Here is a 46,367-nt window from a genome sequence, read left to right on the forward strand (position 1 = left end):
AATCGCCAAGTCCGTGTTCGTGTGCCATAACTAGGAGTTTGTCGAAGTACGAGCGGTTAGTTTCGATCTCGTCAGGCGAGTAAACGTCTAGTGGGAAGACGTACCCTACTTCGTTGTATTTTTTGATTTGCTCTTTGGTGAGTTTTTTTGGATCTTTTGTTTCTATGGGAAAGAATTTTAGTTCTCTCTCCATATCTGGAATAGCATCTGTTTGTGCCACTACCCGTACCTCCTGTTGAACTACTAAAAGTCATTGCTCAGTGGTTCTTTCTAAATACCTACTTTGACCGTCTCGTCTAGTCGGTTTAATACGGTTAAATCGTGGTAAGTCTCCGTGCTTATAACGGTACTTCTCTATTTCGGAAGCTTCTTCAGCTTTGGGTATGCGACTGTAAGTATAACGCCAGAATCGGATGTGTTCCTTCATGCATTTGCTGCTTTCTAGGTGCTGTCTGATCCTGTTTGGTGCATCGCGCGTCGATTGACCGATGTATATTAGGCGCTTTCCTTCGTCAGCTAGTTCGTATACTCCTGGCAAGGCTTCACGTCCACGACGGGCGGGTAGCGTGCGGAGAGGGCGCCATCGAGCTAAGAGAGGCAATTTCCCCCCATAATTTTCGCAAAAAGAAGGCATGTTGATTTTTGGTTATGGTAATAATTATGATTCATAACCTAATTCCCTAAGTTTTCGAGGATCTTCGCGCCAATCAGCACTTATGACTACCTCTAAGTCCAAGAAAAGTTTAGTGTCAAGAAAGATCTCAAGTTGCTTTCGAGCGGTAGTACCAATTTCGCGAATCATCCGACCACCTTTCCCAATGACTATCGGTCGGTGGTTAGGGCGTTCAACCCAAATTTCTGCACTAAGATAAAGGGGATCTCCCTCGGCTTCGGGTTCTTCCCAATTAGTTACCCTGGTTGCCACCGAGTAAGGTAGTTCTTGCCGAAGATGAATCATGGTGCTCTCGCGGATTAGTTCAGCCGCCCAAGCTTCACGGGTTTGATCACTACTGATGTCTGGTGGGAAGAAGAAAGGGTTCTCTGGGAGTAATTCTAGAAGTTTTGTTCGCAGGTCGTATACTTCCTGGGGACTTTCCAGAACGCTCAATGGATAAACATAGGAAGGTTCAAATAAATCCTGGTAAAGTCGCAGCGCTTCATCAGGAAATTTAGCTGCATCAATCTTATTACCAATGAGGAACACTGGTGTTTTGGTTTCGACGTTAGAAAGGATTTTTACAACATCCTTATCCTCGTCACTGGGTGGGCGTCGCAGATCAACTACCCACAGCACAGCGTCAACATCAGCGAGTGCAGTTCGGATTTCACGCGTCATGAATCGATCAAGCTCAGTGGGTCCTTGATGCACTCCTGGGGTGTCCACAAAAATTATTTGCGAAGATGTTTCTATGTCGGTGAAGACTCCACGAACACCTCTCCGAGTGGTTTGAGGTTTTGGAGTGATCGGTGCTACCTTCACCCCAAGCAATGTGTTGAGTAGAGTTGACTTACCTACATTGGGTTTCCCAATTATAGCTACAAAACCTGCACGTGAATTTGGGGTGGTGGTCACCATACGAATTCAATGTAGCATTTAGATTTGGATTACGTTTTCGGAGGCCTCAATAAAAATGCCTATACTCTGTCCTAGCAGGGCATAAGCATTGTTTGGTTGCGGGGGCCGGATTTGAACCGGCGACCTCCGGGTTATGAGCCCGACGAGCTACCAGACTGCTCTACCCCGCGCCGACGAGAATTTGCACTGTACCGCCTGTCAGCGAGACGTGTCAAGCTGTCAGGTGACTTCTTCACCACAGAAAGCTTTATAGTCGATGAGTTCTGTCACGCTAGGGTCGCTACCGCAAACCGGACAATCTGAATTGCGATCGAAAGATAACCTGTGGAACGTAGTCCCAAGCGCATCAAAGTAAACTAGCGTCCCAATTAAAAGTTCCCCCAACCCGACAATTAGCTTAATGGTTTCAGTAGCCATGATACTCCCCACCACTCCAGGAAGGACGTTAACTACACCGGCGTCAGCACAATTCGGGACGGTGCCAGGAGCTGGTGGTTCAGGGAATAAGCAGCGGTAGCACGGCCCAACTCCAGAGGTGGTAGGTCCATGAAGGAGGCTAACTTGCCCTTCGAAACGTGAAATTGCACCGTACACCAAGGGACGACCTTCGAGAACACAGGCATCGTTTACTAAGTACCTGGTAGGGAAATTATCACTACCATCAATCACAATGTCGTATTCACGTATTAACTCTCGCGCGTTATTTTGAGTGAGGTATACTGCATGGGATCTAATCTTGATTTCAGGGTTCAAAGCCTGTAAGCGTTCAGCAGCTGCATCCGCCTTTAGCTTCCCGATTTGGTCAGTAGAAAAGATGACCTGCCTTTGTAAGTTAGAAATTTCGACTTGATCGTGATCAACCACCCCGAGAGTGCCAATGCCCGCTGCAGCCAAATACTGAAGGGCAGGAGAGCCAAGACCACCTGCGCCAATTACCAGCACCCGGGCATCCCTAAGTTTTAGTTGGCCTTCTATACCAACTCCCGGCAAAATTATGTGACGAGCATACCGGTCTATCTGCTCCTTATTGAACATGACTTCAGTTTAGTGTAGGTGAAGCCTGAGAGTGGGGAATTAAAAACTTTTCTGCATTATCGTGAACAGGGTCAACAAATTAATTTGATATTGGATAGCATACAATTCTAGACAAGAAATAATATCTTGCAGAATTACGGACGCAACTTAGTTTATTTACAACTCGTGATATGAAAAGCCTCATGGCCATTAGTGACGACGTGCTAGACAACCTTAGGACAGAAGGTTATGCCGTAGTGGAAGGGTTCTTAAACCCTAAGGAGCTTGCTGCCGCCCGAGAGGGCCTTTTTCTTGAATACCCTACGCCAGAAGCCTATTTCGCTAACCCTGAAAAATACACGCAGTTAGTCGAGACCCAGTTTAGTGGATTGAAGCTTGCGCCTTACTCCTCCTGGGATTTAAACAAAATCGCTTTCCATCCTGATCTGGTAGATTTTGCCGAGAGGTTCTGTGGTACGACCAATCTAGAACTCTATAAAATTGAGTTGTGGGCAAAGTACTCGGGTGCTATTGATTACGACCAAGCTCATCACCGTGATTTTGGCAATCACAATATGGTTGTGCCACGCCGGGACATGCTTTGGCCTCAACTGACGTCATTCATATTGTTATCCGACGTTACTGAGGACGATGGTCCTACCCGGATTGTTCCTCGAGCTCATGGTGAAAAAGCACCAATGATTCCTCACCTGCTCACAATGGGTGAAATGCAAGAACATGAAGTTACAATAACTGCTCCTGCTGGGAGTCTATTTCTCTACTCAACTGATATTTTCCATAGGGGATCCGCAATGACCGGTAAAAACCGTTCACGATTTATACTCCTTGCTGATTACTCGGCCCGCGGGAACCCGTGGATGGGCAAAATGTCTTGGCCTAGGTATGCTAATCTCCCGGCCTGGCGGAAAATGATGGAGCGAGCCTCAGTTAGGGAACGTGACTTGTTCGGATTCCCATCTCCCGGCAATGAATACTGGAACGAACAGACGCTAGCTGACGTACAAGCCCGATACCCCGGAATGGACATGACACCCTACGCCCAAAAATAAATTTACTCCATTCAGTTTTCGTTATAGAAAAGTACTTATTGGGGTAGTCTCGACTCGGAAGAATTTGTCTAGATCTCTGTTTAGCTAATGTATGCTCTACTGAGCAGTTTAGAGAGGGCTTATAGAGCCAGGAGTAGCGTTGTTCGCGTTAATGAGGGGGCCCCCATACTGTGGGTATGACTACTACAATCCAGGGGTTTGATGCTGAGCCTGGAAAGACAAGGAATCTTTTGCTCTTGGCTGTAGCTACTTTGTTTTCGCTATCCCTGTGGTTTTCTGGATCTGCTGTCATTCCCCAAGTAACAGAGGCATGGGAGTTAGTTAGCTGGCAACAGTCTTGGCTTACTATGGGTGTGCAAGTTGGATTCGTCGTGGGTGCCCTTGTGAGTTCATTATTGAACTTGGCAGATCGAATTCCAACTAGGTGGTTTTTGGCAGGTAGTGCTCTAATGGGGGCCATCTTTAATGGGCTTATCGCCATCGCAGTGGACAGTTTTGAACCAGCGTTAATCCTTCGCGTTCTAACAGGAGTTTGCATGGCTGGTGTTTACCCACCCGGGATGAAACTTGTTGCGACATGGTGCCTACGGGACCGTGGGTTTGGCATCGGAGTTCTAGTAGGGGCTTTGACTATAGGATCAGGTTTGCCACACTTACTAAACGTTATTCCGGAATTATTTACAGAATCTACTGCTGTGGAGTGGAAGCCTGTTCTCCTAATCGCCTCTGGCTTGGCTCTACTGGGTTCAGCAATAGCGGCCCTGTTTGTACGTCAAGGGCCCCACCTTACAGCAGCAACAAAATTCAACTGGCGGTTCGCGATGCGAGGGCTTTCTGATCCCCCTTGCCGACTTGCTAATTTTGGTTATTTCGGCCACATGTGGGAACTATACGCCATGTGGGCTTGGGTACCTCTCATGTTGATTGCCAGCTACAGCCAAGCAGGAATTGAGCTGATTCTAGCTCGCATTGCGGGCTTCGGAGTTGTGGCTATAGGTAGCGTCGGCTGCCTCATCGCGGGTTGGATGGCAGACAGATTAGGAAGGACGCAAGTCATAAGCGGAAGCCTTATTATCTCAGGTATTTGTGCAGCCGTGATTGGATTTTCTTTTTCGAACCCAGTATTACTAACTGCTATCGCTTTGATATGGGGGTTAACTGTGATTGCGGATAGCGCTCAATTTAGTGCTGCCGTAACGGAATTGAGTGACCCACGTTATGTTGGTACGGCTTTAACGGTACAAACTAGCTTGGGTTTTCTGCTCACCCTCGTGTCAATTCATGCTGTCCCAAAGGTACAGGCCGTTCTCGGATGGGAGGGGGCGTTTCTAATCTTAGTTCTAGGGCCAGCATTTGGCTTGTGGAGTATGGTTGCCTTACGTCGGTTACCCGATGTACGTCGAATAGGTTCAGGTCGGCATTAGATGGATTAAGTTTCTTAGAACCTCAGGACTTTGTGATTTGCTTTGGTTTAATTATGGGTTTTATTCTTTTAAGATCTAATCACTTTAAGGACTGTTTCTCTGGGTTCACCAGAGTCTTTTATTTTAATAGCGCTTTGGGTATGTTCGGCCGCTGCTTCAAGTCCACGCCCGCCACGATGGTAAAGAGTGACTACAGGCTCTCCCATAATCACAGGATCCCCGACCTTGGCGTGTAATTGCGCTCCGACCCCGAAATCTATTTCGTCCGTTTTGGCACTACGCCCACCTCCAAGCGTTTCGATAGCTCGACCTAAGGAAAAGGCATCTAATTCTGTAATGATACCGGTGATCGGCGCCCTAATTAGAAGCTGATCAGGCGCAAGTTCCAGATTAGTCGCTGTATCAGGATTGCCTCCCTGAGCCAATATCCATCGTTCAAATTGTTCATAGGCCACTCCACTGTCAAGAGTTTTGGCAATTAGGTTTTCGTTTATGCTGAGTCCACTTGTCGCGAGTAACTCGGTGGCCAACGATAGGCATAGATTACGTAGCTGCGAGGACCCCTTACCTTGAAGACACTCGATAGCCTCCCGTACCTCTATTGCATTGCCGATTGTAAGGCCAAGCGGTTCAACCATATCTGTGAGTACAGCTCGCATGCGGCGACCAGCGTGTTCACCTATGTCCATCATAGTCCTCGCGAGGGTAGTGGCCTCTGAGATGGTTTTCACAAAAGTGCCGCTACCAACCTTTACGTCTAAAATTATGCTTTTAGCGCCACCTGCAAGTTTCTTGCTCATAATGCTACTAGCTATTAGAGGGTGAGATTGAACGGTTGCGGTTACGTCGCGAAGGGCGTACATAAGGCCATCAGCTGGCGCCAAATTCTTTGACTGCCCAGAAATTACGATGCCAACTGAACGAGCTTGATGCAAAAAAGCTTCTTCTGAGAGGCTGCTATTGAAACCAGGAATGCTCTCTAACTTATCGATGGTGCCACCGGTATGTCCTAAACCTCTACCACTCATCTTTGCTACGGTAGCCCCACAAGAGGCAAGTAGTGGTGCTAGCACTAGAGTTGTCTTATCGCCAACCCCACCAGTTGAGTGCTTATCTACTGAGTGAGCAAATTCGTCGAGATTAAGAGATTCACCAGACTCTGCCATTGCCTCAGTCAGGGCCGTTGTTTCAGACGTAGTCATACCTCGCCAGCAGACTGCCATTAACCAAGCTGATACTTGATAATCAGGTACAGATCCGCCTACGTAATCAAATATGAAGTTAAAAATCTCTTCTCGAGAATGCGCTTGCCCTTCTCGCTTAGCCATGATCAAGTCGGAGGTTCGCATAGGTGTATTTTACTTATGGGGCCTAAAAGGGTGCGCCCTTGTGGCAGTCATAGGTGTTGGCGAGCCTCGTATTCCTCATCCCAATCCAACGTTTCTGTAGACCGCTCGAGGGTTCGTTCATGTCCTTTGCCGCTGAGGATAACGGTGTCTCCGGGTTGGGCTTCGGTTATAGCTGCTGCGATAGCTTTTCGTCGATCAGGTTCGAGTTGGAAATCTGTTCCAGCAATAGCACCAATTGACCTAGCGCCATGAGCTAAATCAGCTAGGATTACTTCGATTGCTTCGCTGCGGCTGTCTTCCTCCGTGAAAAAGACTAAGTCAGCTTTGCTAGCGGCGACTTGGCCTAGCGGAAAGCGTTTGGTAGGGTCGCGTTGTCCCGCTGCTCCAACAACCAAGATGAGCCGTCCTTTAGTTAACGGTCGGAACGTGTCAAGGAGCTTTTCCACGGAAGGCGGGGTATGAGCAAAATCAACTATCACCTGAAAGGGTTTCGTTTGGAGAAGTTGCATACGCCCTGGGACGCCACCGAATGTTTCCAGGCGCTGAAGAGCCACCTGGAAAGGTATGCCTGTTTCAACTGCAGTAGCAATGGCTGCAGCAGCGTTTGCAACATTGTGAACCCCCAATATTGGTAAATGGGTTGAGCCCTTTCCAGATGGTCCTGCTAATTCAAATGAAACACCAGTTGTCTTCGGGATGACATTCTGAATCCGCCAATTGCTCTCTGGATGCAAGCCGTAACTCTGGGAGTTTTTTGAGTTTTTAGCGAACACTTCATAGCTATCATCGTCACGATTTAAAATCATTAGCTTTGCCTTACGCGCCAACTCGAGTTTAGCTTCACGATAGGCACTGAACGTTCCGTGGAAATCGAGGTGTTCTGGACTGAGGTTGGTCCATACTCCGATATCGAAATTGATCTCTGATAGGCGTTTTTGTGCGAACCCGTGAGAGCTTGATTCGACTACAGCATATTTACATCCGTCGTCACGAAACTTAGCGAGAATGCGCTGCACCTCAGGGGATTCGGGTGTAGTGAAATGACCTTCCTCTTTAAGTGCATCATTACGACTGCATATAAGGGCTGTACTGATCAGGCCAACTGTTTCAGTAGATGAAAGTAAGTGATGGATTAGATAGGCTGTTGTTGTTTTGCCATCGGTACCGGTAACACCTAGAATGTTTAGGCTTCTTGACGGGTGACCGTATAGCGCCGCTGCGAGTTGCGCTGTTGCTGCCTGAGCATCATTTACTTGCAAATACGGTAGGCCTTCAAGATGAGATAGGCCTGGTCTTTCCCCCATTATGGCTATTGCCCCAGCTGCAGCAGCTGTGTTGGCAAAGAGATGGCCATCCGTTTCTATTCCAGTGCGAGCAACAAAAACGAAAGCTTTCTTTACCAGCCTGCTGTCCTGCGCAACTCCCAAAACATCAATGTCTGGAAGGTCGGCTTCATAGCCGAATGCGTTTTTGACTAGAGTTCCTAGTTTCAAGATGATTCCCATCCTACGTAGCCCTGATGCTTAACCGTGTTTTCGGGGTGAGGAATCACGTTAACTCCGATCGGGTATTCCATAACTAGCAGTAAGCAATCTTTCTTGGGCACTAAGTATACCTTTGGACTTGGTTTTAGGTACGTATGATCCCACTGTGCAGAAGGCACAAAAAGGGTCTTCGCTAAGGTGAGTTTTCGAAAGAGTTGCTAGGGCTGTGCTACAATTCCGTGAATACATGGAAGATGTTCCCAGTCGATCTAGACTCTATTGGAAAGTTTTATTCTTCCTGGTAGTTATACCTCCCTTACTTTTTGTTATGGCTCAGATGCCCGAAGGAACGCGGGGCGTGAGTCTTGGACAAATAGTATTGCTTATCGGATTACTTCTGTTGTCCGGGTTAATGTCTGGTTCTGAAACAGCGCTTACAGCTATTGGGGAGTGGAAGGTTCGTCAGCTCCGAGAGGATGGTGAGGATCCCTCTGGCGCGTTCGCCCTACTTGAGAAGGATCCAACACGTTTTATCACCACCCTGTTGATAGGGAATAATCTAGTAAACGTCGCAGCTACGGCACTCGTTACTCAGATTGTGTTGTCGCTTTCTAGAACTTATGGTTTCAGTGAACCCGTGGCGGTTGGTTATGCCACGGTTGCGATGACTTTGCTTATCCTGGTTTTTGGGGAGATTACTCCCAAATCGATAGCGGTTCATAATGCCGTGAGGTTTTCTAGGCTTGTGATAAGACCGGTCTACGTTTTATCAATTGCCCTTTATCCGGTTGGCCTATTCTTCACTTGGATAGCTACTCGAGTGCTGAGATTATTCCGCCTTGAGCCATCAACAGGTCCTTTGATTTCTCAGAGTGAACTACGATTGATGCTCCGAAGTGCTCAGGAATCAGGTGTCATTGAAGCTCAGGAACAAGAGATGATCGGGTCTATAATCGATCTTGAAGAGACGGTTGTCCGTGAGGTGATGACTCCGCGGGTTGACGTGGTGGCTATAGATGAGGATGCTAGGCTTGACGAGTTACTCAGTTTGACGACTGAAAATGGTTACAGCCGTGTGCCAGCTTATAACGAGACAATAGATGATATTCGGGGCATAGCCTATGCTCGTGATTTACTACCGTTTTTAGGTAATCCGGAAGATCTAGTTAAGACTCGCGTCAATGATGTAATGAGTCAACCCCAATATGTTCCGGAGACTTTAAGCGTGATGAATCTTCTTAGAGATATGAGATTGAGAAAGAATCACTTAGCAATAGTGGTCGATGAATTCGGTGGTACCTCCGGCCTGGTTACACTTGAGGACATTATTGAGGAAATTACAGGGGAGATTTACGACGAGACTGATACTGAGGAAGAAGACGATATTACGCTGTTTGGGGAAGGAAAATATAAGATCCAGGGAGCTGCCAACCTCGAGCAAGTAGCTGAGGAGCTCGGTTTGGAGTTTGCTGATGACGGCGAGTACGATACGCTCGCCGGCTTCCTAATAAGTGAGTTCGGATATATTCCCGATACGGGTGAATCCTTGCATTACGAAGGGTTCAGGTTCGTGGTCCAAGAGGCTGATGAGCGGCGCATCATAAGGATTGCGGCATCGAAAGATCAAGTGCAACCTGTTCCTGTGAGACGTGACAACGCTGCTTCTGAGTGAGTTAGTCAAAGCCCAGAGATTGTTAGTTTTTTGAAATATATCTCTAGTTCTAAATTCAATTCTAGGTAGTTAACTAGCCAGAGTTTAAGATGGTCGGGACACCTTAGGCTGGCCTCTCACAGTAACGGTTTATTTTGTGACGACATATATGTCCGCTTAACTCGGGCTGATATTGACGTCAATAGTTCGTATGAGATGGTACCAATTGACGCGGCTAACTGCACCAGGTCAGGACCTTCAGGACCAAATAACTCTACTCGGTCTCCTACGGCAATTCCGGAATCGCCCGCATCAACCATCATCTGGTCCATGCACACTCTCCCTGCAACCTTCAAGCATCTGTTACTGAACTGCACGTGTCCCAAGTTAGATAACCCCCTAGGGTACCCATCAGCGTACCCACAACGTACTGTCGCGATAACGGTATCCGTGGTTGCCGTCCATAAACCCCCATAAGAAATTGGGGTGCCGGCCTGTACTGCTTTGACGAAAGTTATCGGTGCACTTAGGCTCATGATTGGTTTTAATTTAGGTTCGTACTTGGCGATGGTTGGGCTAGAGTGATATCCGTATAGAGCGATGCCAGGACGCACCATATTGAAGTGGCTATTACGGTAAGAGATGATAGCTGCCGAGTTGGCCGCATGTACAAGCGGTGGCCTTAACCCCTCTTTTTCAAGAGCGTCGAGCACATTGTTAAAGAGATCAAGCTGTTGATGCGTATGCTCAACAGCCCCCTCATCGGCGCGAGCCAAATGCGTCCAGACTCCTTCTAGCTCGATAGAGGGAGTCCTAGCTATTTCAAGAGCGAGTTGTATGGAGTTTTGCCAATCAAGTCCGAGACGTCCCATTCCGGTATCAACTTTAAGATGAACTTGGGCAGTTCTAGTTGCTCCTGATGCCGCAATAGCAGTTACGCTTTCAGAGTTAGCCACAGTTAGGGTAATGTTGCAGTCAATTAATTCTGACAGTTGTTCGAAAACGGGGCTGAAGATTAGGATGTTGGCAGTGATCCCTGAGTGTCGGAGTGCCAGAGCCTCCGCTGCTGTGGCAACCCCGAAAGCTTCCACCCCACAACTTTCAAGATGAGTCGCGATTTCGCAAGCGCCATGCCCATAGGCGTTACCCTTCACGGCGGCCATTATTTTCGTATCAGCAGCAAGATAATCGCGAAGTACTCTTAGATTATTTCCAAGACTAAGAAGATCGATAGCAGCGTGTGGCATACGGGTAGCATACCTGTGTCAGGACCAAAAGTAGGTGTTAGTGGGTCTGGGTGGGGCGGCTTTTAATAGATATTTATAGCCGAAACTTTTAGTTTTGGGGACCTTCTTTGTTACCCCTATTATTGATTGCTAGTAACAATGAAACTACTAATGCAATGCCAATCATTACTTGGATTACTCGGAACACGTCGTGAAGGCCAGCTACCTGGATTGAGGCTGAGGCTTCGGTAACATTAAAGTGTATTTCACTATTAGCTCGAGCATTGCCTCGAGCCACCCAAACGGTACCTAGGACGGCAATGCCAGTGCTCGACCCGAGTGTCCTGGTCATTGCCAATAAACCTCCTGCCAAACCAGATTGATGCCGGGGTACTGATCCCATTATGGCACTGCTGTTAGGGGTTTGGTAAAAGCCCATGCCAAGGCCGATAGGGAGAAAGCGGAGTAAATAACCTACTGCAGTAGTATTTTCAGAAAGGGTGTTGACAGAAAAATAACCGAATAATAAGATTGTCAGCCCAATTAGAGAAATAGGGAGTTCACCAAACTTATCAGATGCAAGGCCAGCTATAGGTGTCACGATGACTAGGAAGATCGGAATTACAGACATGAGGAGTCCCACATTCCTCGGGTTGTGGCCAAGAACGTTTTCTAAATAGAAAGGCATCATCAGGACAGCAGCAGAGATAGCAATAAAGGTGAGGAAAGCTACGCCAAGATTAATGCCTAAAACGGGTTTCCGAAATAGCCTGAGGTCCACTATGGGTTCCTTTGTGAACAATTCAATGATCAAGAAAGCCGCCATCGCTAAGCTACCCGTAACGAATAGAGATACAATGAAGGTTGACGTAAAGCCGAAATCTTGTCCTAAAGTAAGGCCTAAGCTCCATAACAGTAGTGCCCCAAATAGTGAAACGGCACCTAAGAAATCAAAGCTCTGCTTTCCCGCAGGGCGGTCTGGAGCTATAAAACGCTGAGCAAAAATTAATCCCAATAACCCTAGGGGTACCACGATAAAGAAGACCCATCTCCAGGTAAAAACATCGACTAATAATCCACCAAGCGATGGCCCAATAACTATCCCAGACGACATGATTGCGGCGTTAAAACCAAGCGCACGCCCACGTTCGTGACGAGGAAATGCTTCCGTAATAATCCCGAGCCCAAGAGCTGTTACAGAAGCTGAACCAAGCCCCTGTATGATCCGGAAGACGACCAAAAGACCAACGTTTGAGGCGAGACCGCATAAAAGGCTTCCCGCAATAAAAACTCCGTATCCCAAGAGAAACAATTTCTTTTTACCGACCATATCTGCCCAACGCCCCATAATCGGAAGGACAGTTACAGATGCAAGCAAGAAGGACAGCATCACCCACTGAACGAGATTAAAATCCACCTCAAATGTTTTTGCCAGTGAGGGCAGCGCAACGTTAACAGCCCCATACATTAATGCGCTTAATAACGCACCAAGGCTAGAGGCTATTAGTGCCAGCCACTTGTATTCCCTAATAGAATCCTTAATCACGTTTCTTGATGCACTACATCAACTCCAAGCATCTATGTTACTAAGCAACGCCTGTCCCTGTCTTTACAGGCCCTCGCCTATAAGGCGTTTTCTTCCAGGATAAATATCTTAGGGCCTGCCGCAGGTAAACTGAAGCGTGCCGAACTTCTTAAACTCAAGCGCCAGTTTACGTAATTTGTCTAGAATGTAGTTGAGAAGAGCTAGTAATGAAACAAATATGAGAGAGATAGGTTCCTAGTATTGGGTCGTAGCAGCGGTTGAATAAGGAGATTTTCGCATGAGGGGAGTATATCCAAATTATCCAATCCAATAGGATTTTTCATGATCATCAAATGTTGACTCGGAAATTGAGCAGGTATGAGTTAGAACCCTGCGAGCCTTTTAGTAAGCGGGACTGTTCTTGGGTTTATGACTGAGTCTGTAGTTCGGGAGAAGCGTAAATCATCGATTCTTGATTTGGCTATTAAGACCCGGGAGGTTGATCTCGGAGTTCATTCTCACCGCAAGCTAGGCGAAATTGGAATTAAGGAGTTTCGGGATCTTTTGCACTACTATCCGAGGCGCTACGAAGATAGGCGTGTATTACCCCATTTTGGCAAACTAAACCACAACGATATTGCCACTGTAGTTGGCAATGTTACAGGCCGCAAGGTAGTTCGAAGTCGCCGTGGCATGAAAATCATACGAGCCTTTATGAAAGACGAGAGGGGAGGTCGCCTTACTGCCCTTTGGTTTAACCAACCGTGGTTAGAAAAACAGCTATTTCCGGGTCAACGACTAATTCTTACCGGTAAGGTAAGACGCCAGGGCCGGCAGTTAGAAATAAATGTCGCTCATTTTGAAATTGATGAGGAAGCCGAATCACTTTCTGCTGGGAGAATAGTTGGGATTTATTCTAGTACCCAAGGATTGAGCCAAGCATATATCAGGCGGTCGGTACATCGCCTCCTTAGTGCACTCGGTACGATCCCAGATTACTTGCCTCGGAGTGTCCTGAAGCGCTTCGAGATGATCGCTCTTGACAAGGCACTAAGAGTTATACACCTTCCTGATTCAGAAGGTGATTTGCAGAAGGCTCTTGAGCGACTTAAATTTGACGAGTTTTTATTTCTGGAACTGCGGGTGTTACTTAATAGCGATACCTCAATTGAGGGTCGATCTTTTGAGATTAATCAGGCCGATCTAGAGTCCTTCAAGCAAAACCTTCCCTTTACCTTTACTAAGGCCCAAGATCGGGTGCTTGGAGAAGTATTAGATGACATGGCTGGATCACGGCAAATGGCGAGACTGCTTCAGGGAGATGTTGGTTCTGGGAAAACCGCTGTGGCTGCGGCAGCTATCTATGTAGCTGTGCAGAATGGTGTTCAAGCTGCCCTTATGGCTCCTACAGAGATCCTTGCACGACAACACTTTCTAAATCTAAAAGATTATTTGTTTCCCTTAGGAGTTTCGAGTGAGTTGTTAATAGGTTCAATGAGCGTGAAGGAACGTGATGAGGCGCGAGATCGTGTTCACTCGGGACAGGTTGATGTTGCGATTGGGACTCACGCTTTAATTCAGGAAGGCGTTGAGTTCCATGATTTGGGGTTGTCGGTAATCGACGAGGAACACCGCTTCGGGGTTGAGCAAAGGCGTAAGCTTTTGAGAGACTTGCCTGACGTTATGGTCATGAGTGCAACTCCAATCCCTCGATCCCTAGCACTTACCTATTATGGCGACCTTGAGCTATCAATCATTGATGAGTTGCCACCCGGTCGGAAGCCAGTAACTACTCGGCTCCTAAATGAATCTAAGAGGCGTGATGTTTACCGTTTTGCCTGGGGTGAGGTTAAAAAGGGAAGACAAGTTTATCTAGTTACCCCTCTGATTGAAGAGAGCGAGGCCCTTGAAGAGGTAGTGTCAACCACAAAAATGTTTGATGATCTTCGAGTACTGATGCCCAAAGAAATGAAGATTGAAATGCTGCACGGAAAAATGCCTGGCGTGGAAAAGGACGCGGTAATGGAGAGGTTTCGTCGGCACGAATTTGACTTACTGGTTTCAACAACGGTTGTTGAGGTTGGAGTAGATATTCCTAATGCAAGCCTTATGATTATTGAGAACGCTGAGAGGTTCGGTTTATCACAGTTGCACCAACTTCGTGGACGTGTCGGACGCGGAGAGTACGAAAGCCACTGCATTTTAATAGCTGGTGATACCAGTAAGAAGACTCGAAATAGACTCGAGGTGGTTGAGAAGAGTAATGATGGTTTCGTAATTGCGGAGAAGGACCTGGGCTTACGGGGACCAGGAGAGCTGAAAGGAACCCGGCAGTCAGGTTTACCCGACCTAATTCTGGGCGATCTATCGCAGGATGGGGAAATTATTGAGAAGTCTAGGGATTTTGCCAAGACGATACTTGATTCTGACCCTAGATTAGAGGCGATTTGGGCTGAACGGTTACGTTTGGAGTTAAAGCGACGTACCGAATCTGTCGGTTTTCGAGAGATAATATAAACTTCTAGTCGTAACAGGTATTCCTAGCAAGATTAAATATTTAAAGAGAAGCTATTATTGAGCAGTCCAATATTGAGGAAATAGAGCTTATCGTAACTCTTAGTATCGTTATTACGTATCTTCCGTTACTGGACAGGGGATAAGTTTAGAGTCGGTTCCGTTTCATCTGGGAATCATAGCGGTTTAATTGACACCTTCAAACAGCAGTTGGTGAGATGTTGAACCACTAACGCTCTTATCAAATGGCCTCCATAATTTTCCGGTTGGTTGAAATTTAACTTCTGGTGTTGAGCGCAATTATCACCAGAGAAGGCAGAGCCCTGTAGAGCGCTATCTGGTGAACTTTTCGCACGAGGTTGATCTACTTGAAAGAGCTTGTTACTTTGGTGGTCTTACCCCATGCTATAGTCACTCGAGCATGTTAAGAATTCTTGTCTCAGACACGATTCACATAGGCAAATTAAACGCTTCGGATATCGAGGTTGTTTACTCTCCTGATATCGAATACGATCAACTTAAGCGTGTACTACCAGAGTTTGACGCTCTGGTTACCCGTAGTCGCACACAGGTAGATGAACCGCTAATTGGAAGTGCATCACGGCTCAAGGTAATTGGTCGCGCTGGAGTAGGTATTGATAACATTGATATTGAAGCAGCAAGTCGCCACGGGATAATTGTTGTTAATGCACCGGAAGCGAACAATATTTCTGCTGCGGAGCTTGCGATCGCGCTAATGCTCAACGCTGTAAGAGGCGTTAGTCAATCTGATCGTATGATTCGCAAAGGTATTTGGGACCGACATTTTCTAGGACGCGAGGTTAACGGTTCTTGCCTTGGCATAGTAGGGTTAGGTCGGATAGGTTCCTTAGTCAGTCAGCGCGCTCAAGCTCTTGGAATGACGGTAATCGCTTATGACCCATATGTCTCCCATCGTCGGGCTGAACAGATTGACGTTGTGCTATACGATGACCTGCACGAAATGTTATCCCGAATAGATATACTCACGGTTCATACACCCCTCACTAAGGAAACTACGGGAATAATCGGTCCAGCAGAATTTAACCTTATGCGAGAAGGCGTGGTAGTCGTTAATGCGGCTCGGGGCGGAATTGTGCAGGAGAAGGCCCTAGCATCCGCCCTCGAAGAGGGAAAGGTATTTGCTGCTGGACTAGATGTTTTTGTGACAGAACCGCCGAATACTAATAACCCTTTGATTGGGAGGACCGACGTAGTGTTTACTGCCCACCTTGGAGCTAACACCACACAAGCTCAGGAAAGGATAGGGGCTGAAATTCTCGAGCGAACGGCAAGGGCGCTCCATGGAGAACTATCTCAGGGATTAGTTAATGCCCCTGCCCTAGATCCAAACGTTATATCAGCTCTTGGAGGCCATTTACGATTGGGTGAGATTTTGGGGAAAACCATAGCCCAACTTGTTGACGGTAGGGTCAACAGGATTGAGGTTGAGTTTTCTGGGAACTTTCCTCTTGATCCTGACCCAGTAGTTGTAGCTGTTACAAAGGGTTTTCTGGAAGTATTTCTTGATGAGGCGCCAAACTATATCAATGCTATGTCGATAGCCCGTGAGCGTCACATTAGTTTTTCAGTAATTTCAGATCCTGAGAGTCGTGGTTACACTAATCATATTCTAGTGTCAGTTCTTACCGGAGTCGGACGTACTAGTGTTAGCGGGACGGTGTTGGAAGGAGATCCGAGAATTGTCAGCGTTGACGATTATCCCCTTGAAATCAGGCCAGAAGGAACCTTATTAATTTGTAGGAATTACGACCGACCTGGTGCGGTGGGCCGTATCGGGACTGTCCTCGGAGATGCTGGTGTCAACATAAATAACATGCAGCTATCTCGCGTTGATCAGGATGGGTCAGCAATGTTTGCCTTAAGCCTCGACCAGTTGCCAGGAGAACCGGTATTGAACGTACTAAATAACCTTAGTGATGTTATTCAGAGTCTTCGAGTGGTGCAATTATGACAGGCATTGGGAACTACAAGCCAAGGCTTCTAGCACCTGGACCCGTGGAAGTTCCTCCTGCAGTTTTGGCAGCAATGGCGAAGCCGACAATTCATCACCGAAGCCCTGAATTTGCGGCACTACTTGAACGGATTCGTTCGAAAATAGCGGAGGTAGCTTTAGTTCCGGGTGACGATGTGATGATTTTGACCGCTAGCGGTACTGCAGCATTCGAATCTGGGTTGACAGCCTGTGTTCCAGCGGGAGCAAAGGTACTGGCTTTGCATGCAGGAAAATTTGGCGCGCGTTGGGCAACCCTAGCTCGTCACCACGGCTATCGCGTTGAGGAGTATTCACTGCCTTGGGGAGAAGCAATCGATGCTAACGAGGTTGCTGACGAACTTCGCAAACACCCGGACGTTTCTGCAGTATTGGTAGTCCATTCTGAGACGTCTACTGGGACATTGCATGATATCCAGGCGATATCAAAAGCTGTGCACGATACGGTACCCGAAGCCCTGCTTCTTGTTGATTGCATAACAAGCCTAACTGTTGCTGAACTTCGGCCTCACGAATGGCAGCTTGACGGGATTTTCTCTGGCTCTCAAAAAGGATTTATGAGTCCTCCAGGACTTTCAATTGCTTGGTTGTCGGAGCGAGCTTGGGAACATGGGGCAAAAGCTAAAACGGGTTTTTATTTGGATTTACGTAAGGAAAGGGATAGCCAACGAGAAGGTCAATGTGCTTACACGCCGGCTGTTAACCTTTTTTATGCTCTCGATGAAGCGGTAGAAAATTTGCTAGCCGAAGGAATTGAAACTATTTGGCAGCGTCGTGCTCATAATAATTTTGCAATATTAGCGGGTGCGGAAGCTATTGGGTGTAAAGGTTTTGCGGCCAGAGTTAGTCCCGCAGTTGCAGCTCTTCGTGCGCCAGAAAAAATCATGGCTCCCCTAATTGTCAAAGGATTTGCTGATCGGGGAGTTCGGATTTCAGCGGGTCAGGATCACACCCGCGATGTGTTATTCCGACCGTCTGTCCTTGGTTATGCTGATTCTAATGATGCCGTACTTTTGGTTGCGGTTTTAGAGGACGTGTTACGGGAGTTAGGAAGTAACGTGCAACATGGTGTAGGTGTAGCAGCCGCTATGCGAGCATTGGAATCCCAAGTGTGACCAGATGACTAATTAGGCATATCAAGCAAGACAAGTATCGCCTTATAGTTCTTGTGAGGAAAACCCTGATTGATTGATGGCAGAATGTTGATGATTCAGGTTTTACCTGAGAAGTGCGTCGAAGTCGTCATCGAGCAATGACGACCATTTGCTTACTTTCGTGAGTAAGCGGTTCCCGATTAAAACTCCCATAAAAGAGAGTCCGTGTCATCCCGGCCTGTTTTAGGGCACGGGTAAGTTCAAAACGAGTGTAATAGCGTTGCTTGAGAATAGCTGTTTTTCGGTAAAGACTCCCGTCATTATTAGTGGTATCAAGATAATATCGAGATTCAAGTAATTGATTTTCAGGATTGTGGTGCTGAACCAAAAACAACTCTCTTCCAACTCCCAGAGAACGATTTAACATGGGCTCTCGTTTAATTCCTTTATTAGATTCTGACTTCGGTATGAAAAGGTCGAGTGCAAAAGCTCCGTCCGATGCTAGGTGCTTGCGTATGGAATTAAGTGCAGCGTCTTGGTCAGCCATCGTATAGAGGTGGGCAAACACGTTGAAGGGCGCCACAATCAAAGAGAATGTGCGGTTTAGTTCGAAGGTACGAATATCATCTAGAAGAAGCGACACCTGCTTCCCGTTTGCTTGAGATGCAACATAGGCTCTAGCTCGTTCAAGCATCGCTTCGGAATTATCTAATCCGACTACTTCGTACCCGCGTCTGGCTAGGGTGGCAGTTACTCTTCCCGTTCCAGCTCCTAGTTCAAGAATCGGACCTCCTTGGTCGTCAGCCAACCGAGAATAGAAGGACAGGTCATCCCGATAGTCTAGGTATTGCTCATCATAGAGGTCAGGAAGTTGATATAGATTAGTTGGGTCCATAATCAGAGCTTCTTTGCTGCTATTTGGCGATGAGTTTCTAAGGAACCATTACCCGATAGGCGTATGATTAGGTCACAGCATTCCAATAAGGTACGTTTATGTGTTACCACGAGTACTAGGCGATATTGTGATTCTCGGATGAGGGTATCGATTAGAACTGCTTCTGTCTCGCGATCAAGGTTGGCGCTGGGCTCATCTAGTAAAAGTACTTTTGGATTACCTAGCAAGGCTCTGGCCACAGCCAGGCGTTGTCGTTGGCCACCCGATAAGCCTGCTCCATCCTCTTGCAATTGGTAGTTAAGTCCACCAGATAATGACCGTACGGCATGATCCATCTGGACGTCTTTAAGGGTTGTCCAGGTATCCGTCTCATTCGCGGGGCGTCCTAAACGTAAGTTGTCTATTATGCTTCCCCGAAGCAAATCTGTTTCCTGGGGAACGTATCCTATTAAGTCAGCGATTTGGTGTTGGTCTATTAACTGCCCCTCCCACAGGACAGCTCCTTTTTGAGGTAATAGAAATCCGAGTATTAGGTTTAGGAGAGTACTTTTTCCTACTCCACTTTCACCTTGCAAAGCTATTAGTCCTTTATCACCAAAGGCGATATTGACGTTATTAAGAATTGGGGTGGTTGGTTGATAACCGAAAGTAACGTCTCGAAGTTCTAGACCTGGGGAGTCACTTTTTAGATGTTCGATGCTTTGCATATTGTCCGTAATTCTCATGAGTAGAATTAGTCGGGTCCGAGCTGCTCTGGCCTGTTGCAAAAAGGCATAGCTACGGGGCAGAATCTGTGCTGGTGTAGCTAAGAATGCCACTAAGGCTAGAAACGTTGCCGCTTCGCCTGCAGTGAGGGTTCCTCCGGCTACTCGGCCGGCAAGTAGACTGACAAGACCCGCTACGGCCAAGAAAACCAGGATTTGTGTTATTGGAACCTGCAGGCTAGCTAGATAGGTTCTTCTGATTGATGCTAAGCGAGTAAGCTTATTGTCTACAGAGAATCGCGTCATTAGGAAATGAATAGCGTTGAATGCCTTAGCCACTCTATGATGCTTTAAGCCTTCTTGTAAGTGGGCACTTACCGCCTCAGTACTCTCTTGTGTTGACGTTGCTGCCCGTCGAAGCCAGTAGCCAACTAACCAGAGTATTCCGATAGGAGGAATAGTTAGTAAGGTGAGAGCAAGGGTTGCGTTGAAGCTAAGTGCTGCTAGAATTCCTAGGGTGCCGAGTATAGTAACGGTTTCAGCCACCAAGCTACCAACGCCAAACTGAATGAACATCTCAACATCTTTTAAATCAGTAAGGATTCGTCCTGTGATTCCGCCGCTCGTACCGGGAAGAGTTCCGGGACGCCGGTTTAGGAGATCTTGGTAAATCTGTTTTCGCCAACGCTCTGCAGTTGTCGCTGCTTCTCGGCCGAAAAGACTGTCTTGGCTAAATAGAAGCACCGAGGTTCCAATTACTGCTAGTCCTACTAGTACTAATATGCGCGGTAAAGCGCTTAAGTCTCCTGCTGTTAGTACCTGATCAAACAAAGGCGTGACGAAAAGAGGAATAATCGCGACTCGCAGGCCGGCGGTTCCTATAGCTGCAAAGAAACCAAGGATAGCGAGAAGGGACCTGGGAAAAAGTGGGGGGAAACGACTATTTAGCATTTATGTCCGCTAGTATTTCGGTAACTAATTTTTTGGCGGCACCAGGTCTTGGCATGCTAGCAAGGAGTTGTCGTCTCCGGCGCAAAAGATCTGTTGGGTCATCAATCAATCCGGTTATTTTCTCTACTACTTGAGGGACAGAAATTATTCCTCGTACCTCTAACATTATATCCGTCCCAGCAATCCTATTAGGTAGGGAAATGGGGATAGATAGACGATTTACAAAAATCCTTACAGCGCATCTCTTAAGTAAAGGCCCAACTAAAGGGATTAAACCCAGCCAGTGACCAATTCCTTCGAGCGGAATGGCTTCAGGCTTGTTCATTGGTAGAAGAACAATACTCGGCACACCTGCTATGCCTAGTTCAAGAGTGTTAGTTCCTGGGATTGTTACTGCGATGTCAGAATTCCGCATGTGTTTATAGCGGTCGGCCTCAGGCACCATTTCAATAAGGGTGCCTGAGGGTGTTGTCACAAAATTTCCTTGGCGCGATCCTGCAAGGCTGCATGGAAATACTGGTTGTTTAGCAGCGATACCATCTTCAATAGTGCGTTCAGAAAGCAATCGGCTCACTGGCCACACAAAACTGGCATTAGGATAAATTTGACCTAGCTCGTCTGCTAACGCAAGGAAAAAAGGTATAAGCGTTACGGCGAAGGCATCGCGGCTACCAGGAAAAAGAAGGATGTGGGGAAAGTTGGTAGATTCAGGTGGCGTGCTGATATCCACTGCATCAGCAACCAGGTTTCCTACCCTCTTGATTCGGTTATTAGGCGCCCCTTTAAGGTGGGCCTGCCGTTCTGTAGGTTTGTCTTGTACAAAAATTGCTTTAAGATCTCGATGCCAGGATGGGATGAAATGGTAACGGTAAGTGGGATAACCAAGTTTCCTGCCAAGGCGAAGAGCCAAAGCCTGGCTACCTCCGAGGCTTAAGACGAAACCATTGTCACCGCTCCAAGCTGGCGGTATACGGCCCGTGGTAAGGAAACTAATAAATTCTTTTGGAGAGCTTACGCTATCAGCACCAAACGTCCGTGCGATATCTGTCTCGTCCCCAGCCGCAAACTGGCAAGGGATTAAACAGATCGTGGTTTTTACTTTCAAATTTCGTGATTGAAGCTCCTTTAAAACTGGTTGGACCCAGGTGTAAAGTTCACCAGGTCCATTGCTAACCAGAATCGCCTCAGTCACTCTAAGGCCTCCTAGTTGCAAAGGAAGCTACACCACGCTCTGATTCATCGCGGAATTGTTTCATGACTTTTACATCAGTGCTATGGCAAGCTAATTCTTCGAACTTTTCTTTATCGTTTCTACGGAGAGCACGTATTGCTCGTTCTAGAGCTGCATAACGTTCGTCAGTAACGCCACGTCGTCTTAGGCCAACTCGATTCAATCCATAGTGAGTTGCTGGAGTACTTGCTGCCATACAGTGAGGCAAAATATCCTTAGAGGTAGCGCTTCCGCCAGCCATAATTGCTTGAGTGCCTACTCGGCAGAACTGATGGATAAGGGCATTAGCTCCGAGGAAAGCATAATCTCCTATCTGAACGTGGCCCCCTAGTTGAACGGAAGTAGCAAGGGTAGTGTGCTTACCTACTTTTACGTTGTGCGACACGTGAGTGTAGGTCATGATTAAGGAACCTGTACCGACCCGCGTTTCTGACCCTTCCCCAGTAGCGCGGTGAACTGTCACGAACTCGCGTAGCTCTACTTCATCCTCAAGGATCGCCAGGCTAGGTTCTCCTTGATAGGCGTTATCCATAGGTAGGCCACCAATTATCGCGTAGGGTCCGATTTTACATCGGGACCCAATTCGACTGCCTTTTAAAAGGACAGTGCCGGTTAGAAGCTCTGTATCTTCTCCAATCTCAACATCGTCTTCTATGACTACGAGCGGTCCGATAGTTATTCTAGGCCCAATAACTGCCTTGCTGGAAACAATTGCGGTGGGATGAATTGAAGACACCTTATATCACTTAGCTAGCACGAAAGTGAGTTTTGCTTTAGCGGCAAGTTCGTTACCTACTAACGCTGCGGCATTGACCTTCAATAGCGACTTCCTGAACAAAAGTATTGTTCCTGTAAGTCTGAGTTGATCCCCCGGAACGACCTTGCGCTTAAATTTTGTCTCGTCTACTGCTGCAAGATAACCGAGCCGACCTTCTTGGAATTCTTCACGTACTGCGAGGCCTATTGCAGCAGCTTGGGCAAGAGCTTCGATGATCAGGACGCCAGGCATAACTGGTTCCTCAGGAAAGTGACCCATAAAGAACGGTTCATTGTGACTAACGTTCTTTATGCATTCGAAATCGTCTCCTTCTTGATAGACGAAAGAATCAACGAAGAGGAATGGGTAGCGATGCGGCAGGATCGCTTTAATATCGATCATGTCGGTAGTTTATCCCATCAGGCCTGGGGTTCTGACGAGACGAGCGCATTGTTTGCCAATCATGGTTGTTGTTGGAGTTTTACAATCAAAGAGGTAGCTAGCTCAAGTGATCGTAAATCATCTTCAAGGGTGCCAATAGGATCTGCGCTTTGCTCAATTCTCGCTAAGAAGTGTTCTAGTTCCCTTCTGAGAGGATTATCTTCCACGACTACCCGACGATCAACCTGCACGTGGTTCTCTTCACCATTCGCTAACGGCCTAAATGTCGCTACTTCCGTGTGTGGCTCCTTGGCGAAGTCAAGATGAAGAGTCTGATGCTCCTCTGCCACTACAAGGGTCCTCTCAGCGTCAGGCGCAATTCTACTGGCTAAGAAACGAGCAATACACCCGTTTTCGAAACGTATTTGAGCCGCAGCTAGATCTTCGTATTTAACGCTGTTGAGAAAATGTCCAGCAACGGTAATCTCTTTTATGGGGCTTTCAACAATTCCCAATACAATGTCAATGTCGTGAATCATTAGGTCAAGTATGACTCCTACGTCCTGGATTCGAGCGTAAGGGGTTAGCCGACGTGCTTCTACCAAGTAAGGACTTTTAATCTGTGCGTTAAGAATATCTACCGCCTTATAAAAGCGCGTGATGTGTCCTACTTGTAAGACCAACTCTTCGCGGCGGCTAAGTTCCACTAGCTCCTTGGCCTGAACAACGCTTGTTGCAGCTGGCTTTTCTACCAATACATGTATTCCTGCAGATAACAAGGTTCGGGTTAGTTCGTGGTGAGTAATTGTGGGCGAGGCGACACTAACAGCGTCGGGTGGATCGCATTCTAGTAACTCCGTTAAGGTTTCATACACAGTACAGCCGTAGACCTTTTGAGCTTCATGGCGTCGGGATGGGTCTGGATCAACTATTGCTATAAGAGTAGTTTGGGAAAGCGTGGCATAAACATTTGCATGGAATCTACCCATTACTCCAGCACCAATTACAGCTACCCTTAGGGGTTTCACAGGTCCATCTCCGGAGGCTTCTCGGAAAACAACTCTTTTAGGAAGTCTACATGGAGTTTATGAGATCCACGGGTCACGGTAATTTTCCCCTCGAGAGGATAGCCAAGTAAGAACATATCTCCAAGGGCATCCAGTGCTTTGTGGCGAGCCAGCTCGTCTGGGAAGCGTAACGGACGAAGTGGGCCCATATCGTCAAAGACAATAGCATTTTCTAGACTTGCTCCTAATGCTAAACCTGCTTCCTTAAGCTTCTCTGCTTCAGATAGAAAGCCGAATGTTCGTGCGCCTAACAAGGAAGAAAAGGAATCTGGACCACCACACCAAGCCTGATGGCCGATTGCTGGGTGTGGGAATTCAATTTTTGTACAAAGGCTATGCTCCCCAGGTTCTATCATCATTGAACTTGAGCCCTGCCGATGATTCAAGCCTTTCTTCGGTTGTAAGGCTATAGGTTTTTGGCCTTTACCAAAAGGTGCTAGGGTCTCGATCCAAGGTTGGGCAGATCCGTCAAGTATAGGCAGCTCGTCGTTATCAACTTCAATAACTAATCCTGTCCATAAATCCAGGGTGTATAGACTAGCGAGCAAATGCTCTACTACAGCTACTCGGGCTGGGCCTACTCCAAGGACGGTGCAACGATCAGTGCCAGTAACGGCACTTAGCTTTGCCGGTATTTCTTGGCCTGCACGTCGGAAACGTACTGCACCGCTGTCTTGGAAGATCCTAACTTTACTTCGAGTACCCCCGTGTAAAGTAATGCCTTCAATCACTACTGAGACTCTTAACGTTTTGCCACATCTTTTCGAGTCTTCCGAGGAGATAAAGTCGTCTTGTAAATTTCCGGTGAGCCATAGCTGGGAAACCGCTGAAGGTTTCTCCAGCCGGAACATTTTTTGTAACCGCCGCGCAGAATGAAATGCGAGCGTCATCACCTATCGAAATATGATCGGCAAGAGTTGTCCCACCTCCTACAAGTACTCGCGAGCCTATTTTAGTACTACCACCAATGCCCGCTTTTCCAGCAATGACTGTGTCATTTCCTATTTGAACATTGTGACTTACAAAGCAGTGATTGTCGATCTTGCAGCGGTCTCCAATTCGAGTGGGATCTAAGGTACCTCGGTCGATAGTAGTGTTAGCTCCAACTTCTACGTTGTTGCCAATAATTACTCCGGCTAGGTGGTGGATCTTAAGCATGCCCTTTGGGCTTACTGCGTATCCGAACCCATCAGCTCCGATTATAGTTCCGCTGTGAAGATGGACCCCGTTCCCAATCGAAACTCCGTCGTATAAAACTACTTTTGCGTAAAGCCGGCAACTATCGCCCAGTTGGGTGCCATGTCCTATTACGCATCCAGGACCTATACTAGTGTTCACTCCGATCTTGACGTGTGGACCTATAACAGTTCCTGGGCCTACATTAACCCCTTCTGCGACATGGGCAGTGGAGTCGATTGTTGCTGTTGGGTGTATGCCAGGGTTATCTTCAGGTCGATTGTTAAACCTTGAACTGAGAAGAGCAAGCGCGACTCGTGTATCTTCGACTTTGATTATTGGTTGACTTTCACGGTACTCAGCATCGCTGGATACGACCAAAACACTAAATTGCGAGCCTTGTGCAGTTTTGAGAAGTTTGGTTGTGCCTGCAACCGCTATGCCACCTTCAACTGGTGTTGTAGGTGGCACTAGTTGCGTGACGAGGCGACACTCTCCAAACAATTTTCCGTCTAGCCAATTAGCTAATTCTGAGCTTGTTATGGGTTTAGGTAGTTTCCTGGTCACCGTGCTATTGCTCCTCTTCTGCTTCATCTTGGTTTAGGTTCTGGATTTCTATTTCAAGCGTTTCTTGTCCTTCTATAATAAATGGGAAGATTTGACGTTGTAGAAGCCGGGCTTTCCCGTCAGTTATAACTTCAATCACGAGTTCGCTAGCCTGCTGTTCATCGCGTAAAGCAACTAGCAGGTCTCCGAAAGAGAGTATGTCTCCGTCCCATGGTTCGTAGTCTTCCTTATCTTGCTCTTGATCTTGATCTCGATATTGTCCGGAACGAAAGACTAAAGCGACTTTGCCTTCTAGATCTTGCGGTAGGTCAATTAGGAGTTCTTCAACTAACGCCTGGCCTCTGTATGGTTGGAGCCGGATGTAAGCCACTAATACTTCACCAGGTGCCACATCGAGGGTAGCTGCGTCAACGTTTACCAGTTCCGCTGTTCTTAGGTATTTTTCGTAACTGATGTTTAGATTCACTTGTTTCAGGTCTGGCGTTTCAAAGGGGTTAATGCTTAGGATTTTCAATGGTTCTGCTGCAATTTTTGAAGTTGCCAGAGCAAGATCGTCGCGGTGGCTTGTTTGTTGAAGCATTGTAAGGCGGTCCCCTGTTTGGAAAAGTATTTCCCAGGCAAGCTCACTGGTTCCGCCGCTTACTTCGTTGCGGATTTCGTCGAGCAATTGCTGGACGCTGACTTGGAGGAGGGTGGGGTAGAGACCTTCCTCTCTTACTATTTCTACTTTTCTGATTAGCGTGTTTCGCGTATCACTCAGGCTGATGTTTACCGGTAGTAAATCTGGTTTCTTGTCGATATTTCCTGCGAGGCCAGCAAAGCGATCCTGAATGATAGATCCTAAAATATGGGTTCCGCTGTTTGCTAATTTAAAAGGCACAAGGTCGCTAGGGACAATATGGATGATGTCAGCGGTGGTAAGAGGAAATGAAACATTGCCGAGTCCAAGAAGGGAATGCCCTAGAGCCAAAACTTCTCCGTTAGCTACTTCTGTAACAGTCCCTATGGCTGCAACGGTTATGTCGCCACGAACGAGCTGGATGCTTATAGCGCTGCCTGCCTCCAGACTTGTTGATTCGTCGGACTGGACTGTACCACCTGTCTGTATTGGTAAGAAGTTTAACGGACTTTCTCTAAGGAGAGGACCTAGCCGATCAATAGTCCTACTACTTACTCCAGATAGTAATAGAGGAGTTGCTACTGGTACTGCTGCAGTTAAACCGCCGGTAGGCCACGTCCCGAATGGAATAGTTTCCGGTTCATCAAATAAGCCTCGCATAGCGCTTATGGGAGTAACGAGAGCCAGATGGTGATCGCTTTCTGGAAACACATATGCGATGGCTCCTAGTAGAGATTTCTCTTGTTGGTCATCCTTGTGCAGATATACTGGACTCCCGCTCATACCTGCAGATATACCCTCAGCTTGGTCTATTAGCTCGCCTTCTGCTCTTATTATGATCAGCGGGAATCCAAGGCTGGGATCTTCTTGAACGCCAAGGATTTTAATGGGAAACCGTTCGAGTTTACCTCCAACCCCTTCAGTAACACCAAATCCGTTTTGGCCTTCTACCAGTTCACTTAAAGGGAAATCTTCTGCTGTGGCAATAGCTACTACCAACACAAATGTTAGAACAATCTTAGCCCGGCAGGCTTGCATGATTAGCGTCGGAGGAAGTTATCCGAAGTCAGCGCGTCTTGTAAGACATGAACCATGTCCAGAGCCCGTCCTGTTCCAAGGGCAACACAGTCCATAGCATCTTCTGCTACGACTACTGGGATACCTGTTGTTTGTCGTAATAATTCGTCGAAGTTCTTAAGCATTGACCCGCCCCCAGTCATAATTATGCCGCGGTCAATCACATCAGCAACAAGCTCTGGTGGTGCTAGCTCTAGGACTCGTCGGACACCGTCCGCAATTTTTTGTATAGGTTCTCGTAGCGCCTCAACAGTGTCTTCAGTGGTCAGTGAAATAGTCTTAGGGAGGCCATTTATTAGATCACGCCCTCGGACATCTATTTCGTGCACTTCATCAGGACCCCTAACTACAGCTGCCCCGATTTTAGTTTTTACTTCCTCAGCCGTTCGATCTCCGATTAGAAGATTTTCTTTGTTACGAATGTAACGGATGATTGCTTCATCGAATTCATTACCAGCTATGCGCATGCTTTCCGATACAACGATACCTCCGAGGCTGATTATTGCAACGTCGGTGGTACCACCACCGATATCGACAATCATTGAGCCAGTGGGTTCCGCTATGTTTACGCCGGCCCCTATTGCAGCAGCTAGAGGTTCTTCAATTAGAAAGGCTTTTCGTGCTCCTACTTCTCGTGTGGCCTGAAGAACAGCGCGCCTCTCTACCTCAGTTACTCCTGAAGGAACACAGACCATTATGTGAGGCTTAAAAAAACGTCCAGCTCCCGTGATTACTTTTTGAACGAATGCTTTAAGCATCTTTTCTGTTAAATCGTAGTCAGCGATTACTCCATCTCGCATTGGTCGGACCGCGACGATATTGCCGGGAGTACGACCGAGCATGCGGTAAGCTTCATCCCCTACTGCTTTAACGTCACCAGAGTCACGCACCATAGCTATGACCGAAGGTTCGCGAAGCATAATTGATTTGCCTTTGACATAGATTAAGACTGTAGCTGTTCCTAGATCTACACCAATCTCCTGCCAGAGCTTGAACATCCTCACCTCAGACGTGCTCGAACCCTTCTCATAAACTTACGGTTCTATGCAACACCTCAGTATACCGCCTAGGGATGTTACGTGGGAGAGGTTCTATCGTTTATCACAGGTACAAAGGTTCTACAGGGGATCCGTCGCTAACCCGGGACGCAATGTAGCTTGTATCGGGGGGTACGGAATCAATAATTGGATGACTAGTTCCTACCTTAGTGAACTCCGTAAGACTAATCTTAGAAGGTTGTTGTAGAGTTATTATCACTCCTTCTGATTTCTCATAAAGTCCGGTGTACACGTTACCGCGATGGGCATTTAAAATCGCAAAAGCCTTACCATCTTCTCGTAGTCCAGAAGCCGCCAGAGCCGCAAGGGTATCGCAGCCAGCTAAAGGTACATCAAGGCCACGGGCTATTCCTTGTGCGGCAGCTATGCCCACTCGGAGTCCAGTGTAGGAACCAGGTCCAACTCCTACTCCTATCCCAGTTAAAGCCTTGGCTTCTATATTGGCGTCATTGAACAGACCAGTTAATTCTGTGATGAACCTCTTGGTGTGGCAACGGCCTACGTTCGGCGAACGGTAAGCCAACCTCCCCTTTTCTGGGGACCAAAGAGAAAGGCTTAGGAAGGTTGTTGCTGTATCTATTCCTAGATAAATTTTCATTCAGCGACCTTCCTTTGATGTGTTCTTGGTATGAAAATCTGGGCAACTCTAATACCGTCGTGCGAGACGAGGTCAATATGCATAGCTTCGGGATAGGGTTTCCTAAGATCCTCCCCCCATTCGACGACGACAAGGCGGGATCTTTCTAGGTAATCATCTAGTCCAAAGCGTATTAGAGATTCTGATCCTGGTAGTTGGAACGCATCAATATGAGTTAAAACTCCCGAGGAGGTTGGGTATTCGTGAATTAGTGTGTATGTCGGGCTTGTCACCCGCGCCTTACTGTGTAGTTGGGCTGCGATGTACTGCACGAGGGTTGTTTTACCTATTCCCATCGGCCCGGTTAATAAGAGTAAACTCCCAAAGGAACATTTCCTGAGAATTGTGCTAGCTAACAAATTTGTAGCTTCCAGCGATTCTAATTTTATTGAGCAAATCATGACAGTGTTTCGGGTTTTTTCTGTTGACGAAAACAATATCGGTGATGACAGGTAAAGGCTCTGAAATTCAGGTAGATCTCTAACAAAAATTTTATTCTAGAACATAGTTGGTAGAACATGTATCCCTCACTCTATCTAATTCAAAGTACCTTGATTTGACCTGACTTTCTGTTAAATCACACCGTACATGTGTATAAATCACACCGTACTTGTGTACCGAATAACGATCAATTCAGGTATACAGCACTAAGTTTACTTATTTTCCATAAGGTTCGTCCGAACTTAATCTAAAGAGTTTTACCAGCGACGTTCGTTCCTGGGACCCAATTAGTTCCTTCTGTGGTTGTTTCATGTTTCCAAACTGGCAAGCGCTCTTTAATCCTATCTATGCCTGCAGCACAAGCTGCAAGGGTTTCTTTCCTATGTCGACCAGAAACAAGTACTGCGATACTGGTGTCTCCAGGTTGTAATCGCCCAAGACGGTGCGCGATTACAACCTGACCAATGTTGAAATCTTCTCGAAGTTCTGTCGCTATCGATTGCATCTGAGCTTCCATCATGGATTCGTAACCTTCGTAATCTATGTACAAAACTACTTTGCCATTGTTGGGGGAGCGCACTAAACCGAGAAATGTTGCGATTGCTCCGAATTCGGTTGCAGAAATAAGAGGAACTAGAACGCTCAAGTCAATTGGGTCTCGGGTAACAATGTTGTAATCAGTCATAGACCTTAACCCCCTGCGACTGGAGGAAGGAATGCAAGCCTGTCACCATCGTTTAACAGGCCGTCGGGTTCCGAATATGCTTCGTTGATAGCGCATAGGGTCCCGGCTAGTACAAGGCCATCGATCTCACGCTCAAGTAGTAACGCAACATCACGGACTGTTGAGCCAGCGGGCACGTCACGATCTATGGATCCTTTTCCCGCTAGTTCACGGAGGTGTGCAAAAAACAAAATGGTGATTTTCATAGTTTCTAGTGATTAATTCTGCCCAACGGATAGGTTGTCTGTTGCAGCTTGTGAAACGCCCAAGGCAATCATAAGCGCTTCGGGGTAACGCATTCGGGCAGGCCCCAGTAACGTTAGAATGCCTCGGCTAGATCCAATATGTATTTGGGCTGAAATGGCAGCTAATGTGTCGTCTAGCTGCAGTGTCAATTGACCTTCATCCGTGCGATTAGAACCATGGGGAGTCTCAAACTTTTCAACCGCTATTCGTATAAAATCTGGATCTCTTGATTCAGGTTCTGCTAGCAGATTGGTGAGACCTTGACTATATAGCCGGTCGGGTGTTGCTTCTGGCCATGCCCTTGCTACGGCATGTAGAGTTCGAGTTAGTTCACTGTTGGTGTCTTTAGCTATCTCTACTAGAGCCTGGGGGATAAATCCCACAGGGACGGCTAACTGTCGGAGGTAGCGCTCAGCATCACTTATGATTTTTTCATTCGGAACCGGATCAAGATCTACAGAAATCTGACGAACCAAGCCGTTTTCAAGGACAATGACAGCTAGTAGGTGGCGTGAACTAAGTAATGAAAGGTGAATTTCGATTGTGCGGAGGTTGTCGTCAGCAGGGAGGGTTAAAACTACTGCATAGCTAGAAAGGTCCGCAGCTACTGTTGCTATTTCCCCCAGGAGTCTTTCGCCATGTACACTTGAAAGCCTCCGAGTTACGAATTGTCGATCCCGATAAGGTAAGCGGCGAGGGGGAATAAAATGCCGTGCGTAAGTTTGGAATCCTTTTGCTGTCGGCACTCTACCGGAAGAAGTATGCGGTTGGTATAAAAATCCTTTCTCTTCAAGAACTATAAACTCGTTTCTTACAGTTGCACTACTGACTTGCAAATGGTTAGCAATCTCCGATGAAGGTATGGGCCTAGCGGAACTGATGTAAGCTTCAGCAACCAGGTTGAGGATTTGATAACTTCGCTCCCCAGACATTCTGCAGTCTACCATTGTTGGTACTGATATCGTCCTTTGTCGACTCATTATTATTGGGGTGTTATCACAAATATAGTAGTGTGAACCTCGAGTATCAAGAGTCAGTACTGCCTGGATGGGTTGTGGTTATCGTAAGCCTTATATTAAGATCACTTCCGCTTAAAAGTAACGTGCAAATTTATTTCATTTTCGTAATTGTCGGGCTATTTGCTCTTAGGACTTAAGAATCGTCTAATACTCTTTACCGATTGCGTTAAAAACTAATTTATTTTTCCGTGCATTGCAGTTAACATCTCCATGCATAAAATATTGCTCGCAGACTTGGTCATACACCAAGCTCAGCAATTAATCTTCTGTAAAGTAAGGGAAGAGATAAATATAATTCTCGAATCAATGCTCACAAAAAGAGCTACAAATTTGGCTTTGACGATAAGGCATCCCGTTCAAAAGTCGTTAATCCTTATTCCCACTCAATAGTCCCTGGTGGTTTACTCGTAATGTCGTAAACAACGCGATTAACTTCAGGAACAGTATTAATGATTCGGTTAGAGATCGTCGCTAAGAATTCGTGTGGAAGGCGTGACCAGTCTGCAGTCATGCCGTCTTTGCTGGAAACTGCACGCAAGGCTATCGTGTGCTCGTAAGTTCGGCCATCACCCATTACGCCTACCGAACGCAGTGGCGTTAGAATAGCTAGAGCTTGCCAGGTTTGATCATACATCTCGAACTCTTTTAATCCGTCTATGAAGATGTGATCTACTTGGCGGAGTACAGCTAGTCTTTCTTGGGTAATCTCCCCGATGCAACGGATGGCAAGGCCTGGTCCTGGAAACGGGTGCCGGTCACGTAATGATTTCGGGAGTCCTAATGTACTGGCTATTGCACGAATTTCATCTTTAAATAATGTCCGGAACGGTTCAAGGAGGTCGAATGTCAGGTCCTCAGGTAAGCCTCCCACGTTGTGATGAGACTTAATGTTGGCCGCTCCATCGCCACCAGCTGACTCAATAACGTCAGGGTAAAGAGTTCCTTGAGCAAGAAACCGGATATGCCCAAATTTCTTTTGGAGGTCTTTAGCGGCAATGTTGAAAACTTCAATGAATTCAGCCCCGATTATTTTCCGTTTGTCTTCAGGATCAGTTACGCCAGAAAGGGCCGTGAGGAATTGCTCAGCAGCTTGTATCACTGTTAAGTTGATACCGAGGTCCCGTAAAGATGCCTCCACTTCCTCCGCTTCACCTTCGCGGAGGAGACCATGATCGACAAAAACTGCGTGAAGGCGTTCTCCAATGGCTCTATGCAGTAGTAGGCCCAGGGTGCTCGAGTCTACTCCTCCTGAAATCCCAAGCAACACTTGGTCTTCCCCTACTTCTTTTTTCGCGTTTAAAGTTAGGGAATCTACAATGCTTTCTGGCGTCCAAGAGCGGTCGGCTTCGATAGCGTCTAGAAAATTTCTCAAAATCTGGTCGCCTTGAGGAGTGTGTTGAACTTCTGGGTGGAATTGGAGTCCGTAATAGCCTTTGTTGGCATTCTCCATAGCGGCTATGGGGCAGTTGTCAGTCGATCCGGTGACTTTAAAACCGTCAGGGATTTCAATCACTGAATCTCCGTGACTCATCCAGGCTATGAAGTCTCCTTCGACTCCTTTGAACAAAAGTCCATCGAACTCATTAAGAATGGCCTTGCCGTATTCTCGAAGCGAACTTGGTTCGACGACTCCTCCGAGAGCTCGGGCTAAAAGATGCATTCCGTAGCAGATGGCCAGAATTGGTATTTCTGATTCAACAAGGCCTTCAGGAAGCCCCGGAGCTCCTTCGGCATAAACACTTTCGGGCCCTCCCGAGAGGATGATGCCGGAAGGTTCGTGGGATCGCACCTCCTGCAGGTTTACATCAGCATTTACAATAATTGAAAAGACATTGAGCTCACGCAATCTCCGGGTTATTAACCTGGTGTATTGTGACCCATAGTCGATTACCACCACGTTGCCCATGCGAGAGCTTACCCTGAACGTGTTGAACAATGTCGCGAATCAACTCTTAACAGTCGACTTGTAGCTTAACGGACAGCCTGATAGGCTGCGGCGTATGGCAGGAATTGATAAGGCAATAGTAATGGAAGCCTTAAAGCAGATTAATGAGCCAGCAATTGGCAGGGACCTTGTGAGCTTAGGATTGATCGATAGTATTGATATTTCTGAAAGTAAGGTTTCAATTCGCATTGAACTCGGTATGTTTGCAAGTCCGCATAGGGATTCGATTGAGGTAGGGGTTCGCGATGCGCTCCTTGGTGTTGGCGCTAGTGAAGTAGAGACCAAGTTCAGCGTAGTTGTACGAGGGCCACAAAAGGAACCATTGCAAGGAGTCAAAAACATCATCGCAATAGGATCTGGAAAGGGTGGTGTGGGTAAGTCTACCGTCACCGCTAATCTTGCTGCTAATCTTGCTGCTGATGGAGCTTCCGTGGGTCTGTTAGACGCTGACATATATGGTCCTAGTCAGGGGAAAATGTTTGCGGTTGAGGGTCGGCGGTTAATGGCCGATGACGAAAAAAATATGCTTCCCCTCAAAAGTTATGGAGTGCGTATCATCTCTATCGCTAACCTTGTAGAAGACGGTCAAGCCCTTACGTGGCGAGGCCCGATTTTGCACGGTACTATCAATCAAATGCTGAATCAAACTAGCTGGGGAGAACTTGACTATTTATTGATTGATCTGCCACCAGGAACTGGCGATGTTCAGTTATCATTAAGTCAGCTTGTGAATGTTACCGGAGCCGTACTAGTTACTACACCACAAGATATGGCTCTTCTGGATGTCCGAAGGGCGTGTAGTATGTTCCGTAAGACTCATATTCCTGTATTTGGCGTGCTTGAAAATATGGCCTACTATCAACTGCCTGATGGTACACGCGATTACATTTTTGGTGAGGGTGGCGCTGAGGAATTGGCCAAATCTGAAAGCCTACAGCTTTTAGGGCAGATTCCCATTGCTCGTTCTATAAGAGAGTCTGGGGATAAAGGCAAACCGTTTGTTTTGACGGATCCGGATGACCCCCAGGCCCAGGCTTTTCGGGACGCAGCACGTGGACTAGCAGGAATAATTAGCACTCAAGTGGCCATGGAGCTGCCGCTACTCTAATTAGTAAGTCCGGAATCTGATTGCTAAGAACTCAAGAGGCAGAGAAAAAAGGTTTATGAATCTCTTAGTTCAAAGTATTTATGTTTCTACTAATCGCAGAAGTACCTGCTACCTGGGTTTGCTAAAAGATACTGCATTCGATAGATTTGTGTGGCGGACCTAACAACGATTGCCTAAATACTTTAGTGACGTATGCAGATTTGGACATGTGAAGGGTCAAGTATTCTACTGGACCCTCTAGGGGTTAATTAGCAAGTTAGGCTTAAAAAAGGGTTTAATTGTTAACACAGGCAGTTGGAACTGAGAAATGCAGTTAACTTCTTGAATAGAAATGTCTGTAATGATGATTATTTTTACTAGGTCGGAGGGTATAACCTCTGCTTCCAGTATGAACGGTGGTTATTAATGAAGGTTTCGGCGTTTCCTGAAATGGCTAGTCGCTACGATCCATTTGATGTTGAAGAGCGTTGGGCTAAACTTTGGAAAGAAGAGCCTTTTGAGGCTTTGCCAAATAGTGAAAGAGAACCTTTTTGCGTTGTGATTCCACCTCCTAATGTGACTGGAAACCTTCACTTAGGACATGCTTTCGACAACACGATTATCGATGCGTTAGTTCGGTTCAAAAGGATGCAAGGGTACGAAACCCTTTATCAACCCGGTACTGACCATGCAGGCATTAGTACCCAAGTGGTAGTTGAACGAGCAGTACTTGCAGAGGAAGGCGTTAGCCGTCACGATCTTGGTCGCGACGAGTTCCTAAAACGGGTGTGGACTTGGAAGGAAAAATACGGGGGAGTAATTTTAGAACAATTACAGCGCCTGGGTATTTCTGCTGATTGGAATAGACTCCGATTCACAATGGACGAAGGCTTGAGCCGAGCAGTTAGAAAACAATTTGTGGATCTCTATCATCAAGGGCTGGTATATAGGGGCGAGCGCATAGTTAATTGGGATCCTCGTAGTCAGACCACCCTGTCTGAGTTAGAGGTAGATCGTGACGAACGTCCCGGAAAGCTATATACCTTGGCATATGAACATGCAGACGGTAGTCACTTAGGCATAGCTACCGTTCGACCTGAAACCATATTTGGCGATGCTGCTGTTGCCGTTAACCCCAACGATGATCGCTTTCGTCATCTTGTGGGGAAGAAAGTTAAGATTCCGCTCACCAACCGTTGGGTTCCCATCATTGCTGATTCTAATGTAGACATGGAGTTCGGTTCAGGAGTGTTAAAGGTTACTCCTGCTCATGACCAAACTGATTTCGAGATTGGTGAACGACACGACCTTCCTTGCCTCAGCGTAATTGATCGAAATGCATGTCTCACAAGCGAACTTGTTCCGACCGAATTTCAGGGTTTAGATCGTTTCGAAGCTCGGGAGCGAGTAGTTGAGGCCCTAAAAATTAATGGTGCTGTTCTTAGTGTCAAGAAGCATACGATTCCAATCGGGATTTCAGGTAGAACTGGGGAGCCAGTTGAACCCATTCTTTCTGAGCAGTGGTTTTACAACACGGACAGCGCAGCCCAACGGGTCTTGAAAGCTCTCGATGACGGGGAAATTAGGTTGCATCCAGAGCGATACGCAAAGGTGAACCGAGACTGGCTAGCTAATATTCGGCACTGGAACATCTCACGACAACTGTGGTGGGGTCACCAAATTCCAGCTTGGTATGACCATGAAGGGAACATTTACGTTCCTGATCCAGACGACCCATTTACTGATGCTCCTGACGATCCTCGCTACGAGAACTTGCAATTGGTTCAGGACTCCGACGTATTTGACACCTGGTTTTCGTCGAATCTTTGGCCATTTTCTACACTTGGCTGGCCTGATGTGAACGATCCGTTTTACCGTAAGTTTTACCCGACTTCAGTACTAGTCACTGGTTACGACATTCTCTTTTTTTGGGTAGCAAGAATGCAAATGTCTGGTTATCACTTTACGGATTCTAAACCGTTTCGGGATGTACTTTTACACGGCCTGATTTTAGACGAAGAAGGTCGTAAAATGTCGAAATCGAAAAACAATGGGATCGATCCACTCGTAGTCATTAGTGAATATGGTGCTGATGCGTTACGCTTTGCCATGTCTTACGCTTCGACAGGCGGCCAAGATATTCGTTGGGATCAGCGCCGAGTCGAAATGGGCAGGAACTTCAATAACAAACTATGGAATGCAGCGCGGTTTGCCTTTATCAATATTGGAAAAGATCCAAAAGCCGGTTCACCCACAAGTCTAGCGGATCGCTGGATGATGAGTCGCCTTCAAAGAGCTATCTTCGAAATCACTGGAGAAATGGAATCCTTCGAGTTAGGTCAAGCCAGCCGCTCGATGTACGAATTTGTATGGAGCGAGTTTTGTGATTGGTATCTCGAGGCCTCTAAAGCATCTCTACGAAATGACGATTCGGGTACTAGGAGAGTGCTCAGCTTCACTTTAAAGACAATTCTCAAGCTTCTTCACCCCCTAATACCGTTTATCACATCAGAGATATATACGCATTTTGATGCCGATGAGCAGCTCGGGTTAGCTTCGTGGCCAGAGGTCGACGAGAACTTATTGGATCCGGAAGCTGAACAAGAATTTGATCATCTTCGTGAGGCCGTGGGAGCAGTACGCAACTTGCGATCTGAGGCGAACCTCTCTCCGTCTCAGAATATTACAATTTTTGCGGATGGCCCAGCAGCATCTATCCTCTACAACAACCGGGACGTATTTCAGGATTTAACCCGGAGCAAACTTCTTGAGGGGAAACCTGAAGGAATGTCTCTTTCGCAGGTGGTGCCAGATATTGAGGTGGTACTACCTTTTGCGGGGTTAATTGATGGTAGGGAATGGCGCGATAGGCAAGAAAAGCGAGTTGCGCAACTAAAAAAAGACCAAGAACGCAGTAATAAGAAACTTTCGAATGACAAGTTTATTAGGAATGCTCCGGCAGAAGTTGTTCAAGAAGAAAGACGTCGTTTAACCGAAACTGGCGAGCTGCTTGCACAAATACAGGCGAGTTTACTGCGTGTTGGCTAAAGAACGGGATTTGGACGGCAGTGCTGAGCCAGGCTGACAAATCCTTGACATGGCTTTAGTAGGCTTTAGTCGGAGGTAGAAATGATTCTTATCCGAAGATGTGTAGCCCTTCTTGCGCTCTTGAGTGCTGTAGTTATAGCACAGGAAATCCGTATTGATGGATCCTCTACTGTTTATCCGATTACATTAGCAGTAGCTGAAGAATTTTCAATCGAATACCCCGATGCTAATGTAAGCGTTGCCTTTTCTGGCACTGGCGGTGGGTTCAAGAAATTCTGTGTTGGTGAAGCCCAGGTAACAAATGCGAGCCGCATCGTTAAAACCAGCGAGTGGGAGTTATGTGAAACTAACGGGGTGGAGTTTGTTGAGATACCAGTGGCTTTTGATGCGCTAACCGTCGCCGTTAACAAGGAAAACGACTGGGCTACTTGCATGAGCGTCGAAGAGCTTAACATGATTTGGCGACCCGGCTCGACTGTTAACACCTGGAGTGAAATACGACCCGAATGGCCAAACCAGGAGATTGTGTTATACGCCCCAGGAGTCGATTCAGGTACTTTCGACTACTTTACTGACGAGATTAACGGTGAAAGTGGTGCTGTACGCACGGATTTCTTCCCCAGCGAGGACGACAACGTTCTAGTGCAAGGCATTGAGCAAGATGTTAACGCGCTCGGTTTCTTCGGTTACGCCTATTACCTCGAAGAGGCCGATAAACTCAACGCAGTACACATTGATGGTGGTGAAGGCTGTGTCGAACCAAGTACGACCACAATCGAGGGAGGTGTCTACACTCCGTTAGCTCGCCCGCTATTTATTTATGTGAGTAAAAACGCTACGGAATCTCATCCATACCTGCAGACTTTCGTCGAGTTTTACCTTTCTTACGAAGCTCGTGAGTTCATCGCTGATACAGGATATGCGTTGCTTGATGAAGAAGCTTACGAGCTTTCCCTCGAGCGCTTCAACAGTAGTTCAACCGGTTCTATCTTTATTGATGGTGCTGGCAAGACAGTCCTAGAAGTACTTGGAGCAGAGTAGAAAGAACTGACTCTGGTAGGAACCTTATTTAACTGGGTTAAGCTAGTCCCCGAGGTTACTTGGGGTCTAGCCGCCCATTAGTGGCTTTTATAAGAAACTTCTGTCCTTGCGGTTGCTACATAATGAGAGGCGTAATTATCAGTAGCCAACGAGAATTAGCTCAAAAAACAGGCCTTGCTCGTAGAGGAAATCGCCGTGTTCGCGAGGCAATTATAGGTTTCATGCTTTTTGTTTTTGCTAGCATATCGATACTCACTACTTTTGCAGTGATAGTTGTACTAGCCCGCGAAACAATAGGACTCTTCCTCGACCCAGCTGTGACTCTTTGGGAATTCGTGACCTCGCGGGAATGGACCCCATTATTTGCAGAGAGCCAAAGAAGCTTTGGTATTTCACCATTGCTTCTTGGGACACTCCTTGTTACTACCATCGCTCTTGTCACAGGACTCCCGATGGGATTGGGTGCAGCTGTATTCCTTTCTGAATTCGCAAGTCCACGTGCGAGGCGGACAGCTGTTCCGATACTTGAGGTTCTTGCTGGGATCCCTACGGTTGTGTTGGGTTATTTTGCGTTGCTATTTGTTACCCCAATATTGCAACAATTCGTACCAGGTTTAAAGTTTTTTAATCCTTTATCCGCTGGTATTGTGATGGGCTTTATGATCCTACCTACGGTTTCAAGCATATCTATAGATTCTATGCAAGCTGTCCCTAGGTCGCTGCGTGAGGCCGCTTATGGGCTGGGTGGCACAAAATATGAAGTGGTTACCAGAGTCGTCATTCCTGCGGCCCTGTCAGGAATTGTGGCCTCATTTATTTTGGCAATGTCTCGCGCTATCGGCGAGACGATGATAGTAACTCTAGCGGCCGGCCAGAAACCAAATTTTACCTTTGACCCTAGGGAAACCATAGCTACAATGACTTCGTTTATTGTGCAAGCTGCTACCGGCGATCAGCCAGCTGGCTCCATAGCATCCCGATCTCTATTTGCTGTAGCGTCCACACTATTCGTAATGACTCTTGGTCTCAACGTATTGTCTCAAATCGTAGTTCGTCGTTTTGCAGAGAAATACGAATGACAAGTAACAACACCAAACAGGCCAGTAAGCCCTTAAAGAATGATGGGAATCTTCTTACGTTAAGCGAGCGCAAACATTTGGAAGCTCGTAAGCGTCGTGGAGTCATGTTCAAGGCATTAACACTGCTTCCAGTGGTATTGGCTATTGGGTTGATTTTAGCTCTACTCGGTGACGTTTTAGTTGGTAGTGTCTCATGGCAAGTGGTTGAGCCTCGTGGGAGTTCGCAGACTTTTTCTTGGGCCGAGTCTTTTCGCGGTTTTAGTACTTGGAAGCAGGTTGTGAGTCTTGAATTATCTGCTCAGGGTCTCGATGCAGCAGAAATTGATGGGCTTTTCCACGATAAGGAACGACTTCGGAAGTTTCGTCTTCGCAATCGAGTCCAGTTTGTGTGGTTAGCTGACGGCAAATCCTGGCGTTGGTTGGTCTCTAACAGCCGTGATAAGCGAATAGACGACATAGGGGTTTTTAAGGGATTTAGTGAACAGAACGATTTGCTTGCTGGTCTTGAGGACGGACAAATTCTGTACCTTAATCCGTGGTTCGATGTTGCTTTTTTCCAGAAGAATGCGTCAAGAACGCCAATTATGGCAGGCCTCATAAGTGCTCTTGTTGGTAGTTTATGGGTTATTAGTTTCGTAGTTGTTTTTTCATTACCAATTGGGGTTGGAACTGCTGTTTACCTCGAAGAATATGCTCCTGATAATGGTTACACTCGCTTTCTTGAGGTAAACCTTCGGAATCTTGCTGGTGTACCAAGTATCGTCTATGGGATATTAGGTCTTTCGGTTTTTGTCCGCCTGATGCAGATCGGACCAACGGTCCTTGCGGCATCATTGACATTGTCCCTTCTAATATTGCCGGTGGTAGTTATTGCTTCCAGAGAAGCGATACGAGGAGTACCGGATTCTCTTCGAGAAGCTAGTTATGGGTTGGGTGCCACAAGGTGGCAGACAGTGAGTCGTATTGTGTTACCTAATGCTATGAATGGGATAGTTACGGGAATGATCTTGTCGGTTGCTCGGGCTATAGGGGAGACAGCACCACTGCTTTTAGTAGGTGCTGCTGCTTTTGTCCCCCGCTTACCCGAAGGCCCGCTATCAACTTATACAGTTATTCCTATTCAGATTTACTCGTGGATTGCGGAGAATGATGCGGAGTTCCAACATGTGGCCTCATCAGGAATAATAACGCTTTTGGGTGTTTTGGTTATTCTCTATTCGATAGCCTTTTTTGTCCGGCGTCGGTTTGAGAGGAACTGGTAATGTTTTCAGAGGTGCATATCAATAGAAGTTTTGGAGGTGTTCGTGACGCAAACAGTCCCACAAGACCATAAAACTCAAAGGACCGAACCGGTCATGCCGGAAGAGGCAATTATTTCTATTGAGAAATTAAGCCTATGGTACGGTTCGTTTCAAGCATTACACGATGTATCGGTAACCTTTCCCAGGAATAAAGTAACTGCCTTAATCGGGGCCTCGGGTTGTGGAAAATCAACCTTGTTGCGGGGCATTAATAGGATGAATGAACTAGTTCCAACTGTAAGGGTAGAGGGGGGCGTTAGGTACGAAGGAGTCGACCTTTATGAGCCGTCTGTCGATCCTGTAGAAGTACGCCGGCGTATCGGAATGGTATTTCAAAAACCTAACCCGTTTCCGAAAACTGTTTATGAAAATGTGGCTTTCGGACCTCGGATCAATGGTTATAGAGGAGACCTTGATGCTTTAGTCGAACGTTCTCTAAGGAATGCTGCTTTGTGGGATGAGGTGCAAGACAAATTAAGGCAATCTGGTCTTGGTCTTTCTGGTGGTCAGCAGCAAAGGTTATGCATTGCTCGAGCAATGGCTACTGAACCTGATGTGATCCTTATGGACGAACCAACGAGCGCTCTAGACCCAATCGCAACGGACCGAATCGAGGAGCTTATCCATGAAATTAAACGTAATTACACAGTCATAATAGTTACGCACAATATGCAGCAGGCAGGAAGAGTTTCAGATCGCACGGCTTTCATGCATTTGGGGGTTCTTATCGAAGAAGGACCCACTGAACAGATTTTCACGAATCCGGTTCATGAAATGACAGAGCGTTATATTTCAGGTCACTTTGGTTAAACCAAACTAAGCTTAATTTTAATTTTGGTTTGGCTGATTAACATTCCTAGAACATTACCTAAAACTAATATGTTTTGTACCGTGTTCTTAGTATTTCTTGCTTAAGAGAATCGGGTTGCCCTATTGGGAGGTAGGATCTTATCAAGAATCTTAGGGAGTTTTGGTGGTTAACTAACGAGGCAATGTTTCTTGCATAGTTGCATTAGGATATGGATTGGACCTAACGCATAGTGTTGGCGGTCATTTTAGAAGCTATTAGGCATCTGTTTCTGTTAAATCCAGTCCGTTACTCCAGCTCATTGCAGCGTATATATTCTCTTTAAGAAGGCGTTCTACTGCATCCGCAGCGGAGTCAATTACCCGATTGACTATAGTTGATTCTTCGGAAGTGAACCGACTTAATACCCAGTTTCTGACGGTGAGGTTTTCAGGGGGGCGTCCGATCCCCAATTTGAGTCGAGGGAAATCAGCTCCGACTCGATTAATGAGGTCTTCAACGCCACGAGCTCCACCCGACCCCCCTCCGCCTGATTTGAAACGGAGGCGCCCTAAGGGTAAGTCTAAATCATCGTGAATAACAAGGATTTCAGAAGGCTTAATGCGGTGACGAGCCATCGCGGCTTGGACTGGTTTTCCCGATAGATTCATCATAGTAGTTGGTTTCATTAGTTGGATTGCACCCCATGAACCAGTATCCGACTCTGGTCCCGGTTTAAGGGCCACGCCATGACGTGAAGCCAGTTTATCTAAAACTAGGAAACCAACATTATGTCTAGTTCCTGAGTACCGCGAGCCTGGGTTACCGAGGCCAACGATTAGTTTCACTATCCCTTAGCCACTATTCTCATCAGTACTTTCGCCATCTTCCTCATCTTCTGCACCGCGCCCAATGACTTCAGGTTCAGCTTCTGCATTGAATTCGGATACGGGTTCTTCGACCTCTTCCACGCGAGGCGGTACCACTGTAATTAGTGTTAGGTCGCCATCGTCGACAACTTCGGCCCCTTCAGGGAAGAGGGAAGAGGCAAGGTCGTTAATGTGCACTGAATCGCCGATATTAAGTTCGGAAATATCAACCTCGATTTGCGATGGTATGAGACGGGGTAGGACGTTTAGTTGCAGTTCTCGGCGGGCGATGTCAAGTTGACCACCCTCAGCTACACCGACAGAAGTTCCGACATAGTCTAACGGCACGGAGACAGTAACAGCTTGTCCCGCGGTTACTGCAAAAAAATCTACGTGTGAGGGCCGCCTCAAGCGCTTATCCATTTGAACGGCTTTTATGAGAACCGGATGGGTCTTGCCATCTACCTCAAGATCAATGAGATTCGCAGTACCGTTGTCCCGAAATGCTCGATCAAACGTTCGGAGGTCCACGCTTATAGTCAAATTGAGATCTTTATTGTAAATAATGCCAGGAAGTCGGCCAGCTTGTCTAAGCGATCCTGCCTTACCTGGGGTCCGAATTTCACCTTTTAACTCCATGTGTTCCTCCACGATCATATTCCCAGCAACGGTATGCTAACCGATTAGCGAACTCAGCGTATAACGATACTCTTTGCCGCACAGTTATGTCCAGTTCGTTGTGATCAATCATGATTATTGGACGAAAGAAAATAACTCAGTTAAGTAGCAAGAAGAGGTCAAGTCGTAAAAAGAGAACTTACCGAGGCGTTTTCATGGATATTGTGTATTGCCTTGGCTAGTAGGGGAGCTATACTGAGGACTTCAACACGTTCATTGCTCTCACTTAAAGGCACAGTGTCAGTTAAGTAGATCCGACTAATCGGTTCAAAGCTAAGCCTTTCGAGCCCAGGTGGAATGAACAAAGCGTGAGTTGCTACCACTCTAACGTCAGGCTTAGCTCCCAGTTCTAATAGAACTTCGATACCGTGCCGCATGGTACCAGCAGTGGAGATCATATCGTCGATGAGGATTGGGCGCATACCAGCCACATCACCTATGACGTGTGTGACTTCAGTTTCAGTAGGACTAGTTCTTCGCTTGTACAACATTGCTAGAGGAAGCTGAAGTTGGTTTGCAAGTCGACGCGCCTCCGTTGCTCTTCCAACATCGGGTGAGACGACTACGGCGTTTGAGAGGTCTGTGGTTTTAAGATGATCTCCGAGTATCCCTAACGCGGTTAGGTGATCGACAGGAACGTCAAAAAAGCCTTGGATTTGTCCGGCGTGCAAATCTACCGTGATTACACGATCTACGCCTGCAGTTTCGAGCAAATTTGCGACCAATTTACTCGTTATTGGCTCACGAGCTTGACCTTTCTTATCCTGGCGGGCATATCCGAAGTAGGGAATAACTGCATTGACTCGCCAGGCAGATGCTCGGCGTAATGCGTCTGCTAAAACCAGTATTTCCATTAAATTGTGATTAACGGGGGCGCAGGTTGATTGAATAATATAGCAGTCGCTTCCCCGAACTGACTCTTCTATTGTGATTCTGGTTTCACCGTCTGGAAAGCGAGAAACAGTCCCGTTAGCCAGGTTCTGGCCTAAATGAGTTGCGACAGCGTTGGCTAAATCAGGCGTAGCTGTTCCACAGAAAAGTTTTACGGGTTCACCAATCATAATAGGACCAGCTGTTGTGGTGTGTCATGGGCCTCGGAATAGATCATAATTGTGTCTCGCATCTCTTGCATTGTACGACGACTAGTTCGGTGTGTATCGTTGTGGCAAGAATAGACGGAAGTCTCAATTCAATATTTAGTCTCGTAGAACAACAGACGGGCTAGGAGTTAGCGGGCGTATTCGACGGCCCGGGATTCACGGACGACAGTTACTTGTACCTGGCCAGGATATTCCATGTCTTGTTCAATCCGGCTAGCAATGTCTCGAGCTAAGAGGACAGCAGAGGAGTCATCTACCTTTTCTGGCTCTACAATGATACGAATCTCGCGGCCAGCTTGGATAGCGTATGATTTCTCAACTCCGGGAAAGCTTATGGCAATACTTTCGAGACCTTCAAGGCGCTTAATATAATTTTCCAGCGTCTCTCTACGGGCTCCTGGCCTAGCTGCGCTGATAGCATCGGCAGCATTAACAATCATTGGGAAGAGGGTATCAGCTTTATCGAGATCATGGTGATGATGTATAGCATCGATGACCTCGTCGGGTTCGCCAAAACGCCTTCCTAGATTCGCACCTATTTCCGTGTGGGTTCCCTCGATTTCTCTGTCAATGGATTTGCCAATATCGTGCAATAGCCCCGATCGTCGGGCCATAGCTTCGTCAACGTCTATGTGCGAAGCGATGATGCCTGTAAGATGAGCTACTTGGACCGAATGCTTGAGCATGTTTTGGCCATAGCTGGTTCGGAAGTGCATTCGTCCTAGAAGTTGAATTATCCCTTGTTTAAGTCCTACTACGTCTGCCTCAAGAGCTGCTTCCTCACCTTTTTCGCGAATGTAGTTTTGCATATCTTGTTGGGACCTATGAACAACTTCTTCGATTCGTGCAGGATGTATACGGCCGTCGACTAGTAGTTCTGAGAGTGCTAGTTTGGCAACTTCGCGTCTAATGGGATTGAAACTGGAAAGAAGAACAGCTTCTGGAGTGTCGTCGATAATGAGATCGACTCCAGTCAAGCTTTCAAAGGCACGGATGTTTCTTCCTTCACGCCCAATGATTCGGCCTTTCATATTATCACTGGGGATAGGGACTACTGAGACGCTGATGGCTGCCGAGACTTCCGAAGCACTGCGCTGTATCGCCTGGGCGATTATTGTGTACGCTTTACGATTAGCTTCGCTGTCAGCATTGTCTAAGGCAGCGCGAATTCTAGTAGCTTTCTCCCTTTCCAGTTCAAGATCTAGACGTTCAAGGAGAGTTTCAGTGGCCTGTTCTTTGCTTAACTGGGATATGCGTTGAAGCTCTGAATCGATGGCCTGTTCCAGATCAGTTATAGCTGCTTCCCGTATTTGAACAGCCTCATCACGGTCAGTGAGTTTTACTTCAACCTCATCCAACCGAACTGCCCTTGTATCTTGCTGCTCACCTCTTCTATTAAGACGATCTTCGAGTTGTTCGAATTTTTCACGATCCTTCCGGATCTGTTCTCTAGATTCACGCATGTCGATCCGTTCACGGTCTAGATCGCTTCGGGTGCGCTGCACCTGTTCGTCATGATTCTTTCGTGAGAGGGCGAAGTCTTGTTCAAGGTTTGAGCGAAGCCTTTGCAGCTCTGTTTCCTGACGCTGACGTTCCGTCTTGATTAGTTCTTCACGGTTCTTTTCTGCCCGATCGAGAATTAACTTTGCACTACTTTCAGCATCTAGCTTCTTCTGTTCTGCGGCCTTAGTTGCTTCAGAAAGAAGGTTTTGGTCATGTCGCCGTCGAACCAAAAAGTTAATTATTAGGCCAAGGCTTAGTCCAACAGTTAGGCCGATCAATAGGTTAATTAGGTTCATGAAAAGACTTCTTCCTGGTTTGCTTGGTCTAGTTTGTTTGTGGTGGTTCTTGGTGAATCTGGTTGGTCATTAGGTTTCGGTCTAACTATTTTTAGTACCTGCTCTCTAATATTGGCCAAGAGGT

General features: G+C 46.9%; 40 protein-coding genes and 1 tRNA gene. 12 read left to right on the plus strand and 29 right to left on the minus strand.

From position 1 onward, the window contains the following. The 5 genes from CMO31_09205 to CMO31_09225 all read right to left on the minus strand — a co-directional run. On the minus strand, positions 1 to 220 hold a 220-nt coding region (locus CMO31_09205; GenBank protein ID MAZ54170.1), incomplete at its 3' end, for a hypothetical protein. Between the two features lie 30 nt (positions 221 to 250). Continuing rightward, entirely contained in the window at positions 251 to 601 is a 351-nt protein-coding gene (locus tag CMO31_09210; protein MAZ54171.1) for a hypothetical protein, read from the minus strand. A 57-nt stretch (positions 602 to 658) separates the two neighbouring features. After that, complete coding sequence (locus CMO31_09215) at positions 659 to 1,576, minus strand: GTPase Era (GenBank protein MAZ54172.1); 918 nt, start codon at positions 1,574 to 1,576, stop codon at positions 659 to 661. A 93-nt stretch (positions 1,577 to 1,669) separates the two neighbouring features. Then, positions 1,670 to 1,746: transfer RNA gene (locus CMO31_09220), tRNA-Met, on the minus strand. A gap of 49 nt (positions 1,747 to 1,795) precedes the next feature. Continuing rightward, positions 1,796 to 2,611, minus strand: coding sequence for an adenylyltransferase (locus tag CMO31_09225; GenBank protein ID MAZ54173.1), 816 nt, complete (start codon positions 2,609 to 2,611; stop codon positions 1,796 to 1,798). A gap of 170 nt (positions 2,612 to 2,781) precedes the next feature. Between CMO31_09225 and CMO31_09230 the strand changes: the two genes are divergently transcribed. Beyond that, positions 2,782 to 3,660 carry a hypothetical protein gene (locus CMO31_09230; protein MAZ54174.1) on the plus strand — a complete coding sequence of 293 codons (879 nt, stop codon included), beginning with the start codon at positions 2,782 to 2,784 and terminating at the stop codon, positions 3,658 to 3,660. A gap of 176 nt (positions 3,661 to 3,836) precedes the next feature. Next, positions 3,837 to 5,084 carry an MFS transporter gene (locus CMO31_09235; protein MAZ54175.1) on the plus strand — a complete coding sequence of 416 codons (1,248 nt, stop codon included), beginning with the start codon at positions 3,837 to 3,839 and terminating at the stop codon, positions 5,082 to 5,084. Positions 5,085 to 5,152: 68 nt separating this feature from the next. On the opposite strand, the gene CMO31_09240 is transcribed toward CMO31_09235, so the two are convergent. Both CMO31_09240 and CMO31_09245 read right to left on the minus strand, forming a co-directional pair. Next, a complete protein-coding gene (locus tag CMO31_09240; protein ID MAZ54176.1) occupies positions 5,153 to 6,433 on the minus strand; it encodes a thymidine phosphorylase in 1,281 nt (426 codons plus the stop codon). Between the two features lie 47 nt (positions 6,434 to 6,480). Further along, positions 6,481 to 7,926 carry a UDP-N-acetylmuramoyl-L-alanyl-D-glutamate--2,6-diaminopimelate ligase gene (locus tag CMO31_09245; GenBank protein MAZ54177.1) on the minus strand — a complete coding sequence of 482 codons (1,446 nt, stop codon included), beginning with the start codon at positions 7,924 to 7,926 and terminating at the stop codon, positions 6,481 to 6,483. Between the two features lie 238 nt (positions 7,927 to 8,164). Here CMO31_09245 and CMO31_09250 point away from each other — a divergent pair, with 238 nt between their 5' ends. After that, positions 8,165 to 9,589 carry a hemolysin gene (locus tag CMO31_09250; GenBank protein MAZ54178.1) on the plus strand — a complete coding sequence of 475 codons (1,425 nt, stop codon included), beginning with the start codon at positions 8,165 to 8,167 and terminating at the stop codon, positions 9,587 to 9,589. A gap of 116 nt (positions 9,590 to 9,705) precedes the next feature. Here the strand turns inward: CMO31_09250 and alr are convergent, their stop codons facing one another. After that, a complete protein-coding gene (gene alr / locus CMO31_09255) occupies positions 9,706 to 10,815 on the minus strand; it encodes an alanine racemase (protein MAZ54179.1) in 1,110 nt (369 codons plus the stop codon). Positions 10,816 to 10,903: 88 nt separating this feature from the next. Continuing rightward, the gene (locus CMO31_09260; GenBank protein ID MAZ54180.1) at positions 10,904 to 12,340 is read right to left on the minus strand and encodes an MFS transporter; all 1,437 of its coding nucleotides are present in this window, start codon (positions 12,338 to 12,340) and stop codon (positions 10,904 to 10,906) included. A 408-nt stretch (positions 12,341 to 12,748) separates the two neighbouring features. Between CMO31_09260 and CMO31_09265 the strand changes: the two genes are divergently transcribed. From CMO31_09265 to CMO31_09275, 3 genes are all read left to right on the plus strand, one after another. Continuing rightward, the gene (locus tag CMO31_09265; GenBank protein MAZ54181.1) at positions 12,749 to 14,836 is read left to right on the plus strand and encodes an ATP-dependent DNA helicase RecG; all 2,088 of its coding nucleotides are present in this window, start codon (positions 12,749 to 12,751) and stop codon (positions 14,834 to 14,836) included. A 418-nt stretch (positions 14,837 to 15,254) separates the two neighbouring features. Then, positions 15,255 to 16,826 carry a phosphoglycerate dehydrogenase gene (gene serA, locus CMO31_09270; protein MAZ54182.1) on the plus strand — a complete coding sequence of 524 codons (1,572 nt, stop codon included), beginning with the start codon at positions 15,255 to 15,257 and terminating at the stop codon, positions 16,824 to 16,826. After that, positions 16,823 to 17,980, plus strand: a complete 1,158-nt coding sequence (locus CMO31_09275) for an aminotransferase V (GenBank protein ID MAZ54183.1) — start codon at positions 16,823 to 16,825, stop codon at positions 17,978 to 17,980. Before serA ends, CMO31_09275 begins: the two co-directional genes overlap by 4 nt. 127 nt (positions 17,981 to 18,107) lie before the next feature. On the opposite strand, the gene CMO31_09280 is transcribed toward CMO31_09275, so the two are convergent. The 16 genes from CMO31_09280 to CMO31_09355 all read right to left on the minus strand — a co-directional run bounded on the left by CMO31_09280 (position 18,108) and on the right by CMO31_09355 (position 33,415). Beyond that, positions 18,108 to 18,854: an SAM-dependent methyltransferase gene (locus CMO31_09280; protein MAZ54184.1), complete on the minus strand. Its 747-nt coding sequence runs from the start codon at positions 18,852 to 18,854 to the stop codon at positions 18,108 to 18,110. A 2-nt stretch (positions 18,855 to 18,856) separates the two neighbouring features. Continuing rightward, positions 18,857 to 20,509 carry a hypothetical protein gene (locus CMO31_09285; protein MAZ54185.1) on the minus strand — a complete coding sequence of 551 codons (1,653 nt, stop codon included), beginning with the start codon at positions 20,507 to 20,509 and terminating at the stop codon, positions 18,857 to 18,859. After that, positions 20,499 to 21,701 carry a hypothetical protein gene (locus CMO31_09290; GenBank protein ID MAZ54186.1) on the minus strand — a complete coding sequence of 401 codons (1,203 nt, stop codon included), beginning with the start codon at positions 21,699 to 21,701 and terminating at the stop codon, positions 20,499 to 20,501. Before CMO31_09290 ends, CMO31_09285 begins: the two co-directional genes overlap by 11 nt. A gap of 1 nt (position 21,702) precedes the next feature. Continuing rightward, positions 21,703 to 22,476: an acyl-[acyl-carrier-protein]--UDP-N-acetylglucosamine O-acyltransferase gene (locus tag CMO31_09295; GenBank protein MAZ54187.1), complete on the minus strand. Its 774-nt coding sequence runs from the start codon at positions 22,474 to 22,476 to the stop codon at positions 21,703 to 21,705. A gap of 6 nt (positions 22,477 to 22,482) precedes the next feature. Beyond that, positions 22,483 to 22,899, minus strand: coding sequence for a 3-hydroxyacyl-[acyl-carrier-protein] dehydratase FabZ (locus tag CMO31_09300; GenBank protein ID MAZ54188.1), 417 nt, complete (start codon positions 22,897 to 22,899; stop codon positions 22,483 to 22,485). Between the two features lie 59 nt (positions 22,900 to 22,958). Beyond that, the gene (locus tag CMO31_09305; GenBank protein MAZ54189.1) at positions 22,959 to 23,906 is read right to left on the minus strand and encodes an oxidoreductase; all 948 of its coding nucleotides are present in this window, start codon (positions 23,904 to 23,906) and stop codon (positions 22,959 to 22,961) included. Beyond that, on the minus strand, positions 23,903 to 24,796 hold the full coding sequence (locus tag CMO31_09310) for a UDP-3-O-[3-hydroxymyristoyl] N-acetylglucosamine deacetylase (protein MAZ54190.1): 894 nt from the start codon (positions 24,794 to 24,796) through the stop codon (positions 23,903 to 23,905). The genes CMO31_09305 and CMO31_09310 overlap by 4 nt, the downstream gene beginning before the upstream one ends. Beyond that, on the minus strand, positions 24,669 to 25,715 hold the full coding sequence (gene lpxD, locus CMO31_09315; protein MAZ54191.1) for a UDP-3-O-(3-hydroxymyristoyl)glucosamine N-acyltransferase: 1,047 nt from the start codon (positions 25,713 to 25,715) through the stop codon (positions 24,669 to 24,671). Before lpxD ends, CMO31_09310 begins: the two co-directional genes overlap by 128 nt. Continuing rightward, a complete protein-coding gene (locus CMO31_09320) occupies positions 25,693 to 27,345 on the minus strand; it encodes a hypothetical protein (GenBank protein ID MAZ54192.1) in 1,653 nt (550 codons plus the stop codon). The genes lpxD and CMO31_09320 overlap by 23 nt, the downstream gene beginning before the upstream one ends. Positions 27,346 to 27,347: 2 nt before the next feature. Then, the gene (locus CMO31_09325) at positions 27,348 to 28,382 is read right to left on the minus strand and encodes a rod shape-determining protein (GenBank protein ID MAZ54193.1); all 1,035 of its coding nucleotides are present in this window, start codon (positions 28,380 to 28,382) and stop codon (positions 27,348 to 27,350) included. Positions 28,383 to 28,485: 103 nt separating this feature from the next. Then, positions 28,486 to 29,040, minus strand: coding sequence for a tRNA (adenosine(37)-N6)-threonylcarbamoyltransferase complex dimerization subunit type 1 TsaB (gene tsaB / locus CMO31_09330; protein MAZ54194.1), 555 nt, complete (start codon positions 29,038 to 29,040; stop codon positions 28,486 to 28,488). Beyond that, the gene (locus CMO31_09335; GenBank protein ID MAZ54195.1) at positions 29,037 to 29,480 is read right to left on the minus strand and encodes a tRNA (adenosine(37)-N6)-threonylcarbamoyltransferase complex ATPase subunit type 1 TsaE; all 444 of its coding nucleotides are present in this window, start codon (positions 29,478 to 29,480) and stop codon (positions 29,037 to 29,039) included. The genes tsaB and CMO31_09335 overlap by 4 nt, the downstream gene beginning before the upstream one ends. 287 nt (positions 29,481 to 29,767) lie before the next feature. Further along, a complete protein-coding gene (locus tag CMO31_09340) occupies positions 29,768 to 30,205 on the minus strand; it encodes a molybdenum cofactor biosynthesis protein MoaE (protein ID MAZ54196.1) in 438 nt (145 codons plus the stop codon). A gap of 5 nt (positions 30,206 to 30,210) precedes the next feature. Further along, positions 30,211 to 30,450: a hypothetical protein gene (locus tag CMO31_09345; GenBank protein MAZ54197.1), complete on the minus strand. Its 240-nt coding sequence runs from the start codon at positions 30,448 to 30,450 to the stop codon at positions 30,211 to 30,213. A 12-nt stretch (positions 30,451 to 30,462) separates the two neighbouring features. After that, positions 30,463 to 31,470 carry a hypothetical protein gene (locus tag CMO31_09350; GenBank protein MAZ54198.1) on the minus strand — a complete coding sequence of 336 codons (1,008 nt, stop codon included), beginning with the start codon at positions 31,468 to 31,470 and terminating at the stop codon, positions 30,463 to 30,465. Positions 31,471 to 31,882: 412 nt separating this feature from the next. Continuing rightward, positions 31,883 to 33,415, minus strand: a complete 1,533-nt coding sequence (locus tag CMO31_09355; protein ID MAZ54199.1) for a glutamine-hydrolyzing GMP synthase — start codon at positions 33,413 to 33,415, stop codon at positions 31,883 to 31,885. A 94-nt stretch (positions 33,416 to 33,509) separates the two neighbouring features. Between CMO31_09355 and CMO31_09360 the strand changes: the two genes are divergently transcribed. The 6 genes from CMO31_09360 to pstB all read left to right on the plus strand — a co-directional run bounded on the left by CMO31_09360 (position 33,510) and on the right by pstB (position 41,820). Next, positions 33,510 to 34,562: a chromosome partitioning protein gene (locus CMO31_09360; protein MAZ54200.1), complete on the plus strand. Its 1,053-nt coding sequence runs from the start codon at positions 33,510 to 33,512 to the stop codon at positions 34,560 to 34,562. 405 nt (positions 34,563 to 34,967) lie between these two features. Next, positions 34,968 to 37,589 carry a valine--tRNA ligase gene (locus CMO31_09365; GenBank protein MAZ54201.1) on the plus strand — a complete coding sequence of 874 codons (2,622 nt, stop codon included), beginning with the start codon at positions 34,968 to 34,970 and terminating at the stop codon, positions 37,587 to 37,589. Positions 37,590 to 37,670: 81 nt separating this feature from the next. Continuing rightward, a complete protein-coding gene (locus tag CMO31_09370; protein MAZ54202.1) occupies positions 37,671 to 38,630 on the plus strand; it encodes a protein sphX in 960 nt (319 codons plus the stop codon). Positions 38,631 to 38,752: 122 nt separating this feature from the next. Next, on the plus strand, positions 38,753 to 39,709 hold the full coding sequence (gene pstC / locus CMO31_09375) for a phosphate ABC transporter permease subunit PstC (GenBank protein MAZ54203.1): 957 nt from the start codon (positions 38,753 to 38,755) through the stop codon (positions 39,707 to 39,709). Then, entirely contained in the window at positions 39,706 to 40,971 is a 1,266-nt protein-coding gene (gene pstA / locus CMO31_09380; GenBank protein ID MAZ54204.1) for a phosphate ABC transporter, permease protein PstA, read from the plus strand. The genes pstC and pstA overlap by 4 nt, the downstream gene beginning before the upstream one ends. Positions 40,972 to 41,064: 93 nt before the next feature. Then, positions 41,065 to 41,820, plus strand: coding sequence for a phosphate ABC transporter ATP-binding protein (pstB, locus tag CMO31_09385; GenBank protein MAZ54205.1), 756 nt, complete (start codon positions 41,065 to 41,067; stop codon positions 41,818 to 41,820). A 255-nt stretch (positions 41,821 to 42,075) separates the two neighbouring features. Here the strand turns inward: pstB and CMO31_09390 are convergent, their stop codons facing one another. The 4 genes from CMO31_09390 to rny all read right to left on the minus strand — a co-directional run bounded on the left by CMO31_09390 (position 42,076) and on the right by rny (position 46,243). After that, positions 42,076 to 42,648, minus strand: a complete 573-nt coding sequence (locus tag CMO31_09390) for an aminoacyl-tRNA hydrolase (protein MAZ54206.1) — start codon at positions 42,646 to 42,648, stop codon at positions 42,076 to 42,078. Positions 42,649 to 42,651: 3 nt separating this feature from the next. Then, entirely contained in the window at positions 42,652 to 43,323 is a 672-nt protein-coding gene (locus CMO31_09395; GenBank protein MAZ54207.1) for a 50S ribosomal protein L25, read from the minus strand. Between the two features lie 140 nt (positions 43,324 to 43,463). Then, complete coding sequence (locus CMO31_09400) at positions 43,464 to 44,405, minus strand: phosphoribosylpyrophosphate synthetase (protein MAZ54208.1); 942 nt, start codon at positions 44,403 to 44,405, stop codon at positions 43,464 to 43,466. Between the two features lie 167 nt (positions 44,406 to 44,572). Next, a complete protein-coding gene (rny, locus tag CMO31_09405) occupies positions 44,573 to 46,243 on the minus strand; it encodes a ribonuclease Y (GenBank protein ID MAZ54209.1) in 1,671 nt (556 codons plus the stop codon). Positions 46,244 to 46,367 lie beyond the last annotated feature (124 nt).

This window comes from Trueperaceae bacterium (assembly GCA_002707365.1).
Classification (GTDB): domain Bacteria; phylum Deinococcota; class Deinococci; order Deinococcales; family Trueperaceae; genus UBA6957.

Bases quoted from the DNA above. Each gene is read 5' to 3' on its own strand.
- CMO31_09225 (MAZ54173.1), bottom strand. From the start codon at position 2,611: ATGTTCAATAAGGAGCAGATAGACCGGTATGCTCGTCACATAATTTTG.
- CMO31_09230 (MAZ54174.1), top strand. From the start codon at position 2,782: ATGAAAAGCCTCATGGCCATTAGTGACGACGTGCTAGACAACCTTAGG.
- rny (MAZ54209.1), bottom strand. From the start codon at position 46,243: ATGAACCTAATTAACCTATTGATCGGCCTAACTGTTGGACTAAGCCTT.
- CMO31_09285 (MAZ54185.1), bottom strand. From the start codon at position 20,509: ATGCTAAATAGTCGTTTCCCCCCACTTTTTCCCAGGTCCCTTCTCGCT.
- CMO31_09320 (MAZ54192.1), bottom strand. From the start codon at position 27,345: ATGCAAGCCTGCCGGGCTAAGATTGTTCTAACATTTGTGTTGGTAGTA.
- CMO31_09340 (MAZ54196.1), bottom strand. From the start codon at position 30,205: ATGACTGATTACAACATTGTTACCCGAGACCCAATTGACTTGAGCGTT.
- CMO31_09215 (MAZ54172.1), bottom strand. From the start codon at position 1,576: ATGGTGACCACCACCCCAAATTCACGTGCAGGTTTTGTAGCTATAATT.
- CMO31_09310 (MAZ54190.1), bottom strand. From the start codon at position 24,796: ATGTTCCGGCTGGAGAAACCTTCAGCGGTTTCCCAGCTATGGCTCACC.
- CMO31_09280 (MAZ54184.1), bottom strand. From the start codon at position 18,854: ATGGACCCAACTAATCTATATCAACTTCCTGACCTCTATGATGAGCAA.
- CMO31_09365 (MAZ54201.1), top strand. From the start codon at position 34,968: ATGAAGGTTTCGGCGTTTCCTGAAATGGCTAGTCGCTACGATCCATTT.
- CMO31_09250 (MAZ54178.1), top strand. From the start codon at position 8,165: ATGGAAGATGTTCCCAGTCGATCTAGACTCTATTGGAAAGTTTTATTC.
- pstA (MAZ54204.1), top strand. From the start codon at position 39,706: ATGACAAGTAACAACACCAAACAGGCCAGTAAGCCCTTAAAGAATGAT.
- tsaB (MAZ54194.1), bottom strand. From the start codon at position 29,040: ATGAAAATTTATCTAGGAATAGATACAGCAACAACCTTCCTAAGCCTT.
- CMO31_09275 (MAZ54183.1), top strand. From the start codon at position 16,823: ATGACAGGCATTGGGAACTACAAGCCAAGGCTTCTAGCACCTGGACCC.
- CMO31_09360 (MAZ54200.1), top strand. From the start codon at position 33,510: ATGGCAGGAATTGATAAGGCAATAGTAATGGAAGCCTTAAAGCAGATT.
- CMO31_09300 (MAZ54188.1), bottom strand. From the start codon at position 22,899: ATGATCGATATTAAAGCGATCCTGCCGCATCGCTACCCATTCCTCTTC.
- CMO31_09265 (MAZ54181.1), top strand. From the start codon at position 12,749: ATGACTGAGTCTGTAGTTCGGGAGAAGCGTAAATCATCGATTCTTGAT.
- CMO31_09355 (MAZ54199.1), bottom strand. From the start codon at position 33,415: ATGGGCAACGTGGTGGTAATCGACTATGGGTCACAATACACCAGGTTA.
- CMO31_09240 (MAZ54176.1), bottom strand. From the start codon at position 6,433: ATGCGAACCTCCGACTTGATCATGGCTAAGCGAGAAGGGCAAGCGCAT.
- serA (MAZ54182.1), top strand. From the start codon at position 15,255: ATGTTAAGAATTCTTGTCTCAGACACGATTCACATAGGCAAATTAAAC.
- CMO31_09395 (MAZ54207.1), bottom strand. From the start codon at position 43,323: ATGATCGTGGAGGAACACATGGAGTTAAAAGGTGAAATTCGGACCCCA.
- CMO31_09325 (MAZ54193.1), bottom strand. From the start codon at position 28,382: ATGTTCAAGCTCTGGCAGGAGATTGGTGTAGATCTAGGAACAGCTACA.
- alr (MAZ54179.1), bottom strand. From the start codon at position 10,815: ATGCCACACGCTGCTATCGATCTTCTTAGTCTTGGAAATAATCTAAGA.
- CMO31_09400 (MAZ54208.1), bottom strand. From the start codon at position 44,405: ATGATTGGTGAACCCGTAAAACTTTTCTGTGGAACAGCTACGCCTGAT.
- pstC (MAZ54203.1), top strand. From the start codon at position 38,753: ATGAGAGGCGTAATTATCAGTAGCCAACGAGAATTAGCTCAAAAAACA.
- lpxD (MAZ54191.1), bottom strand. From the start codon at position 25,715: ATGAAGCAGAAGAGGAGCAATAGCACGGTGACCAGGAAACTACCTAAA.
- CMO31_09350 (MAZ54198.1), bottom strand. From the start codon at position 31,470: ATGAGTCGACAAAGGACGATATCAGTACCAACAATGGTAGACTGCAGA.
- CMO31_09335 (MAZ54195.1), bottom strand. From the start codon at position 29,480: ATGATTTGCTCAATAAAATTAGAATCGCTGGAAGCTACAAATTTGTTA.
- CMO31_09235 (MAZ54175.1), top strand. From the start codon at position 3,837: ATGACTACTACAATCCAGGGGTTTGATGCTGAGCCTGGAAAGACAAGG.
- CMO31_09345 (MAZ54197.1), bottom strand. From the start codon at position 30,450: ATGAAAATCACCATTTTGTTTTTTGCACACCTCCGTGAACTAGCGGGA.
- pstB (MAZ54205.1), top strand. From the start codon at position 41,065: ATGCCGGAAGAGGCAATTATTTCTATTGAGAAATTAAGCCTATGGTAC.
- CMO31_09370 (MAZ54202.1), top strand. From the start codon at position 37,671: ATGATTCTTATCCGAAGATGTGTAGCCCTTCTTGCGCTCTTGAGTGCT.